General features: G+C 33.7%; 64 protein-coding genes and 1 tRNA gene (2 of these 65 running past the window's edge). 42 read left to right on the forward strand and 23 right to left on the reverse strand.

Annotated features, from left to right (window positions below; all coding sequences use genetic code 11):
• The 3 genes from H601_RS0102215 to H601_RS0102225 form a co-directional block, all read right to left on the reverse strand.
• A protein-coding gene (locus H601_RS0102215; RefSeq protein ID WP_026709993.1) for a TonB-copper family protein crosses the window boundary here: on the reverse strand, positions 1–1192 show its 5' portion. The gene continues 800 nt to the left of window position 1, outside the view; only the first 1192 of its 1992 coding nucleotides appear in the window; it begins with the start codon at positions 1190–1192; its stop codon lies beyond the left edge, outside the window.
• A gap of 54 nt (positions 1193–1246) precedes the next feature.
• Positions 1247–2086, reverse strand: coding sequence for a hypothetical protein (locus H601_RS0102220; RefSeq protein ID WP_026709994.1), 840 nt, complete (start codon positions 2084–2086; stop codon positions 1247–1249).
• A gap of 160 nt (positions 2087–2246) precedes the next feature.
• A complete protein-coding gene (locus H601_RS0102225; protein WP_026709995.1) occupies positions 2247–2609 on the reverse strand; it encodes a hypothetical protein in 363 nt (120 codons plus the stop codon).
• 122 nt (positions 2610–2731) lie between these two features.
• Between H601_RS0102225 and H601_RS0102230 the strand changes: the two genes are divergently transcribed.
• From H601_RS0102230 to H601_RS0102355, 26 genes are all read left to right on the forward strand, one after another.
• Positions 2732–3220: a c-type cytochrome gene (locus tag H601_RS0102230; RefSeq protein ID WP_026709996.1), complete on the forward strand. Its 489-nt coding sequence runs from the start codon at positions 2732–2734 to the stop codon at positions 3218–3220.
• Positions 3221–3257: 37 nt separating this feature from the next.
• The gene (nosZ, locus tag H601_RS0102235; protein ID WP_026709997.1) at positions 3258–5234 is read left to right on the forward strand and encodes a Sec-dependent nitrous-oxide reductase; all 1977 of its coding nucleotides are present in this window, start codon (positions 3258–3260) and stop codon (positions 5232–5234) included.
• Between the two features lie 49 nt (positions 5235–5283).
• The gene (locus H601_RS0102240) at positions 5284–6291 is read left to right on the forward strand and encodes a nitrous oxide reductase accessory protein NosL (RefSeq protein WP_026709998.1); all 1008 of its coding nucleotides are present in this window, start codon (positions 5284–5286) and stop codon (positions 6289–6291) included.
• 11 nt (positions 6292–6302) lie between these two features.
• A complete protein-coding gene (locus tag H601_RS0102245) occupies positions 6303–7529 on the forward strand; it encodes a nitrous oxide reductase family maturation protein NosD (protein WP_026709999.1) in 1227 nt (408 codons plus the stop codon).
• On the forward strand, positions 7526–8233 hold the full coding sequence (locus H601_RS0102250) for an ABC transporter ATP-binding protein (RefSeq protein WP_026710000.1): 708 nt from the start codon (positions 7526–7528) through the stop codon (positions 8231–8233). Before H601_RS0102245 ends, H601_RS0102250 begins: the two co-directional genes overlap by 4 nt.
• Complete coding sequence (locus H601_RS0102255) at positions 8230–8997, forward strand: ABC transporter permease subunit (protein ID WP_026710001.1); 768 nt, start codon at positions 8230–8232, stop codon at positions 8995–8997. Before H601_RS0102250 ends, H601_RS0102255 begins: the two co-directional genes overlap by 4 nt.
• Positions 8998–9016: 19 nt before the next feature.
• Positions 9017–9391, forward strand: coding sequence for a group III truncated hemoglobin (locus tag H601_RS0102260; protein ID WP_026710002.1), 375 nt, complete (start codon positions 9017–9019; stop codon positions 9389–9391).
• A gap of 77 nt (positions 9392–9468) precedes the next feature.
• On the forward strand, positions 9469–10929 hold the full coding sequence (locus H601_RS0102265) for an MFS transporter (RefSeq protein ID WP_026710003.1): 1461 nt from the start codon (positions 9469–9471) through the stop codon (positions 10927–10929).
• Between the two features lie 27 nt (positions 10930–10956).
• Positions 10957–12282 (forward strand): MFS transporter, encoded by a 1326-nt coding sequence (locus H601_RS0102270; protein ID WP_026710004.1) that lies wholly within the window; start codon positions 10957–10959, stop codon positions 12280–12282.
• A gap of 41 nt (positions 12283–12323) precedes the next feature.
• Entirely contained in the window at positions 12324–13379 is a 1056-nt protein-coding gene (locus H601_RS0102275; RefSeq protein ID WP_026710005.1) for a hypothetical protein, read from the forward strand.
• A 13-nt stretch (positions 13380–13392) separates the two neighbouring features.
• A complete protein-coding gene (locus tag H601_RS0102280; protein WP_026710006.1) occupies positions 13393–15609 on the forward strand; it encodes a molybdopterin oxidoreductase family protein in 2217 nt (738 codons plus the stop codon).
• 10 nt (positions 15610–15619) lie between these two features.
• Positions 15620–16192 carry a 4Fe-4S dicluster domain-containing protein gene (locus H601_RS0102285; RefSeq protein ID WP_026710007.1) on the forward strand — a complete coding sequence of 191 codons (573 nt, stop codon included), beginning with the start codon at positions 15620–15622 and terminating at the stop codon, positions 16190–16192.
• 9 nt (positions 16193–16201) lie between these two features.
• A complete protein-coding gene (locus H601_RS0102290; RefSeq protein ID WP_026710008.1) occupies positions 16202–16717 on the forward strand; it encodes a Rieske (2Fe-2S) protein in 516 nt (171 codons plus the stop codon).
• A gap of 11 nt (positions 16718–16728) precedes the next feature.
• The gene (locus H601_RS0102295) at positions 16729–16998 is read left to right on the forward strand and encodes a DUF6755 family protein (protein ID WP_026710009.1); all 270 of its coding nucleotides are present in this window, start codon (positions 16729–16731) and stop codon (positions 16996–16998) included.
• A gap of 22 nt (positions 16999–17020) precedes the next feature.
• Positions 17021–17965 carry a GTP 3',8-cyclase MoaA gene (moaA, locus tag H601_RS0102300; RefSeq protein ID WP_245571599.1) on the forward strand — a complete coding sequence of 315 codons (945 nt, stop codon included), beginning with the start codon at positions 17021–17023 and terminating at the stop codon, positions 17963–17965.
• Complete coding sequence (locus tag H601_RS0102305) at positions 17965–19152, forward strand: molybdopterin molybdotransferase MoeA (protein ID WP_035655382.1); 1188 nt, start codon at positions 17965–17967, stop codon at positions 19150–19152. The genes moaA and H601_RS0102305 overlap by 1 nt, the downstream gene beginning before the upstream one ends.
• A 2-nt stretch (positions 19153–19154) precedes the next feature.
• Positions 19155–19880 carry a sulfite exporter TauE/SafE family protein gene (locus tag H601_RS0102310; protein WP_026710012.1) on the forward strand — a complete coding sequence of 242 codons (726 nt, stop codon included), beginning with the start codon at positions 19155–19157 and terminating at the stop codon, positions 19878–19880.
• The gene (gene mobA / locus H601_RS0102315) at positions 19871–20458 is read left to right on the forward strand and encodes a molybdenum cofactor guanylyltransferase (protein ID WP_026710013.1); all 588 of its coding nucleotides are present in this window, start codon (positions 19871–19873) and stop codon (positions 20456–20458) included. Before H601_RS0102310 ends, mobA begins: the two co-directional genes overlap by 10 nt.
• Positions 20459–20544: 86 nt before the next feature.
• A complete protein-coding gene (locus H601_RS15075) occupies positions 20545–20772 on the forward strand; it encodes a MoaD/ThiS family protein (protein ID WP_035655384.1) in 228 nt (75 codons plus the stop codon).
• Between the two features lies 1 nt (position 20773).
• Positions 20774–21856 (forward strand): HesA/MoeB/ThiF family protein, encoded by a 1083-nt coding sequence (locus H601_RS15080; protein ID WP_035655386.1) that lies wholly within the window; start codon positions 20774–20776, stop codon positions 21854–21856.
• The gene (locus H601_RS0102330) at positions 21849–22289 is read left to right on the forward strand and encodes a molybdenum cofactor biosynthesis protein MoaE (protein ID WP_026710014.1); all 441 of its coding nucleotides are present in this window, start codon (positions 21849–21851) and stop codon (positions 22287–22289) included. The genes H601_RS15080 and H601_RS0102330 overlap by 8 nt, the downstream gene beginning before the upstream one ends.
• A 2-nt stretch (positions 22290–22291) precedes the next feature.
• Positions 22292–23206 (forward strand): bifunctional molybdenum cofactor biosynthesis protein MoaC/MoaB, encoded by a 915-nt coding sequence (moaCB, locus tag H601_RS0102335; RefSeq protein ID WP_026710015.1) that lies wholly within the window; start codon positions 22292–22294, stop codon positions 23204–23206.
• A 64-nt stretch (positions 23207–23270) separates the two neighbouring features.
• Entirely contained in the window at positions 23271–24584 is a 1314-nt protein-coding gene (locus H601_RS0102340) for an alginate export family protein (RefSeq protein WP_026710016.1), read from the forward strand.
• A gap of 89 nt (positions 24585–24673) precedes the next feature.
• Positions 24674–25399: an iron-sulfur cluster repair di-iron protein gene (gene ric, locus H601_RS0102345; protein ID WP_026710017.1), complete on the forward strand. Its 726-nt coding sequence runs from the start codon at positions 24674–24676 to the stop codon at positions 25397–25399.
• A 94-nt stretch (positions 25400–25493) separates the two neighbouring features.
• A complete protein-coding gene (locus H601_RS15985) occupies positions 25494–25934 on the forward strand; it encodes a hypothetical protein (protein WP_051220632.1) in 441 nt (146 codons plus the stop codon).
• Positions 25935–25992: 58 nt separating this feature from the next.
• Positions 25993–26433: an RrF2 family transcriptional regulator gene (locus H601_RS0102355; RefSeq protein ID WP_026710018.1), complete on the forward strand. Its 441-nt coding sequence runs from the start codon at positions 25993–25995 to the stop codon at positions 26431–26433.
• On the opposite strand, the gene H601_RS0102360 is transcribed toward H601_RS0102355, so the two are convergent.
• The 4 genes from H601_RS0102360 to H601_RS0102375 all read right to left on the reverse strand — a co-directional run bounded on the left by H601_RS0102360 (position 26430) and on the right by H601_RS0102375 (position 30861).
• Positions 26430–28232 (reverse strand): hypothetical protein, encoded by a 1803-nt coding sequence (locus tag H601_RS0102360; protein ID WP_026710019.1) that lies wholly within the window; start codon positions 28230–28232, stop codon positions 26430–26432. The genes H601_RS0102355 and H601_RS0102360 overlap by 4 nt on opposite strands.
• A gap of 177 nt (positions 28233–28409) precedes the next feature.
• Positions 28410–28964, reverse strand: a complete 555-nt coding sequence (locus H601_RS0102365) for a fasciclin domain-containing protein (RefSeq protein ID WP_026710020.1) — start codon at positions 28962–28964, stop codon at positions 28410–28412.
• 86 nt (positions 28965–29050) lie between these two features.
• The gene (locus H601_RS15090) at positions 29051–30265 is read right to left on the reverse strand and encodes a hypothetical protein (protein WP_051220633.1); all 1215 of its coding nucleotides are present in this window, start codon (positions 30263–30265) and stop codon (positions 29051–29053) included.
• Positions 30265–30861, reverse strand: coding sequence for a Crp/Fnr family transcriptional regulator (locus H601_RS0102375; RefSeq protein WP_026710021.1), 597 nt, complete (start codon positions 30859–30861; stop codon positions 30265–30267). Before H601_RS0102375 ends, H601_RS15090 begins: the two co-directional genes overlap by 1 nt.
• A gap of 402 nt (positions 30862–31263) precedes the next feature.
• On the opposite strand from H601_RS0102375, the gene H601_RS15095 reads away from it, so the two are divergent.
• Positions 31264–31473 carry a hypothetical protein gene (locus H601_RS15095; protein ID WP_245571600.1) on the forward strand — a complete coding sequence of 70 codons (210 nt, stop codon included), beginning with the start codon at positions 31264–31266 and terminating at the stop codon, positions 31471–31473.
• The gene (locus H601_RS0102385) at positions 31433–31648 is read left to right on the forward strand and encodes a hypothetical protein (RefSeq protein WP_342663340.1); all 216 of its coding nucleotides are present in this window, start codon (positions 31433–31435) and stop codon (positions 31646–31648) included. Before H601_RS15095 ends, H601_RS0102385 begins: the two co-directional genes overlap by 41 nt.
• A gap of 88 nt (positions 31649–31736) precedes the next feature.
• On the opposite strand, the gene H601_RS16875 is transcribed toward H601_RS0102385, so the two are convergent.
• From H601_RS16875 to H601_RS0102395, 3 genes are all read right to left on the reverse strand, one after another.
• Positions 31737–31871, reverse strand: coding sequence for a hypothetical protein (locus tag H601_RS16875; RefSeq protein ID WP_276974603.1), 135 nt, complete (start codon positions 31869–31871; stop codon positions 31737–31739).
• Between the two features lie 258 nt (positions 31872–32129).
• Positions 32130–32217: transfer RNA gene (locus tag H601_RS0102390), tRNA-Ser, on the reverse strand.
• A gap of 333 nt (positions 32218–32550) precedes the next feature.
• Entirely contained in the window at positions 32551–32934 is a 384-nt protein-coding gene (locus H601_RS0102395) for a pyrophosphohydrolase domain-containing protein (protein WP_026710023.1), read from the reverse strand.
• A 92-nt stretch (positions 32935–33026) separates the two neighbouring features.
• Here H601_RS0102395 and H601_RS0102400 point away from each other — a divergent pair, with 92 nt between their 5' ends.
• From H601_RS0102400 to H601_RS0102415, 4 genes are all read left to right on the forward strand, one after another.
• Positions 33027–33218 (forward strand): hypothetical protein, encoded by a 192-nt coding sequence (locus H601_RS0102400; RefSeq protein WP_026710024.1) that lies wholly within the window; start codon positions 33027–33029, stop codon positions 33216–33218.
• 82 nt (positions 33219–33300) lie between these two features.
• Positions 33301–33783, forward strand: a complete 483-nt coding sequence (locus H601_RS0102405; RefSeq protein WP_026710025.1) for a hypothetical protein — start codon at positions 33301–33303, stop codon at positions 33781–33783.
• Positions 33784–33793: 10 nt separating this feature from the next.
• Entirely contained in the window at positions 33794–35587 is a 1794-nt protein-coding gene (locus tag H601_RS0102410; protein WP_156900326.1) for a tetratricopeptide repeat-containing sensor histidine kinase, read from the forward strand.
• Entirely contained in the window at positions 35584–36195 is a 612-nt protein-coding gene (locus H601_RS0102415; protein WP_026710027.1) for a response regulator transcription factor, read from the forward strand. The genes H601_RS0102410 and H601_RS0102415 overlap by 4 nt, the downstream gene beginning before the upstream one ends.
• Here H601_RS0102415 and H601_RS0102420 read toward each other — a convergent pair whose 3' ends face one another.
• The 12 genes from H601_RS0102420 to H601_RS0102475 all read right to left on the reverse strand — a co-directional run bounded on the left by H601_RS0102420 (position 36196) and on the right by H601_RS0102475 (position 48374).
• Positions 36196–36714 carry a hypothetical protein gene (locus H601_RS0102420; RefSeq protein WP_026710028.1) on the reverse strand — a complete coding sequence of 173 codons (519 nt, stop codon included), beginning with the start codon at positions 36712–36714 and terminating at the stop codon, positions 36196–36198. It abuts the gene before it with no gap.
• A gap of 188 nt (positions 36715–36902) precedes the next feature.
• Positions 36903–38339: an NADP-dependent isocitrate dehydrogenase gene (locus H601_RS0102425; RefSeq protein WP_026710029.1), complete on the reverse strand. Its 1437-nt coding sequence runs from the start codon at positions 38337–38339 to the stop codon at positions 36903–36905.
• Between the two features lie 156 nt (positions 38340–38495).
• A complete protein-coding gene (locus tag H601_RS0102430) occupies positions 38496–38720 on the reverse strand; it encodes a cold-shock protein (RefSeq protein WP_276976138.1) in 225 nt (74 codons plus the stop codon).
• Positions 38721–39090: 370 nt separating this feature from the next.
• Positions 39091–40614, reverse strand: a complete 1524-nt coding sequence (gene eptA, locus H601_RS0102435; RefSeq protein ID WP_026710031.1) for a phosphoethanolamine--lipid A transferase EptA — start codon at positions 40612–40614, stop codon at positions 39091–39093.
• Positions 40595–41428: a phosphatase PAP2 family protein gene (locus tag H601_RS0102440; protein ID WP_026710032.1), complete on the reverse strand. Its 834-nt coding sequence runs from the start codon at positions 41426–41428 to the stop codon at positions 40595–40597. Before H601_RS0102440 ends, eptA begins: the two co-directional genes overlap by 20 nt.
• 189 nt (positions 41429–41617) lie before the next feature.
• On the reverse strand, positions 41618–42145 hold the full coding sequence (locus tag H601_RS0102445; RefSeq protein ID WP_026710033.1) for a methylated-DNA--[protein]-cysteine S-methyltransferase: 528 nt from the start codon (positions 42143–42145) through the stop codon (positions 41618–41620).
• Between the two features lie 108 nt (positions 42146–42253).
• The gene (locus tag H601_RS0102450; protein ID WP_026710034.1) at positions 42254–43408 is read right to left on the reverse strand and encodes a sodium ion-translocating decarboxylase subunit beta; all 1155 of its coding nucleotides are present in this window, start codon (positions 43406–43408) and stop codon (positions 42254–42256) included.
• 6 nt (positions 43409–43414) lie between these two features.
• Positions 43415–43855 (reverse strand): biotin/lipoyl-containing protein, encoded by a 441-nt coding sequence (locus H601_RS0102455; RefSeq protein WP_026710035.1) that lies wholly within the window; start codon positions 43853–43855, stop codon positions 43415–43417.
• A gap of 6 nt (positions 43856–43861) precedes the next feature.
• A complete protein-coding gene (locus H601_RS0102460; protein ID WP_026710036.1) occupies positions 43862–44245 on the reverse strand; it encodes an OadG family protein in 384 nt (127 codons plus the stop codon).
• 1 nt (position 44246) lies between these two features.
• Positions 44247–45806 (reverse strand): acyl-CoA carboxylase subunit beta, encoded by a 1560-nt coding sequence (locus H601_RS0102465; protein WP_026710037.1) that lies wholly within the window; start codon positions 45804–45806, stop codon positions 44247–44249.
• A gap of 10 nt (positions 45807–45816) precedes the next feature.
• On the reverse strand, positions 45817–46227 hold the full coding sequence (gene mce, locus H601_RS0102470) for a methylmalonyl-CoA epimerase (RefSeq protein WP_026710038.1): 411 nt from the start codon (positions 46225–46227) through the stop codon (positions 45817–45819).
• A gap of 170 nt (positions 46228–46397) precedes the next feature.
• Complete coding sequence (locus H601_RS0102475) at positions 46398–48374, reverse strand: alpha-ketoacid dehydrogenase subunit alpha/beta (RefSeq protein WP_026710039.1); 1977 nt, start codon at positions 48372–48374, stop codon at positions 46398–46400.
• 188 nt (positions 48375–48562) lie between these two features.
• Between H601_RS0102475 and H601_RS0102480 the strand changes: the two genes are divergently transcribed.
• From H601_RS0102480 to H601_RS0102515, 8 genes are all read left to right on the forward strand, one after another.
• Positions 48563–49513 (forward strand): isopenicillin N synthase family dioxygenase, encoded by a 951-nt coding sequence (locus H601_RS0102480; protein ID WP_026710040.1) that lies wholly within the window; start codon positions 48563–48565, stop codon positions 49511–49513.
• 142 nt (positions 49514–49655) lie between these two features.
• The gene (locus H601_RS0102485; protein WP_026710041.1) at positions 49656–49988 is read left to right on the forward strand and encodes a translation initiation factor; all 333 of its coding nucleotides are present in this window, start codon (positions 49656–49658) and stop codon (positions 49986–49988) included.
• An 83-nt stretch (positions 49989–50071) separates the two neighbouring features.
• Complete coding sequence (locus H601_RS0102490; protein WP_026710042.1) at positions 50072–50938, forward strand: nucleoside phosphorylase; 867 nt, start codon at positions 50072–50074, stop codon at positions 50936–50938.
• Positions 50939–51035: 97 nt separating this feature from the next.
• Positions 51036–51563, forward strand: coding sequence for a GNAT family N-acetyltransferase (locus tag H601_RS0102495; protein WP_026710043.1), 528 nt, complete (start codon positions 51036–51038; stop codon positions 51561–51563).
• A gap of 32 nt (positions 51564–51595) precedes the next feature.
• Complete coding sequence (locus H601_RS0102500) at positions 51596–52447, forward strand: substrate-binding domain-containing protein (protein ID WP_026710044.1); 852 nt, start codon at positions 51596–51598, stop codon at positions 52445–52447.
• 22 nt (positions 52448–52469) lie between these two features.
• Positions 52470–53402, forward strand: a complete 933-nt coding sequence (locus H601_RS0102505) for a transglutaminase-like domain-containing protein (RefSeq protein WP_026710045.1) — start codon at positions 52470–52472, stop codon at positions 53400–53402.
• 75 nt (positions 53403–53477) lie between these two features.
• Positions 53478–54047 carry a DUF3575 domain-containing protein gene (locus H601_RS0102510; RefSeq protein WP_026710046.1) on the forward strand — a complete coding sequence of 190 codons (570 nt, stop codon included), beginning with the start codon at positions 53478–53480 and terminating at the stop codon, positions 54045–54047.
• A gap of 10 nt (positions 54048–54057) precedes the next feature.
• Positions 54058–54636: a hypothetical protein gene (locus tag H601_RS0102515; protein ID WP_156900327.1), complete on the forward strand. Its 579-nt coding sequence runs from the start codon at positions 54058–54060 to the stop codon at positions 54634–54636.
• On the opposite strand, the gene corA is transcribed toward H601_RS0102515, so the two are convergent.
• On the reverse strand, positions 54633–55709 hold the full coding sequence (gene corA, locus H601_RS0102520; protein ID WP_026710048.1) for a magnesium/cobalt transporter CorA: 1077 nt from the start codon (positions 55707–55709) through the stop codon (positions 54633–54635). The genes H601_RS0102515 and corA overlap by 4 nt on opposite strands.
• A 68-nt stretch (positions 55710–55777) precedes the next feature.
• On the opposite strand from corA, the gene hutI reads away from it, so the two are divergent.
• The gene (gene hutI / locus H601_RS0102525) at positions 55778–57013 is read left to right on the forward strand and encodes an imidazolonepropionase (protein ID WP_026710049.1); all 1236 of its coding nucleotides are present in this window, start codon (positions 55778–55780) and stop codon (positions 57011–57013) included.
• A 155-nt stretch (positions 57014–57168) separates the two neighbouring features.
• Positions 57169–57671, forward strand: partial view of a tRNA dihydrouridine synthase gene (locus tag H601_RS0102530; protein ID WP_026710050.1) — the 5' portion only. 445 nt of this gene lie beyond the right edge of the window; only the first 503 of its 948 coding nucleotides appear in the window; its start codon is at positions 57169–57171; the stop codon falls past the right edge of the window.

The raw sequence follows: 57671 nt of genomic DNA on the forward strand, positions 1-57671 counted from the left end.
GTAAACTTTCCAATCCAAATTCGTTAGCTACTTTATTTTGATGAAAGCCAAACGAACCATTTATTTTTAGGGAGTTATGGCAAGAGAATTCAATTTCATCTTCTAAATAAATACCATTGTAAAGGGTTCTAACATCCGGCCAAGTGTACATGAACATCGCATTTTCATCAGGGTCACTTGGATACATCGTCATTTCGGCAATCGAACGATTGTAAAATCCATTCACATTAAATAGTAGATGGTGCTTATCTTTTTTTGTTTTTCCTTTGGAATAATAACCATACGTATCGCTCCAACCCGGCATATCCATTCGAATGGGAACATTTGGTCGTTTGGAATCGTCCATAAAATGGGTAATCGTATTATAGTATAATTTGTTTTCCCAATGGTTGAGGAGTCCCGACTTTGGAGCGACTTCATATTTAAATGATGTAATTAGTGCACGAGCAAGCGAAATATCCATTGGCAAAGCCGGATAACCCACATCATTGGCTTCATCAAAAATAACCGAACCTTCAATCAATTTATTTTGAAATTGATAACCGGAAATAACAGAAGCATTCCATTTTTGAAATTGAGAATACTTTATTTCTTGACTATTTCCAGCTTTATAATTATCAGCTTTTCGATAGGTTACATTCGCATCGGCATAAAAAGAACTATCTTTGTAGTGCACCATTCCGCCTATAATACGTTGCTTGTTATTGAATTCAAAGCCACTACTTAAACTACCCGACAAGCCCAGTTCGGAATATGTGCTTCGAAGTCGTTTCAAATCCAAAGAGCCACCAATGGTTGGTCCGTGACAACTACCTTCTTGCCCCGATGAAATAGTTGCTTCCGAAAGATTGGATATTTCTACATAAGAAGTCACCGGATCCATTTTATCGGTACAAGCACCAAATATCCGCATGCCATCAATGGTGACAATCGTTCGTTCGGTTGCCATATTATTAATCATGGGTTCCCAAGCGTAGCCACCTCGTTTGATCATATCAATTCTGCCTGATTGTTGCAAATATTCATCTAAACTTGCAAGGGGTTTTGCTTGTTTTTGATGTACTTGAGTTGGTTTACCTATTAGAATCACTTCACTGAGATTTACAGGTAAAATGCTATCTTTCACTTGCTCTTGAGTCCAACTAACGGTTGAAATCAATAGCATTATTGAAACAATAAATTGTTTTTTCATGAGTAAGAAAAAAGGGCCAAAAATTTAGATAACTTTTGGCCGTTACTATTTTATTTAGAATTCAATTTCAAAGAAGATACTACTGGATTCAGTAGTTTCAGTAACTACCTCCCCTTTTAACACTTCATTAGAAGCATTTAGTAATTGCAAATTAATTTTCCAATAGCCGGTCATTGTTAAGGATACTTTGCCATGGTAAAATTCATCAGAAGCAGATTGTGTTAAATCAAGATTGTTTGGTGAACCATGGTTTCCCATACTCGGCATTCTGGGGTCAATTTTAAGGGTATAATTGTTTACTACCGGAAAATTCATCATGTTTTCCATTTTATACACCCCAACGGTCATGTCATTTAGGGCCACTTTTGGGTTTTTGGGATCAATCAAAGCAACAATGTAACGTACGTTGTCTGTTCCCATAAATGAGCTAACTACTCTTTTTTCGGTGGCTGGAACATCTATAACATCCGTTACAGTATAGTTTGTTTCATTTATAGAATAATCAATTTTTAAGTCCCAATATTCCGACTCATTTTGGGGCATTTGAAAAACAATATATCCTTTGTATAAGGTTTCTTTATCGGTTTCTTTTTCAACTGTAGAATAGGGACACGAATGATTCATCATGGTCATGTGCATCATTGGCATCCATTCAATTGTTGCGTTTTGAATGTAGTTGTTTGTTGTTTTGTCTTTAATTCTAAGTGAAATCTCATTGTAACCTTGTTGGGTTGTTCCGGTAGAGGTGTATAACTCGATAATATGAGTGTCATTGGTAAATTCTTTGACTTTAATTATACCGTCTAATTCGTTAACGGGTGTTGAATCATCATCAGAAGAACAAGATGTAATTAATGCTAGAGCAAAAAGGAAGAATATTTTATAAAGTTTCATAGTAAATTTAATTTGAGTTATAGGAATAAGAACCATAAGCCCATTACAACAATGAGTTGGAATTCACCGATTGAAATCGGCTTATGGTAAAAATAAGATACTAGTATTTTGTGGATTATAAATTAATCCGTTTAGAAATTTTAAAATACGTATAGGAAGATTACACAGTGGGCGGGTGAAAAATGCCAGTACTATGTAATCGAAAGTATAGTCTTGAATAAGCAATAGAAACCTTTTGTTTTTCAACGTACAGTTTGTTGAATTTGAATTCAGAAAGGGTTTCTAAAAATAGTAAATCTAAAATAACTATGTTTTTTGATTCTTGTGAGGCAGGAATGTTTTCTTTAGAAGCCTTTGCTAATTCAGCTTTTAAATGACATTTACCATTACATTCCAATTCCGGTTTTGCCTTGTTTTCACATAATTCTTTTAAGATATAATCATAATTCACCACATAATTCAAAACCGGGAATACGGGTTTGAATAAAAAGAAGAAGGAGAATATAATTATAAAATATTTCAAAATGATCTATTATTTATGACGCAAAGATAATGGTTAAAAAAAGATGATTTGTATGATTGCAATCATAAAATTTAGAATAATTAGTCAGGAAATTTGTGTCATAATTTAAACTTATACTAATTATGAACAAAATGTATGCACTAGCAATTGGTTTGCTTTTATTCATTTCATGTGGAAAAGATAAAACCAATGCAGGAGAGGATTTTTCAAAGTCTTCTTCATCAGAATCTTCAACAGAATCGTCTGCAACAGATGCTTCTACTTATGATCCAAAACGAGGTGAAGGGAAATTTACTTCTGTAGATTTAGGAGACGGCTTAGATGTAGCCATGGCAGCAAATGGTGAAAAAGTGGCGGGTGTTAAATGTATGTCTTGCCATAAATTGACAGATGAACGATTGGTTGGACCAGGTTGGAAGGGAGTTACAGAACGTAGAACTCCGGAATGGATTATGAATTTTTCAACGAATCCCGACCCGATGATTGACAAAGATCCTGAATTACAGGCTCAATTGGAACTATGTTTGGTGCGTATGCCTAATCAAGCTCTAACCGATGATGAAGCCCGACATATTTTGGAATACATGCGTCAAAATGACGGTGTGAAGTAGTTTTAATAAACTAATTATGAATATAAATCGAAAGTATATGAAAACAAATTTTTTAAAAATAACTTCAGCTGTAGTTTTTGTTGCTGCTTTTATGGGATCCTGTAAACCCAAAAACACTAGTGATACAGTAAGTGGTGATGCTGCCCAAAAAGCCTATGTAGCTCCAGGTAAATACGACGAATTTTACAACTTTGTTTCCGGAGGTTTCAGCGGGCAATTAAGTGTGTACGGACTTCCGAGTGGAAGATTGTTTAGAGTAATTCCTGTTTTTTCAGTTGACCCTGAAAAAGGTTGGGGATATAGTGAAGAAACCAAACCGATGTTAAATACGTCACATGGTTTTGTGCCTTGGGATGATTTGCATCATACTGAAATGTCTCAAACTAATGGAGAAATAGATGGTAGATGGGTTTTTGGTAATGCCAACAATACGCCTCGAATTGCTCGAATTGATTTGAAAACATTTAAAACCGCTGAAATTATTGAGTTACCAAACAGTGGTGGTAATCACTCTTCTCCATTTATTACGGAAAATACTGAATATGTTGTTGCGGGTACTCGTTTTAGCGTACCTGGCGATTATGAAAATGGAGATGTACCAATTAACACGTACAAAGACAATTACAAAGGACATATTAGTTTTGTAAAAGTGGGTAAAGAGGGTGAGATGGATATCGCTTTTCAAATTATGACTCCCGGTGTAAACTTTGACTTATCACATGCCGGTAAAGGGAAATCACACGGTTGGTTCTTCTTTTCGTGCTATAATACGGAACAAGCCAATACTTTATTAGAAGTTAATGCTTCACAAAAAGACAAAGATTTTATCATGGCTGTGAATTGGAAAAAAGCGGAAGAGTATGTAAAAGCCGGTAAAGGAAAAAAACAAAAAGTACGTTATGCCCATAACACTTGGGATGATGCTACCCATTCAGCAAAATCTGAAATTAAAACAGAAGTTTTAGTATTAGATGCTTCCGAGTTAAAAGATATTTGTTACATGATTCCATGTCCTAAATCTCCTCATGGCTGTGATGTGGATCCAACAGGTGAATATATTGTAGGTTCGGGGAAACTAGCGGCTTTAATTCCTGTATTTAGTTATGATAAATTGCAAACCGCAATCAAAAATAAATCATTTGAGGGTGATTATGGTGGAATTCCGGTTGTAAAATATGAAGCAGCCTTACATGGAGAAGTGCAAAAACCAGGTTTAGGACCTTTGCATACCGAATTTGACGGTAAAGGAAATGCTTATACAACTTTCTTCGTTTCATCTGAAGTAGTGAAATGGGATATTAAATCACTAAAAGTATTAGATAGAGTTCCTACTTATTATTCCGTGGGTCACTTATGTATTCCGGGTGGTGATAGTAAAAAACCATTTGGTAAATATTTAGTAGCGTACAACAAAATTACGAAAGACCGTTATTTACCAACCGGCCCTGAGTTGTGCCAGAGTGCTCAAATTTATGACATCAGTGGTGATAAAATGCAGTTGATTTTAGATTTCCCAACTATTGGAGAGCCTCATTATGCTCAAGCTGCACCAGCCGATTTAATTCGAAACAACGGACAATATAAATTCTATAAACTAGAGGAAAACAAACATCCGTATGCTGCCAAAGGTGAAAAAGAAGCTAAAGTAGTGCGTGAAGGTAATAAAGTACATGTTTACATGACTTCGATGCGTTCGCACTTTGCACCGGATAATATAGAAGGTGTATTCTTAGGGGATGAAGTATATTTCCACGTCACCAATTTAGAACAAGATTGGGATGTGCCTCACGGATTTGCTGTTAAAGGTGCAGATAATGGTGAACTTTTAATCATGCCGGGTGAAACCACAACCTTAAAATGGGTTCCGGATAGAGTTGGAACTTTCCCATTCTATTGTACGGACTTCTGTAGTGCGTTACACCAAGAAATGCAAGGATATATTCGTGTATCTCCAAAAGGTTCAAATGTGCCTTTACAATTTAGCTTAGGTACAAACTTACCGGCTAGTAAATAATAAATCAAAGGGAGCATCAATTTCTTGATGCTCCCTTAATTCAAAAAAAATGAAAACAGTAAAAATATCTTTACTCTCAAAAGTGCTACTTTTGACTGTAACAGGCTTGTTTTTGGGTTCACTCTATTTTCCAATGTGGCAGATAGATTTAGATGCACCACAATATCCGGAAGGTTTAAATTTAAAACTGTATGCAAATAAAATTGGTGGTGATGTAGAAATAATTAATGGTCTAAACCATTACATTGGTATGGCTACTTTACATACCGAGAACTTTATAGAGTTTAAAATTCTGCCATACATTATTGCATTTTTTGGGCTATTTGCTTTAGCATCTGCTTTAATTGCCAAAAGAAAATTTGTAGTGGCATTATTTATCTCGTTTATACTTTTTACCATACTGGCAGGTGTTGATTTTTATCGATGGAATTATGAATACGGACACAATTTAGATCCTAATGCAGCGATTAAAGTACCCGGAATGTCTTATCAACCCCCATTAATTGGGTATAAACAATTATTAAATTTTGGTGCCTATTCGGTTCCAGACATTGGCGGATGGATGTTAATTGGTAGTGGTTTGTTAATTTTTATTGTGCTGACATTGGAATTCAAATGGTACAAAAGGTTTATGAAACCAAAAGCTGCCTTATTACTAATTCCTGTTTTTTTACTTGCAGCTTGTGGAAATAATGAGCCCAAACCAATTAAATTAAATGTAGATGCTTGTGAATTTTGTAAAATGCCCATTTCTGACGGAAAATTTGGTGCTGAGATTCAAACTCAAAAAGGACGTTATTATATGTTTGATGATATTTCCTGTTTAGTGAAATATTGTGAAGAAAATGAAACAACAAAAGTAAGTGGATATTTTGTGCATGATTACTCAAAAAACAATCAACTCATTGATGCCACAACTGCCTTTTATATTTCCGGAGGTGACATCAATAGTCCCATGCATGGCAACATTGCTGCATTTTCAACGCAAGCTGACGCTCTAAATTTTGGTGATAAACTAAAAGCAAAAGCAATTAAATGGAATGAAATTTTAAAATAAAAACTCTATTAATGCGACTACTTTTCATTTTCTTTCTTTGTACTTTTTCACTTCAAGCACAAAAACTTGAAGTTGGAGCGAATAAACCGTATAAAACCATCAAACAAGCTTTAAAAGCATCGAATAATGGAGATACCGTTTTGGTACATAAAGGTATTTATAAAGAAGGGAACATTCGTATAGATAAGAAAATTGTTTTTTTAGGAAAAGATTTCCCTGTTCTAGACGGACAGAAAAAAGTAGAAGTCCTATCGATTCATGCGGATAGTGTGATTGTAAAAGGATTTAGAGTAATTAATTCCGGATTTGCCGCATTAGAAGATCCCTGTGGAATAAAAGTGTATAATAAATCGTTTGTTGTTATTGAAGGAAATCAATTGGATGATAATTTCTTTGGAATTTACATCCAAAACGGAAGAAACTGTATTGTTAAAAACAACACGATTATTGCTTATGGTAAAGAAGAACAACAAATTGGTAACGGTATTCATGCATGGAAAAGCAATGATTTACAAATCATTGGAAACTCTATCAAAGGTCATCGTGACGGAATCTATTTTGAATTTGTTTATGATTCAGTCATTTGGCGAAATATCGCAACAAATAATATTCGTTACGGGTTACATTTTATGTTCTCCTCCAATGATTCCTACATCACTAATATTTTTAGAAACAATGGTGCTGGAGTAGCCGTCATGTTTTCAAAAGATGTGACCATGATAAATAATTACTTTGATGAAAATTGGGGAGCTTCTTCGTACGGCCTTTTATTAAAAGAAATTTCAGATAGTTATATCTATACCAATTATTTTAAAAACAACACTTCAGGTATTTACATGGAAGGAACCAACCGTATCAAAATTGAAAAAAATGTATTTGAAGGTAATGGTTGGGCCATGAAAATTCAAGCCAGTTGCATGGATAATGAAATTGTAAACAACAATTTTCAAGGCAATACTTTCGATATGGGAACCAATGGAAGTTTAGTTTTAAACACGTTTAACAATAATTATTGGGATAAATACGAAGGCTATGATATTAATAGAGATGGATTGGGCGATGTTCCCTATCATCCGCTCAGTTTATTTGCAGTTTTGGTAGAAAAAAATCCTTCGGCAATGTTACTGTTTCGTAGTTTCATGATTACGTTGTTAGACAAATCTGAAAAAGTGTTACCCAGCATCACACCCGATAATTTTGTAGATAATGCACCCCTGATGAAGCCTCTGAAATTATGATAGAAATTAAAAACTTAACTAAAAAATTCGGAAAGTTAAACGTGCTCAACGATGTTTCTCTTTCCTGCATAAAGGGCGAATGTATTGCTTTAATTGGTCCGAACGGTTGCGGAAAAACGACATTGATTAAAACGATTTTAGGAATGGTTTTACCGGATAGAGGCTCCATAAAATTCAATAAAAGAAGTATCGTTAAAGAATATTTATACCGTTCATCCATTGGTTATATGCCGCAAATAGGGCGTTATCCTGATACGATGACCATTGGCGGAGTTGTTGAAATGATTAAAGCCATTCGAAATACCAATCAAGAATTGGATGAAGAATTATGGCACAGTTTCGAGTTAGATAAAATGGCAGATAAGCAAATGCGAACGCTTTCCGGCGGAACCACCCAAAAAGTGAGTGCTACGTTGGCTTTTTTATTTAATCCTGAGGTGTTGATTTTAGACGAACCTACTGCGGGTTTAGATCCATTAGCTTCTGAAATTTTAAAAGAAAAAATTATCAAAGAGAAAGAAAAAGGAAAATTGATTTTAATTACCTCGCACTTGCTGAGTGAGTTAGACGATTTGGTCACCGAAATTATTTTTATGCAAGAAGGCAATATTCATTTCCATAAAAAGGTGGACGATTTGAAAACGGAAACCAATGAAACAAAAATTTCAAAAGCCATTGCAAGTATTCTAAAACAGAAAAAATGAACAGAATCATCAAAATAATATTAACCGACATCCTAAAAAACAAAATTGTTTTAGTCTATACCATTGTTTTAAGTCTTTTGTCTTGGAGTGCTTTTGGTTTAGAAGACAATAGTGCCAAAGGACTTTTAACGATTTTAAACGTTATTTTATTTACGGTTCCATTAGTGTCTATTTTATTCACCACCATCTATTTATACAACAGTTCCGAGTTTATCGAACTGCTTTTGAGTCAGCCCATTAAACGAAACAAAATCTGGCAAAGTTTATTTTTTGGTTTGAGTGCTTCGATGGTTTTGGCTTTTTTTATCGGAGCAGGAATTCCGTTGTTAATCAATGCCCCGAATGCTGTTGGATTGATGATGATTTTGATAGGTTGTTTAATTTCTGTAGTGTTCATTGCGTTGGCTTTTTTATGCTCCATTCTTACGCGTGACAAAGCAAAAGGAATTGGATTTGCCATCTTAACCTGGTTGTATTTTGCATTACTTTTTGATGGATTAGTATTGTTTTTATTGTTTCAATTATCCGAATATCCTATTGAAAAAGCAATGGTTGCCGTAACAGCGTTAAGTCCTATAGATTTAGCCCGAATTCAAATATTATTGCATTTAGATGTTTCAGCGATGATGGGTTATACCGGAGCTATTTTTAAAGATTTTTTCGGAACAACCGCCGGACTTTTTGCTTCGTTCGGATTATTAGTTCTTTGGGTAGTCATTCCGTTTTATTTATCCTTGCGAAAATTCATTCGAAAAGATTTGTAATAACCTAATTTAAAGTACGATGAGAAAAGATATACAAAACCGAAGTGATATCATCCGATTAGTAGATGCTTTTTATGATAAAATTAAAACCGATCAAGTAATAGGTTTTATATTTAATGATGTTGCCCAAGTGAATTGGGAAGATCATTTGCCTAAAATGTATGATTTTTGGGATAATGTTTTGTTTTTTACCGGAAACTTTGACGGAAATCCAATGCAAAAACATAAAGAATTGCACAACAAATGTCCGTTAACCCATGCTCATTTTAATCATTGGAATGAAGTTTTCAGACAAACGGTAGATGAACTTTTTGTAGGTGAAAAAGCCGAAGAAATTAAAGAAAGAGCCAAGAATATTTCAGATGTGATTATGTATAAGACCATAAATTTATAATTTTGTTTAAATGATATTTATCAGTTTTTATTTAATTATAGAATAGTTACTTTGCGGTAACTTTTAGGACTTATATTATGGGCAAACCAGAATTTCTCGATTTCTCGCAACCGAGAATCAAGCTATTGCACTATACTTGGATAGCATTTTTTATAACTTTTTATATTTGGTTTAACATGGCACCAATTGCTAGTACCATGTTAGAAAAGTTAAATTGGTTAACTCCGGATCACATAAAGATTCTTGCAATAGCTAACGTAGCATTGACTATTCCTGCTCGAATTGTGATTGGATCATTAATAGATCGGTTCGGACCTAGAAAGGTATTTAGTATTCTTTTGATGGTAATGACAATACCGATTTTATTTTTTGCATTTGGAACAAGTTTCATGCAATTGCTGATTGCCAGATTATTTTTAAGTTGCATTGGTGCAGGATTCGTAATTGGAATTCGTTTGGTTGCCGATTGGTTCCCACCCAATATGGTAGGTAGAGCCGAAGGTTTGTATGCAGGGTGGGGTAACTTTGGTTCTGCTTTTGCAGCAATGACTTTGCCTTGGATAGCTTTAGAGATTTTTAGTCAGTACGAAAATGGTTGGCGTTATGCGTTAGCATTAAATGCTTTAGTTTCATTTGTATATGGAATTATTTTTTATATTGTAGTAAGAGATACTCCAGAGGATAAAAAATTTCAAGGAATAAAGAAAACACAACCTTTGATAGCAACCTCTTGGAGTGATTTGATACAATTGATTATTTGGTCATTCCCATTAATGGGTGCCCTTGGGCTATTGGCCTGGCGGTTGAGTAATGTTCAAATTTCAAATGGGAGTACCGAAAAATTCTTAACCGAGGAATGGTTATATGCGATTTGGATAATTTTAGCTATCTTCTTCGTAATGCATATCATAAAGACACTTAAGATAAACATCCCATTGTTAAAGAAGGGCATAGCAATTGAAGATAGATATTCGTTTAGCAGTGTTGCAGCGTTAAATACTACCTATTTTGCTAATTTTGGAGCAGAACTTGCTGTAGTTTCTATGTTGCCTTTTTTCTTTCAGGAAACCTTTAGTATATCTCCAACTTTAGCAGGAATTGTTGCAGGCTCATTTGCATTTGTCAATTTATTTGCAAGACCTTTTGGCGGATGGTTATCAGACAAATTAGGTAATCGAAAACGTACAATGCTAATCTACATGATTGGAATAGCCTTAGGTTTTTTCTCTATGTCTTTTATAAACGCAACTTGGTCGCTATGGTTGGCAGTAGCAGTCACTATAATTTGTTCGCTTTTTGTTCAAGGTGCAGAAGGGGCCACTTTTGCAGTTATTCCTTTTGTCAATAAAAAAATGACTGGACAAATATCCGGAATGGCAGGTGCATACGGCAACGTAGGAGCAGTTGTCTATTTAGTTATTTTTTCGATGGTTGATGCTCAAACATTTTTTTATATCATTGCGGCAGGTGCTGCTGTTAGTTTTTTGTTTTGTTTCTTTTTTTTAAAAGAACCCAAAGGCTCTTTTGCAGAAGAATAATTGTTTTGTAAACTTAATTTTATATATATGAGTAGTTGGATAAAAAATTGGAATCCGGAAGATGAGATTTTCTGGGAATCTACAGGAAAAAGAATTGCCTGGAATACACTCACCATTACTACAATCAGTTTAGTAATGTCTTTTGCAACTTGGTTCCTTTTCAGTGTAGTGGTTATTAAATTGCCTGTTATTGGATTTAGTTTTACCAAAATGCAACTCTTCTGGTTAGCAGCCATGCCTGGTCTAGCTGGAGGTTTGTTTAGAATTTTGCACACTTTTTTAATACCAATGTTCGGTACCCGAATGGTTGTTACAGTAGCTACTCTAATTAAAATAATTCCTTTATTAATGCTTGGTTATGCTGTTGGCGATCCTAATTCAACATTTGGATATTTTATGGTGATTGCTTTTTTAATGGGTATGGGTGGAGGTGATTTCTCTTCTTTCATGCCTAGTACAAGTACTTTTTTTCCTAAAAGACTTATCGGAACTGCCTTGGGAATACAAGCGGGTATTGGTAACTTTGGAGTGAGTTTGGTACAGTTAATTTCTCCGATTTTACTCGGGGTGAGTATCGTTACCTTTTGGGGTGGAGGTCAAACTGTAGTAGATTCAGGTCAAGTCATTTATCTTCAAAATATAGCCTTCTTTTATGTAATTCCATTGTTTATCATGGGGATTATTTCTTGGATAAAACTTAGAAGCGTACCGGTGGTTGCTTCTTTCAAAGAACAATTAGATATTTTTGGTTCTAAGCATACATGGTATTGCACGTTGACTTATTTTATGACCTTTGGAACTTTTGCCGGTATGTCTGCAGCATTTCCATTGCTAATAAAAATTTTGTACGGCGAATTTCCTGAGGCACCGGACCCTCTGAAATATGCTTTCTATGGCCCTTTAATTGGTTCTGCTGTAAGAGTGGTTTTTGGAAAAATAGCAGATAAAACAGGAGGAGCAATATTAACACATATTACCGGAATAGCAATTGTTAGCTGTATTGCATTAATGATTTTTATGGGTGTGTTAACGCCTACTTCTATGGAACAATTTCCTTGGTTTGTTGGTTTAGTCATGGTCATCTTCTTTTTTACCGGTGTGGGTAATGCGGCAACTTTTAGACAGTTTCCCATTATTTTTTCTGATTCACCAAGAAAAGCTGCCGGAGTAATTGGTTGGACAGCCGCAATTGCTGCATTCGGCCCCTTTATTTATAATATTTTTATAGGTCAGTCTATCGAAATCACCGGAACAGCCATACCTTTCTTTGCTTTGATTGGAGTTATTTCAATTTGGGCAACCTGGATTAATTGGTCTTATTATACTCGAAAAGGTTGTGAAAGACCGAGTTAGGCTATTCTAAATGTAATTTGTATATTTAAACAAAAAATAATATGGTAACGATATTGAGAACTCTAAACGGTAAAGCGTTATTGGTTGCATTTGCAGTAACAGCTTTACTACTCGCACTCATTTTCTATGGTTCAAGAGATTTGCAAAATTTTGATGCGGCATTAATTACCTACTTATTCGGAACCATTTTTGCACTGTTCGGTGTGACATATCGTTATACTGTTTGGATACAACGACCTCCTACATGGATGTACTTTAAAAGAGGTTTTCAATTGTTTTTTAATGGAAGGATTTTATATCATTTTGGATTTTTTCTTAAAAAAAGCGTTGTAAATATTGGCCTTCAAAAATTTGTATACCCAAGAGGAAAATACCGTTGGTTGGCCCACTTTCTAATTGCTTTTGGATGTATGACTGCTTTTGCCATTACCTTGCCACTGACTTTTGGATGGATACACTTTACGCTAGCTCCGGGAGGTATTGATATCTATGAGGCTCATTTTTTTGGATTTACAGTCTTTAATTTTAAGTTAGGATCGTTGATTGCATTTATGACTTTCCACGCATTAAATTGGTCTTCGTATATGGTAATATTTGGATCTTTGTATTTCTTACGCAAGCGTTTAACACAACCCGGTCTAATTGCTACCCAAAACTTTGAAAGTGATTTGTTGCCGTTAATATTATTAATTATTATTTCAGTGACCGGGCTAGGGTTGACTTATTCCTACCAGTTTATGAAAGGTTTTGCTTTTGACTTTTTAGCTGTTTTGCATGCAATTTCGGTGATTATATTTTTAATATGGATTCCCTTTGGAAAGTTTTTCCACATCATACAAAGACCGGCTCAAATAGGTGCTCACATTTATAGAGAAGAAGGCATCAAACAAGGAATGGCTGTTTGTCCGCATACCGGCAATCAATTTGATACCCAAATGCACGTAAACGATTTGAAAGAAGTGACCAAAGAATTAGGTTTTAATTTTGATAAACCTGATGGTACGTCTCACTTAGATTTAAGTCCGGAAGGAAAAAGATCATTATTAGCAAAAGCCCACCTAGAAGCAAGGCTAAAAGGTGGAAATTTATTTGGATAAAATAAAAAATGTTATGGCAAAACTACCTGTTGAAGTAGAAAAAATTATTGAACAATTTGGACCTTCGTTGAACTATCCCCCAAAAGAAGGTTTTCCGGGAAGAGACGAACCCGATGAAGTAGTCAAAACACATTGCTGTTTTTGTGGCATGCAATGTGGAATTAAACTTTTGGTTAAAAATGATAAAGTGGTTGGCTTTGATCCTTGGATGGAATTTCCTTTTAATGAAGGTAGATTGTGTCCAAAAGGAGTTCAGCGATATTTACAAAATAATCATCCGGATCGATTAATGGATCCGATAAAAAGTATACCCGGAAAAGGTTTTGTTACTGTTTCTTGGGAAGATGCAATGTCTGAAACAGTTTCCGAAATCAAAAGAATTCAGAATACCTATGGCAATGATGCTTTTGCCATGCTTTCAGGGGTTTCTTTGACCAATGAAAAGAGTTATTTAGTTGGAAAGTTTGCTCGGGTAGCATTAAAAACTAAAAACCTCGATTATAACGGGCGTTTATGTATGGTAAGTGCAGGGGCTGGAAATAAAAAAGCGTTTGGATTAGACCGCGGCTCAAACAACTACTCAGACCTCGAAAAGGCAGAAGTAATCATAGTTGCTGGTGCCAATGTGAGTGAAACTTTTCCAACGTTGACGCATTGGATTTGGAAAGCCAGAGATAGAGGAGCCAAACTTATTGTAATAGACCCAAGAGTGATACCTTTAGCGAGAACAGCCGATTTGCATTTGGATGTTAGACCGGGTACCGATTCGGCATTATATGGTGCAATGTTAAATTACCTCGTGCAACACGATATGTTAGATCACGATTTTATTGATAATCATACCTCAGGCTTTGAGCAAACAATTGAATCAGTTAAAGACTATTCACTTGAGTGGGCAGAGGAAGTTACCGGTATTGATAAAGAAAAAATTAAATTAGCAGCAGAATGGTGGGGCAATGCCAACACCAGTTTTTTATTACATGCACGAGGAATTGAACACCATTCCAAAGGTGTAGATAATGTTTTAGGGTGTATTAATTTGGTTTTAGCTACCGGAAGAATTGGTAAACCTTATTGCGGATATGCAACCATAACCGGTCAAGGAAATGGGCAAGGCGGAAGAGAACATGGTCATAAGTGCGATCAGCTTCCTGGAAACAGAGATATTGAAAACCCGGAACATCGAAAATATATTGCAGATGTTTGGGGAATCAAAGAAGAAGAGATGCCCGGTAAGGGACTTTCTGCCTACGAAATAATTGAAGCCATACATCGCGGGGAAATCAAAGGGTTGATATCGATATGTTTTAATCCTTTAGTATCATTGCCTAATAGTAATTACGTACGCGAAGCTCTAGAAAAACTGGAATATTACGTCTGTATTGACTTCTTTTTAAATGAAACTGCCAGACATGCTAATATCGTCTTACCGGGTTCGTTGCAAGAGGAAGAAGAAGGAACCACTACTTCAGCAGAAGGGAGAGTAATTAAAATTAATAAAGCAGTTAACCCTCCAGGAAACGCTCGAACAGATACTTCCATCATTCTCGAGTTAGCAGAAAGATTAGGTGTAAAAGATAAATTTACCTATGAGAATAGTGAAGCTATTTTTAATGAATTAAGAGTTGCATCCAAAGGAGGTACCGCAGATTATTATGGTATTACGTATAAGCGAATAGTTGATGAAATGGGTGTGTTTTGGCCATGTCCAACTGAAGGACATCCCGGAACGCCTCGACTATGGGAAGATCGTAAATTTAAAACGCCCGATGGGAAAGCACATTTTAATGCGGTTCCTTATAAACTTCCCGGAGAAATTACAGATGAAGAATATCCTGTAATCCTAACTACAGGTAGAGTGGTTTCACAATACCTTAGTGGTACGCAAACCAGAAGAATAGGAAAACTAGTTAATCAATACCCAGAACCATTGTTGGAAATTCATCCGGATATGGCTTCCAAATTTGGTATTAAACAAAGAGAATTGGTAAAAGTTTCTACCCGTCGGGGAGAAGCAATATTTCCGGCAAACATCGTAGACACGATCAGAACAGATACCGTTTTTATTCCCTACCATTGGCCTGGAAAAAAATCAGCAAACCAATTAACTCCTGGAACCTTAGATCCAATCTCTAAAATTCCGGAATTTAAAGTGTCAGCATGTAAATTAGAACCATTAGGAGAAATAGCTCCGGCTTCAGAAATGGTTAAAGCATATCAAAGTACCTAAAAAAAATACTATGAGTATAGAAAATATGTATAATCCTAACTTAGAGTTTTTTGTAGACATGCAACGTTGTATCGGATGTAAAGCCTGTGAAATGGCGTGTGCTGAATGCGAAACCAACGGTCACGAATCCATGATTCACGTAAATTATGTGGATCGTGCAACGACAATTCAAACCACGGTACAAGTTTGTATGCATTGTGAAGACCCGGTTTGTGCCAATGTCTGTCCTGCTGACGCCATTTCTAAGGACGAATTTGGAATTGTTCATACAGCAAACACTGAACGTTGTATTGGTTGTTCCAATTGTGTACAAGCTTGTCCGTTTGGAGTCCCTAAAAAAGTGGAAGAATATGATTTGATGATGAAATGCACCATGTGTTATGACAGAACCAGTATCGGAAAAAAACCGATGTGTGCAACGGTATGTCCAAGTGGAGCTTTGTTTTTTGGCACCCGCGAAGAGATTGCAGAGATGAGACCTAACAGCACACCGGTAAACACCTTTATTTTCGGAGAAGAAATTGTCAATACTAAAGTGAACATCATGATGCCAAAAGGCAGCAACGAATTACGAATTTATTAGAATAAAACTATGAGTCAGAAAAATAATCAAGAAGAAGAAAATTGGAAACAAGATTTTCCTTATCACAAGCAAAATGCCGCTTTAGTAGGTAGACGTGAATTTGCCAAAATGCTGACACTCGTTTCAGGTGGTTTGGCCTTTGGTTGCGGATTAGTGGCTGCAAAAGCTAATTTTTTCCCGAAGAGTCCGGTTGAAGGCGAACATTTTATTTGTACTGTTGAAGACATTCCCTTGGGAGGAACCAAATCGTTTGTCATTGAAGGAAGTACCATACCTTATATTCTTATTCATTTGGAAGACGGGTCTTTCAAAGCTTACGAACAAAAATGCACCCATTTGTCTTGTTCCGTTTATTACCAACCGGGTTCCGGACAAATTATTTGCCCTTGTCATAATGGTTTTTTTGATGCCAACAACGGTTCCGTAATTGCAGGGCCGCCACCTCGTAAATTGCCTCATTTAGAGGTGATTGTAAGAAATAATGAGATATTTGTAACGGGTCCTGAGGCGAATACTTCGGTATAAATACAAACACTATGAGTAATTTTAGAACCAATCAGAATAATGCCAATACAAACAAACTTAATGTAATATTATCCACAGTTATTGTTATCTTGGTTATGAACGTTGGATTACAAATTTGGCTACTTTACACGGCTCTTAACTATACATTGGACAATGATCAAAATGTCGCAACCATTGCATTTTATGCCTCTGTTGTCATCTTTTTAATTTGTCTTGGATTATTATACTATATTCCAATGGGCAAAAAAACTAAAACAGCCAAAAGAAGTGCTATACGATAAATTTCAACGAAAACATGATTATTTGAGGGTTTCATTGACAGATAGTTGCAACTTCCGTTGTTTATACTGTATGCCCAATGAAGACATCACTTTTATGCCCCAACGTCATTTGATGCAAAGAGAAGAGATTTTTGAAATAGCAAAAACATTCAGCAGTTTAGGTGTTACTAAAATACGATTAACCGGAGGCGAACCCTTGGTTAGAAAAGACGCCCAAAATATTATTAAGGACTTGTCTGGTTTACCTGTTGAACTCACGCTTACAACTAATGGCTTTTTGGTACATCAATTTATTCAAACGTTTAAAGATTCCGGTATAAAATCGCTCAATGTTAGCTTAGACACGATGTGTCCAAAAAAATTCCATGAACTCACCAAAAGAAATTCTTTTAATCAGGTTTGGGAAAATATTTTGTTATTGATTAAACATAAATTTTCGGTCAAGCTAAACGTAGTTGTTATGAAGGGTGTAAATCAAGATGAGGTTGTGAATTTCGTCCAACTTACTCAAAAATTACCCCTGCATGTGCGATTCATCGAATTTATGCCTTTCGATAAAAACCAATGGAACTCTCTAAAAGTAGTTCCATTTGACGTAATGCTTCAACAAATTTCATCTCAGTTTGATGTGGTTAAACTTAAAGATAAAAAACACGATACAGCAAAAAAGTTTAAAGTGATTGGTTTCGAAGGGACTTTTGCTTTCATTACTACCATGAGCCAACCTTTTTGTAGTGATTGTAACAGAATGCGACTGACTGCTGATGGTAAAATGAAAAATTGCCTTTTTGGCAAAGACGAATTAGATTTACTTACAACATTGAGAAGTAGTGCACCCATTGAACCCATTATTCGTAAAGCGTTATTCTTAAAACACCAAGCTTTAGGTGGACAAATGCAAGGTGATTTTACTAAGCTAAATCCTGAATTAATCGATAATAGAAGTATGATCAAAATAGGTGGCTGATGGATTTTATAACAGTTCAAAAGGCATTTGAAATTCTTGAAAAACAAATACCTCTTCCCACAGTACAAACGTTGCCGCTTTTAGCTGCAAAAGACGCTTTTGTAGCTTCAAATATTTTTGCTCCCATCGCTGTGCCTCCTTTTACAAATGCAGCAATGGACGGTTATGCTATTCGTTGGAGTGATTGGCATGAAAACAAAACCATCATATGTTCTGGCATAGTTAAAGCTGGCGACACCCAATGTTATCAGTTATCTCCGGGTGAAGCTTACAAGATATTTACCGGTGCACCAATACCAGAAGGGGCAGATACAGTTGTGATGAAAGAATGGATTTTGAGTGATGACAATCAGATGAAATTCCTGGATAAACCCATTCAAAAAGGGGATCACATTCGGACTTTGGGCTCTCAAACCCAAAAAAATACTTTAATTTTAAATAAAGGAACCAAAATAAGTAGTGGTATAATTTCATTTCTATCAACATTTGGAATAACAAATCTCGATGTATATAGAAAACCAAAAGTAAGCTTGGTTATTACCGGAGATGAATTAATTGCTCCTGGAGAAACACTAAAGTTTGGACAGATTTATGAGTCAAATGGTATTACATTAACTACACTGTTAGACGATTTAGGAATAGAAATTGTGAAATTGTTTTATACCAAAGACACCTTCAGTGCCACTTCAGAGAGCATCAAGGCAGCACTTGAATGTTCTGATGTAGTGTTAATAACCGGTGGGATTTCCGTAGGAGATTTCGATTTTGTGCAAGCATCACTTCAGTCTATTGGAATAAATAAATTGTTTTATAAAGTTCAACAAAAACCGGGTAAACCTATTTTTTTTGGAAGCAAAATTTCACAATATGTTTTTGCTTTGCCAGGAAATCCAGCGGCGGTTTTTAGTTGCTTTCATACTTATGTAAAACCATTTCTAAGGAAATATATGCAACCTGAAGGGGATTTTATAACCTTCAAAAAAGGATCTTTGTTAACTCCTTATCAAAAGAAACAAGGGCTTACTCATTGGGTTAAGGCCTATCAAGAGCAGAACAAACTTTACTTTTTACAAGGACAAGAAAGTTATCGAATGGATGCTTTTTCAAGAGCAAATGCTTTGGTTTGCTTACCGGATTTTATGGAACAATGTTCAGAAGGTATTGAGCTTAATTACATTGACTTTTAACCATGGAAGTGTATTGGTTGTTGTTATTTTTTTTGGTCGCATTTCTATATGCAGGAATTGGACATGGTGGTGCAAGTGGTTATATTGCTGTGATGACACTAATGGCGATGTTGCCTTTAGAGATTAGAACCAATGCTCTTTTGCTAAATATAGTAGTGGCATCTGTAGCTTTTTTAAATTTCAGAAGAAAAATAAAGCCTGATCTATCATTACTTATGCCCTTATTTTTAGGCTCAGTTCCCATGGCATTTTTGGGAGGAAGTATCAGCATGCCATCAATAGCATTTAAATGGCTTTTAGCAACCGTACTATTGATTCCGATTGTGCGATTTATAAGAAATGACAACATAAAAATCCATGAAATCAAAGTGACTTCCTTTTGGATTTTATGGTTTACCGGAGCTGTGATTGGTTTTATTTCAGGATTAATAGGAATAGGGGGAGGAATTCTTTTAACCCCGGTTTTGCTCTGGTTTTCATGGTCAAACGTAAAACAAGCAGCCATACTAAGTGCCTTGTTTATAGTTGTAAATTCTATTTCAGGGTTAATTGGGTTGTGGAAAAATCAAATTTATATTCCCGATAGTTTTTTGAATATACTTGGAGTAACTTTGGTAGGTGGATTTTTAGGGTCGTATTTTGGAGCCAATCGTTTTAATGAATCTTTACTAAAAAAGATTTTAGCATTGGTACTTTTAATTGCTGTAATAAAACTGATATGGACATAACTTTTTATATTACCGTAGCAGGAAATAGTTCGCGTATGAAATACGACAAAGCAAATCTAGTTTTGGGAGAATATACATTCTTAGAACGGATAACGCATGCTATTAAAAAGTTAGGGTATAGCCCCATTCTGGTTACAAAAGAGAGTGAAAACACAAAATATGGGCTACAGTCTATTTCGGACAATAACCCACAAATAGGACCATTGGGAGGCCTTTATCAGTCATTGAAACATGCTCCAACTTCCTATGTGTGTTATTTGTCATGTGATATTCCTCTGTTTCCGACTCAGGTGCTACAATCACTTGCGAATCATGCAAAAGGACCATGTACTGTTGTGAGTTTTAAAGAGCGTTTGTATCCTCTAATTGGTATTTATCATAAGTGTATTTTACCAGTGATTACAAATCAAATTCAAAATGGAAATTACAAAATGATGGATTTTTTAGAGAAAATAAATATACAAATCTATTCCGTAGATGCGTGGATTGATGACGAAATTTTACTAAATTGCAACAAGCCTGAAGATTTAGAAAAATTGAAAGCTTACTTTATTAAAGCGAACAAATCTCCGGACTAAATTAAAATGAACCTTAAATGTTCTCCACCAACCATATTTGAAGAATTAAATTTGGTCAAGAAAACCAACATAATAAACAATATTTTATGACTATTTTACTTTTTGGAATTTTATCAGAATACATTGACAAGGATCAAGTTCCATGGGATTCATTTCAAACTATTGGAGATATGGAGGTTTTTTTGAGGAATCAATTTCCTTTGTTAAAGGATATTCCCATTCAATTTGCAGTAAACCATCAAATGGCTTCTGCTAATTTTGTAGTAGAGGATGTAAAAGAATTGGCTTTGATGCCACCATTTTCAGGAGGATAAAATGGAACGTTACCAAAGACATATCGCATTGGCAGGTTTTGGCAACAAAGGTCAAGAAACAATAAAAAATACCTCTGTTTTAATTATAGGTGCGGGGGGGTTAGGAGTGCCCGTAATGCAACAATTAACTGCTTGCGGTATAGGTACCATTGGAATTATGGATGGCGATACAATAGAAATCTCCAACTTGCCACGTCAAGTGTTGTATACAGAACAAGATGTGGGAAAAGCTAAGGTAGCAGTAGCGGCACAAAGACTCCTATTGATGAATTCCGAAGTCAATATTATTAAATACCCTTTTTTCCTAAATGCCGAGAAGGCACTGGAACTATTTAAGTCCTACGATATAATTGTAGATGCAACCGATCGTTTTGATGCCCGTTATTTAATTAATGATGCGTGTGTATTGTTCAATAAACCTTGGGTATATGGTGCTGTTTTTCAATGGGAAGGACAATGGGCTGTTTGGAACTTTTCTGTTAATGATGCAGAAAAAACAACCTACAGAGACTTGTTTCCTATACCGCCAAAAGCCAATTTAATTCCTGATTGTAATGCTCAGGGAGTATTTGCAACAGTACCACAAATCGTTGGGTATTTTATGGCCAATGAATTGATAAAAATGGTGCTTTACCCAAAAGAATTAAAGTCAAACAGTTTGATGTATTTTCATTTTTTGAAAAACAGTTTTCAGAGTTTAGGTATAGTACCAAGAAGTGAAACAATCAAAACACCTTTGACCGCAAAGGATATTTTAGATTTTGATTATAGCTATTATTGTGGCTACAAAACCGAAAAAGATAAAGAAGGAATTTTAACTATATTGGATAAAGACACATTGATTGTAGATGTACGAAATAAAGAAGAAGTACCAAGACTTCCATTAAAATGCCTCGAAATTCCTTTACATCAATTACCGGATCGAATACAAGAATTAACCGCCAATAAAATTCTGTTTGTGTGTCAAACAGGAAAAAGAAGTAAGGTTGCTTACGAGATCTATAAGACATTGCTTCCTCAATCAATAGTGGATTATTATCCATACAATATTGAACTATTTATTAAAAATCACCATCATGCATAAAAAAAAGAAAGTTTTTATAAACGGAGCTATCACTCCTGATTTTATCGCTCAATCCATTGCACATCATAGTGTAAAAACGAATATTGGTGCACATTCTATTTTTTTAGGACAAGTTAGAGCCGATGAAGTTGACTCCAATCAAGTAACTGCAATTGAGTATACAACACATGAAACTATGGCCGAAGAGAAGTTATTTCAAATCAGAGAACAAGCTTTCGTACAATTCGACTTAACATGCTTGCATATTTACCATAGTTTGGGAGAAGTTAAGGCTGGAGAAATTTGTTTGTTTGTGTTCACTTCTTCAAAACACAGAAAAATAGCCATAGATGCCTGTGAATATCTTGTAGAAAGAATCAAAAAGGAAGTACCCATATGGGGCAAAGAACTTTTTTCAGATAGCAATCACCAATGGAAAACTAATCTAAACTAATCATGGTCGATATTACACACAAAAATAGTACGCTTAGAAAAGCTGTTGCCCAAGCCATAGTTAAAGTAAGTAGTCAGGAAACAATTGATAAGATTATTCAAAAGCAAATTCCAAAAGGAGATGTATTTGAAATGGCTAAAACAGCGGGTTTGTTTGCTGCTAAAAAAACCAGCGACGTTATACCTGATTGTCATCCATTACCGATTGAATATACTAAAATCAGCTTTGAAATTAACGGACTAGACATTATAATTCAAACCGAAATTCATACAATTTATAAAACGGGTGTTGAGGTAGAAGCGATGTATGCCTCATCCGTTGTAGCCATCACAATGTATGATATGTTAAAGCCTGTTGATAAATCTATAGAAGTTTCAACTATTAAGTTAATTCAAAAAACTGGTGGTAAAACGGATTATCAAAAAATAGCTTCGCAGGTAAAGATTGGGGTAATTGTTTGCTCAGACAGTATTTCTGCCGGAGAAAAAACGGATCGCTCAGGAAAAATCATCATGGAGAAAATGAAAGCGTTTGAGGCTGAAATTGTTGATTATAAAGTCATCCCTGATGACATTCAACAAATTCAAGAGAATATAAATGCTATGGAATCTGAAGGATGCAATTTAATTTTAATCACCGGTGGCACTGGTCTTTCTCCGAAAGATGTAACTCCAGAAGCCATAAAACCTCTGTTAGATAAAGAAATACCGGGAATTGTTGAAGCAATTAGAAACTATGGACAACAAAGAACACCATATTCCATGTTATCACGAAGTGTGGCAGGTTTTAAAAATGATATGCTTGTCATAGCCCTCCCAGGTTCAACCAATGGTGTCTCAGAATCAATTGATGCCGTTTTTCCTGCATTGTTTCATGTTTTTAGAGTAAGGAATTTTTTTAAACATAATGAGGATTGATAATTGTCATGTAGTTTGTAATTAATTGTAGATACTTTTACCCAGTATTTTAAATAATTAAACTATGAATAAACATTCTTCAGTTCTATGTATTTACCTCTTTTTTTCTTATTTTGTTTTAAATGCTCAAAATGAAGAAAAAGGAAAATTTGAAATAAATGGTCAAATTTTACAAAGAGCAGAATATCGACACGGACATATAGACCCCCTTAAAGAACAGCAAGAGGCTGCCAATTTTATCACTCAAAGAGCTAGATTGCAGGCTCAATTTTCTTTTGAAAATTTAACAATGTTTATGTCGGTTCAAGATGTTCGCACCTGGGGTGATAGTCCACAGGTAAAACTTAGCGATAACAATTTATCATTACATGAAGCTTGGGCTCATTATAAACTTGATGATAACTGGTCAATCAAAGTAGGGCGTCAGGAATTGAATTATGATAATGCTCGTTTTTTGGGAAATCTCGATTGGTTTATGCAAGCTAGAGCACACGATTTTGCAATGATTCGATATGAAAAAGGAAACAGAAAATTATATATTGGTGGGGGCTATAATCAAAATGGAGGTAATCTACCTGTAGCAGAGGCTCCGTTTATAGTTCCTAATCAATACAAAAGTGCTCAAATGCTTCGCTATGAAAACAAGAGTGAAAACTGGTATTATTCCTTTTTAGCATGGAATGAATCCCGGCAAAATGCTCAATTGGAAGGAAATCCTCATTTTGATAATCTCACGCTTGGTTTGCCAACCTTGAAATATACTTTTGGAAAAAACCAACTCTCAGGTTTTGCATATTATCAAACAGGAAAAGATTTTGTTGGTAAGTTGTTATCGGGTTATGATGTAAGTGCACAATATCAGCGTTCATTTTTTCATGATGAAACTACCGGAAAGCGTTTTCGAATGATTGCCGGATTTGAATTCTTGAGTGGTACTGATACCAACGAAACCGAGAAGAACTTTTCATTTAATCCGTTATATGGAACCAACCATTTATTTAACGGCTACATGGATGTGTTTTATGTGGCCAATCGTCATATCAATTCCGTGGGGTTAAACGATTATTATCTAAAGGGTAGATATGAGTTTTCCAAAAAGTTCTTTATACAGTTAGATTATCATTATTTTCAAGCCAATGCATATGTCAATAATGGTTTAGAAAACTTGGGTTCAGGTTTGGGTTCAGAAATCGACTTAAGTATTGGCTTTATAGTCAGTCCCGCTTTTTCAATTCAAGGAGGATATAGCCACTTGTTTCAAACAGACACTTATGAATTTATTAAAGGAGGAGATTTGAATTCTACACAAAACTGGGCTTATATCATGTTGATTTTCAGACCAAATACGACGCAAAAATTTATAGGAATTTTATTTTAAAATTCATTTATCATTTTGCTTATGATTTTGGTCATAATCCATTCGTAATATACATTGTAATATTGTATCATAAATATAAATGATACATTATGAATACTTTATCACACGAAATGACCATTGGAGAAATGGTAGCCCAAGATTACAGAGCCGCATCCGTTTTTGGAAAACATGGTATTGATTTTTGTTGTAAGGGACACAGAACCTTATCTGAAGTTTGTGAGCGAAAAGGTTTCTCTGTTCAAGAAATTGAAAGCGAATTAGAAGAAGTTATTCAAAATTCAAATGACCAATCAATTGATTTCAAATCATGGTCACCTTCCTTATTAATCGAATATATTGTTGAAAAACATCATTCGTATGTAGAAGAAAAAATACCTATATTACTTCAGTTTTTAGATAAATTATGCAAAGTGCATGGCGAACGTCATCCGGAACTTTTTGAAATTAATTCTTTATTCAAATTAAGTGCAGGTGATTTAGCTCAACACATGAAAAAAGAGGAATTGATTCTTTTTCCTTTCATCCAAAAAATGGTGAAAGCACAAAAAGACAATCAACCCATCCAAGAACCTCATTTTGGAACGGTTGAAAATCCGATTGCAATGATGAAAGACGAACATACAGTTGAAGGTGATCGTTTTGCAACGATTGCAACCTTAACTGATGGATTTACTCCACCCGCAGATGCTTGTACAACGTATAGAGTAACCTATCAAATGCTGAAAGAGTTTGAGCAAGATTTACACAAACACATTCATCTGGAAAATAATATTTTGTTTCCAAAAGCGATTCGGTTACAAGCAGATTTTGAGTAACTTAAATTAAATAGAAATACCACTTTACTAACTCTTAGAACTGGAATGGGCTGCTTTTTTAAGGCAGTCTTTTCCAATTTATAAAATACAAAAGATGAAAACATTATTTAAATTTTTAGTGATCCTATTTTTTATAGGATTGTATTCTTGTCAACAAAAGGAAAATAACAATGAAGCAGTTGTTGAAACAGCAATGGAACAAGAGGACGATTTTCAATTTCCTACAGTTTCACTAAACGAAGGTCAATTATGGGAAGCCAATGCTGAAACAACCCAAGGCATTAAAAATATGCAACAATTAATTACAGATTACTCAACTGAAAGTGGAAATTCTGAAGAATTAATTTCAAATTTAAAAGCTGAGTTTTCCATGATTTTTAAAAAGTGTACCATGACCGGTGAAGCCCATGAGCAATTGCACAATTATTTAATTCCATTAAAAACTAAAATTGATGGTCTTTCTGAAGGTGTTACTGTTGAAAAAACAGAAGATTTTAAAACGTATTTAGAAGAATATTTCAATTATTTTCAATAATCAATACGAGTTGAATTTTTTGATATTAATTTTTTAATATTGCATTAAAAAAGTAGCTATGTTTTCAAAATCATGTGAATATGCCATTAAAGCAGCCATTTTTATTGCCAATAATTCTTTATTGGATAAGAAAGTTGGTTTTGTTGACATTGCCAAAGAGATTGATTCTCCCGAAGCTTTTACCGCAAAAATTCTTCAAAAGCTAACCAAAGAGGGTGTTATTCAATCGGTAAGAGGAGTCAATGGCGGTTTTTATATTCCTACAAAATTAATTTCAAAAGTAAAATTAGCTCACATTGTTCATTCCATTGATGGTGATGCTGTTTTCAAAGGTTGCGGATTAGGCATGGAAAAATGCAATGCAAATCATCCTTGTCCGTTGCACGAAAAATTTATGTCCATTCGAAATAACTTACGACAAATGCTCGAATCTACTAATTTAGAAGAATTAGCATTTGGTTTAAAATCGGGTGAAACTTTTTTAAAGACAAAAAGTTAAACAAGTACTTCTTTTTCCTTTTTTAGTTCTGATTCAAACTGATTTAGTTCTTGGAAAATTTTACTTTTTAAATCTGCAAAATAGTGATTGTTCTCGAAAAGTGTTTTATAATACGAAATGCCTTCTAATAGGTTGGACTTAAATTGATTTACTTTTTTTAGTTGTTGTGAAGTAGCTTCTTCAAATACATTAATTTCTTTTTTGAAATAATTTAGATATAGCGACAATTCTTTGATAAAAAAGTGTGGTCTATTTACTGTAACTAATTCGTTTGTTTTTCCGTAAATATGTTGAACCATTTGAAATAATGAAACTTCTTTGTTAAAATACGCTAAGTTAGGTCCGGGACAAATAACAACTCCTTGCGACTGACCTTTGATAGGAATGTCCATTTCTAAATAACTTGAATTGGCTAAACCAACACATAGACATGATTTTTCAGTAATTTGCTTGAATTCTTTTATAAATTGCTCTGCTGAAATTTCATTTTTACGTTCATTCAACAAATCTAATTTGATGTCTTGGTATTTTTTAGAAGCGGTGCAACTTCCGGTAGGATCATATTCTTTACTCAAGGCCAAAAACTTTTTAGGACACGAACTACCTGCTTTTTCAGCTTCAATTCTTTGGTTTTTATAAAAATCATTCGTAGTTCCTTTAATTGTGTTAAAAGGTACACCAAGAGGTGAAATGTTACTGAGATAAAAATCGTTTTCCTTTGCTTTCACTAATAAATCCCTTGTTTCCTGATCAACCGAAGTAGCTTCTGGAACTAATAAAAAGGGTGACCCCCAACCTACAGAATCTACTTGATAATAATCCAATAAAAATTGATGCTCTTCAGCAGTTCCAACTCCTCCTTGAACAGTAATTTTTAAGGGTAGAGGTTGTTCCGGAACTACTTTTTCTTTTGCAACTAAAGCCTTGTTGAGTAAATCAGAGGTAGATTGGATTAATTCTGATTTCTTTTGTTTGAACTCTTCCAAAATCGGACCTAATAGTAATCCATCAGTTGCAAAAGCGTGTCCGCCACAATTTAGTCCTGATTCGATTCGATATTCCGATACCCAAATGCCTTTTTTTGCTAATATACTACCTTGGATTAAAGCTGAACGATAATCACTTACTTTTAAAATAATTTTCTTTTTTAGTAAACCTTCAGCTGTTGGATAGAAAACGTCAAACTGTTCCATATAACTGAATAATCGCGGATTCATTCCTGCCGAAAAAACCAGTGAAGATTCTACAGTAGAATTTACAAACCCACGCAAAGCCGCATGTGCATCATTAAATTCGACAGGCAATTGTTCATTTCCATCAAAATTATCTTTGTCGAGTTTAGTCATGATATTGACGTCAATACTACCCGGAAAGAAATTCTTTTCCAAGAAGGTTTTGAGCTGTGTTGGACAAGAAATACCTTCGGATAAAAAAGTATCTAATTTGGTTTTTAATTCAGATTTTGTTGGCAACATTGCGATGAAATGTTCCAAACTTGTTTTGCTGTGGGCTAATTCTGTTTTGTATAGTTCAAATTTTTCTTTCACAACCGTATCTACCAAATTTAAATAGGATGTAATTCTTTTAGCTCGATAATCCTGTATTTTTTTTGTTATTTCCTGATAAGGGATTTGAAATTTTTCAGCATAAAACGCATTCATTTTTTCAATTAATTCATCGTCAGCAATGGAAATAACTGAATCGATACCGTATTGAGCCACTCGAATGGGACTGTCAATGGTAAATGCTAATCCCATAACAGGAATATGAAACGTATGAGTAGGAAGTTGAGTTGTCATTAAATGATGTTTTTAGTATAAAGTCACAAAGATGCTTTTTGTAGTAGGAGCAAAATATGATTTTAATCATGTTCATTCATATTTAACAAAACTATAATTTGTATTTATAAAAAAAAAGCGTGAGTACGACACATCACGCTTTTTTGAATTAATAATTAAATAAGAAAAATAAGTATATTATTTGGGTAATAAAACGTCTCCAATTACATGAATAATTCCATTGGCAGTTGGAATACTGGCGACAATTTCTGATCCATTAACAAATGTTTTATCTCCATCTTTGGTGATTTTAACTTTACCACCAAAGACCATATCAAATTCTTGACCGTCTTGCATATATTCTGTTTTTAAAGAACCAACGTAAGTATGATACCCCAAGATATTTTCCAAATCTCCTTTTTTATCCGGTTTTAATAAACCCTCTACTGTTCCTTCAGGAAGTTTATCAAAAGCAGCATTGGTTGGAGCAAAGACCGTAAAAGGACCGGCATTGCTTAAAGAAGTAACTAAACCGGCAGCTTTAACTGCTGTAACCAATGTAGTATGGTCTTTACTTCCTGAAGCCACCTGAACAATATTCGGATTAGAGGTTTCATCTACGACTCCTTCTTGTCCTACACTTAAGTCTACTCCATTTTCTGGAGCAGTAGATTGAGGAGTTTCACTGTTCTCTTTACAACTTAATACCAGCATAGACCCGGTAATAAAGAGAAGTTGAATTGTTTTTTTCATAATTAAGTTTCTTTAAAATTTCTGAATCAAAGTTCACATATTTAACAAAGAAATTTTATGAGTGAAATCATAAGAATGTACTTTTTTTAGACTTTTTTTCTATTAAAGTACACCATTCCGAAAATTCCAGTAAAAAGAATAATTGATACTATAAATAGCAACTCATTAGCATAAGGAATAAGCACATATTTAATGGAAAAGATTCCTTGAAGAACTAAAATCAACTCGTTTAAAAATATGCCTACAATAAAAAGTATTAAAAAAAATACTGTTTTTGAAGTTCTATAAACCAAATCGTTGGTATATAGATAGGCTAACAAAAATCCGCTGATGATTGCTAATAAAACTAAATGAAGATAGGCAATCACAATAGGTCTGAATCCAAAAGCTAATTTGCTGATAGCCGGAAAAACAGAACCCAATTGTAATACTAATTTCAGTGTTACGCAAAAGGCAATTCCAATAAAGAGAATTTTTAAAAATCCAGCGATGCGAGGGTTTAATTTAAAAATTGTAAATGATAATTTTACTAATTTAAACCATGCAATCAATTGAATTATAGCAGAAATTACTGCGAGTGCGTAAACCCAAGCCGGTAGTTTTAACCATAAAACCGATAACAAATAGGCAGGAATACAACTCCAGGCAAATAATTGAAAAACTGTTTTGTTTTCTTTTGTATTCTCTAAATCAGCAGGAATTAAACTGACAAATAATCCGGTGCAAGCAAACCAAAACCAACCGTTGTATTGAAAATGCAGATAGAAGTAAATAGACGATAAATATAAATCTTGTGGCACATTTTTAGTAGCCATCATATATGCCAAAGCAAAAGTCCCAATAGATGAAAGAACTCCAAAAAACAATGCGACCAAAAACCATTTTTTGGTCAGTGAACTTGACGGAATTTCTTTAGAATCTTTGTAAAACAAAATGGCAAACCAAACAAAAACAAAAATACTCAAGGTTGAAAAGAGAATGGAAATAAAACCATACCCTTGTATGATGAAACTAATCAACATTATATAGGCTCCAATTATATTAATCCGGAATAAAATATTGTATTTTGAAATTATTGATTCTGAAGTATAAAGAGATAAATAGCGAACCATCAACACCATTAACAATTGGGTAACCCATCCGGCAAATGCAAAATGTGAATGAGCATGTTGAATATTTTTTTGGGCAAGAAAGGGCAATTCAAAAGCAATTTTATAACGCATTAAAACACCCAAAAAAGCAACAACAAATAAACTAAATAATGATATTTTAATCCAATGTGTTAAGTTTAGTTTTTTCATTAAAAATATAATTTATGTTTTTCGATGCTCACTTTTTTAGATTTGTTCATCTCTGAAAGAGTTCTTATGACCGTTTCAACTCTCAATCCGGTAAAATCTGCAATTTCTTGTCGAGTATACGGTATAAATACTTTTTCAGTAGAACTTAATTTATTTTGCTTTTTATAATTTTCTAAAAAACATTTAATCCGATGTTCTGGATTTTGATTAATGATTTGTTTAAATGTTATGGTTTTATTATAAATGCGTTGTGCCAATAATTCTAAGAACGAGAGTTTTACTGAAGGATAATCTTCTAAAATTCGCATTAATTTTTCTTTTGATAATTTTATAATTACACTATCGTGTAATGCAATTGCTGTAGTTGGATAAACTTCATTAATAAATAAAGGAGGTTCACCAAAACTATTTCCTTTTCCAAATGTACCTTGCGTAAACTCTTTGCCTTCTTCATTTGAATTGTACATTCTTACTGCACCTTCGATTATTTGATAATAGAATAAAGCTCTATCATCTTCATAAAAAATAATATCATTTTTTTTATATTTTTTTGCAACAGCTCCCCAAGTGAAAAGTAAATCTAAATCGATTTGCATGACAAGTTTAATTAGAGATACAAAGGTCTTTAATTGTGGTTTTATAAATTATGACATTTATCATAATAAAAATATATGAATAACCCGTTGGGTGTAATTATTTTATTCAAGTTTATTTTGGTTTTTTTACCACGAATTCTCGAATTATAAATTAATCAAAAGCAATAATTTGTTCATCTTCGATGAAAATTCGAATTAAATCGAATAATCAATGCAAAAAATTAGTGAATTAGTGGCAAAATTATTTCCAAAATTTAATTACACCCAACGGGTTATGAATAGAAAATAAAAACCGGAATCAAGACTTAAATATAGCAAAAATATTTTAAACCGTTAGGTGAAACTATTGTCAAGAATATAGCTAAACGAACGAAAGCTCCCACCCCCTAGTTTTTCAAGATATTGGGTACCATAGGCCTTGCCTTATTGGACATTAGTGGTTCTGTTTTGGCTGCACCGGTTGCCTTGCCGGCAGCAGTTGTCACCGCAGCCGGATATATTGCCGTAACCGGAGGAGTTATGTCAGCAGTAAGTCAGGTAACTGTTGAGGATTTTGCCAAAAAAGAAGCTGATGAAGAAGGTCAGCTCCAAGGAGGCGAACCTGATGGCTAGTTTCGACAATACACTTTCGTTGAAAGTGGGAACTGCCGGCGGAACCTTATTGAGTATCGTACCCAATATTACTTCAGTTGATATCTTCCGGACAATAATTTTGGCTTGTGTTGGTGCAATTGTTAGTTTTTTTGTAACCTTGTTGCTCAAATGGTTGACAAAATCTAAAGAATAATAGTTCGGTTTTGATTGGTATCCTTTTCCGAATTGTAGGAAAGCTCACTTGCCCCCTTAACTTTGTTTCCATCTACTGACCATTTTTCTTAATTCACATATTTCTTGCTACTAAATTCAAACCATTTAGATTCGACTGTAACTCTAACATAAATTGGAGAAATCCCTTGACTGTTGGCTTTGGCTCTTTTTATGTAAAAGAGAATTGATACTGTTGTGTTCATGGTTGGTAACCTTTAATGTTAGTATTAAATTAAATCATTCAATAGTTTTACACAAGATGTTTAAATTTTGAAGCGGTACTAATGGGTTGTAAACCCTCACTTTTATTGATAGGTGTCACTTCGTTTTTTAATAAACAGGTGACACCTCAAAAGACACCTTTGACATTGATATTTAATGAATACTTTTGGAATACCCTAAAAGAAAAAACCCACTAAAACATTAAATTTAGTGGGTTTTGTAACCATTTGCATTTTAGCTGGCGGAGAAAGAGGGATTCGAACCCCCGGACCTGTTACAGTCAACAGTTTTCAAGACTGCCGCAATCGACCACTCTGCCATTTCTCCAATAAAAAACAATCATTTTCTGATTGCGAGTGCAAATATAGAACGATTTTCGGGATTTGCAAACCTTTTTATTTTAAAAATTAACCTTTTTATACTACTCTACACTAATGCTTTCTATATCAATTGTTTCTATACACAAAAAAGTGATATCCTAATTAATATAAAATAAAAAAGGTGGAATCACTTCCACCCTTTTTGCCCCAAATCTACCATAAACTTAACCTACTTATGCTATGGTGAGTCAAATGTATAGCGAGCATATCATTAAAAAAAATAATTCTGATGAATGATAAAAATAGTCGATAAAATGCTAATAAATATAAATTCTTCTTGCTATTTGAATATTTTTTCAAAATTAGGCTTAAAATAATTCGGCCCCTTCATCACTTTTCCATCTTCTCGATAAATAGGCTTGCCATTTTCACCTAATTTACTCATATTACTTCTTTGAATTTCATCAAAAACTTCTTCAATTTTGTGTTGTAAACCGTGTTCAATAATTGTTCCACATAAGATATAGAGCATATCTCCTAATGCATCTGCAACCTCAATAATATCATTATTCATTGCGGCTTCTAAATATTCTTCATTTTCTTCTTTCATTAAATTAAAACGAAGTAAATTTTTGGCTTCTCCTAGACCTACAGTTGGCTCATTTTTATAGCCAATTTCAAAAGCTTCATGAAATTGTTGAACCGATTTTATTTGTTTTTGCATGTTCTATTTTTTGGTAAATTTAACATTTCATTCCATGAAATATACTTACAAGTTTTAAAAACTATTAACTATTTTTGTTGAAAAATAAGTTTATGTTTACTACCGGACAATTGTTGTTTGCTCTTTTCTTTGTTGTTGTTTTTGTTGCAACTATGATTTATGTTTACAGAAAAGATTTGAATTTACATAAGCTGCATTATAAAGGAAGTTATAAAATTGTAATTGGTTTCATTCTATTCATTTTACTGCTTTTTACCATCAAAATATTTTTGAAAAATAGATAATAAAAAATCCCTATTGTTAGGGATTTTTTATTTAAATTTAATTGTCGAATTTTGGTTGTATTAACTATTAAACTAATTAATCATGCCAGACATAACCTATACAGCAATTGGATACATTAATCCTATTGCAAAAACAATGAATGTAGAATTAGGAATTCCCGTTGAATCTATTCCTCCTTATGCTTTTAATTTTTATAATTTCAGTACAAAATTGGAAAACAATGAAACATTAAATGTTGTTGCAATTCAATTAATCTTTGGAATTGACGCATTTACAAACGTCAATAATTACAATTATCAAATGAAAATTGATTTACGAAGCATTGCTGATGGAGGAGACTTAAATGAAGATTATGCTGGTAGAGCATTAGATTTGGATACCCCAGACACATTATTACTGTTAATTCATGACGATTTATTAATTGAAGAAAATATTGATGATATTAAAGAAAAAATATTTGCTTATTATTCTTCAGCTGAACGTAAAAGTAGTGCTCAAACCAATGCTTATCCATTGAGAACTGGAAGTGGTAAACCGAGAACAGTTGGAATTTCTATAATCTAATCAACTACATTTGAAAACAAACTTACTTTTTTTACTTTACATTTTGTTAAGCAGTATTTTTATACAGGCTCAAAATCCTGATATTAATAAAATTGAGAAGTTATTAAAAGAAGGAAAATCATTAAGTATTATCAATTATTTAAAAGATTTTGAAAAAAATACTAATGATGAAAATTTAGCATTAATTTTTTATTACAAAGCAAAAGCCTATGCTAATGAAAACCAAATGGATAAAGCTTTGAATTATTTACTAAAAGCACAAAAAAAATATTCAATACTAAAAAATGAAAACAAAGTTTATGAGTTAAAGTTAGAAATAGCAGAAATTTATTCATCTTTTAATCATGTAAAAAATGAAGCCCCTAAATTATTTAATGAATATATTGCTTTTGCCAATCGTACAAAAAATGATAGCATGATGGCTATCGGGTTATATAAAAAAGCAATACATTTATTAATTAATGATTCTATAAGTAAAGCAAGGAGTTATTATTTCAAAGCATTATCTCACAATATTAAAACGAATGACAAAAACACTTTAGTTAATATTTACAATGGTTTAGCCGTAATTTACAATGAAAAATTAAATTTGCCGGATTCAGCTATTTATTATCTGTCAAAGAACTTATTATTAAACAAAAATGCAGATAGAGTAAACGAATTGTGTAAAAATTACGTGAACCTAGCGGCTAGTTTTACTCACAAAAAAAATTATATAAAAGCGATTGAATATTTAGAAGAAGCAGAAAAGCTTCCAATTACAGAACATGTTAAGCGTTTAAAAAATCTAATCTTACTTTTTAAATCTAAAAATTTCGAAAAAATAGGTGATTATAAAACAGCATATGAATTGTTAAGTGAATATGCTCAAAATGAATCTGAATATAATCAAGAGGATATTGACAATAAACTTTCTGAATTTCATGTTTACTTTCAAACGCAAGAAAAATCACTTGAAAATGAAAACCTCAAAAGCCAAAATAAAATTCTGGAAAAAACCCAAAAAATTGACAAACTTATTTTAATCATCCTTCTCGGATTTATTGTAACTACAATAGTTATAGCTTTTTTATGGGTAAAAAATCTTAAAAAGAAAAATACTATAAATGAACAACAAATTGAATTGCAAAAAGAAAAAATGAATTCAATTCTTAAAGAACAAGAATTGCAAAATATTGACATTATGTTGGAAAGTCAAGAAAAAGAAAGAGTGAAATTAGCAAATGAATTACACGATAATTTAGGTAGTATGTTGGCAACTCTTCGTTTAAATTTTCAAAATTTAAAGCGTCAAAAAGGTGATTTGGAAGAACAAGAGTCAAAACTTTATGAAAAAACGGATGAATTAATTGAAGAAGCTTATCAAAAGGTTAGAAATTTAGCTCATTATAAAAATTTAGGTGTAATTGGAAATGAAGGTTTAGTTCCGGCTGTTAAGTCTATGGCAGACAAAATGAGTATTTTAAATCTTTTGGATATTAATGTAATTCCTTTTGGACTAAAAGAAAGATTGGATAATCAATTAGAAGTAGGTATATTTAGAATGATTCAAGAACTATGTACAAATATAATCAAACACGCTAAAGCAAGTCAGGTAAATATTTACATAACGCAACACAATCATACAGATATTAATATCATTATTGAAGATAATGGATTTGGATTTGAAGTAAACAAATTAAATTCCAATACAGGAATGGGGCTCAAGAATATTGAAAAAAAAGTAGAACAAATGGGTGGTTCCTTTACAATTGATTCTATTCTCGGAAAAGGAACTACTATAATAATTGATTTACCATTATGATTCGAATAGTTATTGCTGAAGATCACCAAGCTTTATTGGATGGTATTAAATTAATGCTCTCCTTTGAAGAAGATATTGAAGTGGTTGGCGAGGCCAATAATGGTGAAGAATTAATTGAAATTGCTAGTATTAAAAAACCGGATATTATCATTACAGATATACGGATGCCAAAATGTGATGGCATCATGGCTACTAAAATAATTTTAGAGAAAAATCCTCAAATCAAGGTGATTGCATTTAGCATGTTTGAACAATTTGATGCTATTCTGCAAATGAAAGAAGCTGGTGCAAAAGGATATATCATTAAAAATGCTTCTTTAAAAAAAGTTATAGAAGTAATCCGGAATGTAGCTCAAGGAAATACTCATTTTGATACTCCGATTATTTCTTATGATTCAATAACTAGAGAAGAAATTATTCTCAGTCAACGAGAAAAAGAAATTTTAGTTTGTATTGGTGAAGGCAAAACATCACAAGAAATCGCTGATTATCTATTCATCAGTAAAACAACCGTTGACTCACATCGAAAAAATATCATGAAAAAAATTGGCGTTCAAGGAAAAACAGATCTTATTCGATTTGCTATTGAACGTAAATATAATTTTTAGTTATTTATCTAAACATTCAAACCTAGACATCCAACTTTTTTCAGAAATTATCTCTTCTGTTACAACAATTCCATATTCTTCTAATACAGAGAAATCTTTTACATTCAATATATCTATTACTAAATATCCAAAATCACAGCGTTTGATGTTTCCTATTTTATATTCTGCCTTTAAAAGTAAATATGCCGCTTTCTTATACTTTTCAGGAAAACATTGAAAAAGTAAATGCACATTTAATTGATCAATAAAGTATTCCTCCCCAATAATACTCTTTACTCTATAATTGGATAAATATCCGTATTTTTTTGTAATCTCTAAAATTTTTATGGCCTCATCATCATCTAATCTTTTTGTTACTTCTCCTCTTTTTTGTTGCTTTATCTGATGTAATTTAGTCTCTGTAAGTTGAATTACCTCATCTTTGAAAAGATGAAAATCTCTTTTTAATAGGGAATCTTTATCTGTTTGACCTATTGAAATCTGAACAAATAACAAAATAACAAATGCAATTTTTTTCATAAATAGTTATCGTTTAAAGTAAAAAGAGTTAGCCTTTAAAAATAGAATGCTCCTTTCCAAATATAAAAAAAATCTCAAATATTGATTGCTCATGATATAAAAAAAATCGGCTAAATCATTAGATTCAGCCGATAATCAATCAATAAATAAACAAACTAAACAAATTTGGGTGTAACCCCTCTCTTTTATTATTGTCCTTGCCCTAATGAAAAACTTGGTTTTCCGTCAAAAGCATATAAATTCTCTGTTTTAATGGTATCAATAGCTAAACCATTTGCCTCGTGTAAAATAGCAGGTATAGCATTTTTATTGATTTCCCCACCATCTTTGGCATGAAAACGACATCGCCAATGATCCGTACAAAAAGTCTCCTTGAAACCGTCAGGCCACACTTTTATACCACGATTAGTAATCATTTTTAGAACTAAATTTTCTTTTTCTAACTGCTTAATTTGTTCTGCCAATTCATTCGGGTTCTCCCCTTGCCAATGCACAAAAACATCCACACCTATCAAGCTTTTATTGGCAGCAGGTTTACGTTTGTATTTCGGTAATTGAAGAGCCTCGCTACCCGCATATGATACCGGTTGTAATGTAACTGGTTTTTGACCTAATCGGGCAATAACGGCTTCTGCAAATTCTTTTGTACCTACTTTTTCTTTACTACTGCCCTCTTTGAAGATATCATACGTATGTACGCCGTCTTCCAACGTTTTTAACCACGCATTTTGCACTTTCTCCGCAACATCTGTTTGACCAATGTGATTTAACATTAAAATTGCTCCTTGCAATAATCCTGATGGGTTGGCTAAATTCTGTCCCGCTCTTCTGGGTGCAGAACCATGTATCGCTTCAAACATCGAACACTCTTCTCCAATGTTGGCAGAACCGGCTAATCCTACCGAACCCGTAATTTGTGCGGCAACATCACTTAAAATATCGCCATATAAATTTGGCATCACAATCACATCAAAGGCTTCCGGTGTATCGGCCATTTTAGCTGCTCCGATATCAATAATCCAATGCTCGTTTTCAATTTCAGGATATTCAGCCGCTATTTCATTAAATACTTGGTGAAATAAACCATCTGTTTGTTTCATGATGTTATCTTTCGTAAAGCAGGTTACTTTTTTACGGTTTTGCTGCTTGGTATATTCAAAAGCATAACGAATGATTTTTTCACAACCCGGGCGACTAATTAATTTTAAACATTGCACAACCTCATCTGTTTGCTGATGCTCTATTCCGGCATACAAATCCTCTTCATTTTCCCTTACAATTACCACATCCATTACCGGATGTTTCGTTTCCACAAAAGGGTGTAAACTTTTACAAGGACGCACATTTGCATATAGTCCCAAAAACTTGCGGGTGGTTACATTCAAACTTTTATAACCTCCTCCTTGAGGTGTAGTAATTGGTGCCTTTAAAAAGATTTTGTTTCGACGAATCACATCCCATGATTCATTTGAAATTCCGGAAGTGTTTCCTGATAAATACACCTTCTCTCCTACCTCAATTTCTTCAATTTCCAATTGTGCACCCGCAGCCTTTAATATGGCCAAAGTGGCAACCATGATTTCCGGTCCGATTCCGTCACCTTTTGCTACTGTAATTCGAGTCATATGTTTTGGTTTAAAATTATACAGTGCAAATTTCAGAAGAAGTTTTTATATATTTTTATTTATATATTTTATATAAAACATAAATATTATTAATGTAAATATAGAAAAAAACCAACCTTGTCTGGGTTGGTTTAATAATAAAAGTAAAAATATATTTTAGATAACGTTTACATTCACAGCATGAGGACCTTTTTGTCCATTTTCGATAGAAAAAGATACAGTATCATTTTCACGTACAGTTTCATTTAAACCTGTAACATGAACAAATACATCCTGACCACCATTGTTAGGGGTAATAAATCCAAAGCCTTTTGCTTTATTGAAAAACTTAATTGTTCCTTCGTACTTAATAAATATTGTAATAATATTTTGTAAAGACACTAATATTTTAATTACTTTTCAATTATAAAACAAAATATTTATCAATAATTTATATCTGTTTATTAATTGAACTGTTACAGAAAAACAGACAACAATCATTTTGTTTAAATAATTTCACGATTTTAATTAAAACCTTATAAGTAGCAAGTTAATACTGATTTTTTAAATTGAACTAACTTTCTAAAAGGGTTTCTAATTTGTATCTAGGATATGCTACAAAAATTTTCTCCATTCTGTAATTGAGAGTTGCTTTTAAAGTCAAAAAAAAATCTAACTCAAATCTATCTTATTACTTGAAATTAAAAATTGATGACCGGACATTATTTTAGTTATCAATTCAAAATCTTCTTGAATCAAGATTCAAAAAAAATTATTTCATAAAAATATTCATTTCTTCATTATAAATTGGACTTTCAACACTTAAGAATCGTAGAACACTATGAAAAACATGATGTTGAGTTAAATTAGAACTTGGCTTTAACTGTTTCGATGGATTAGACATCCATACAATAAAAGGAATTTCATATTGTTCTTTTGGTGCAATACTCATTGGAAGTCCATGCATATATAAATTTTTCTCACCCAATGATTCACCATGATCAGAAACAAAAAACATTGCACTTTCATAACTTGGCAAAGCTTTTAAATTTTCTATTACTTGATGTAGAAGATAATCAGTATATACAATAGTATTGTCATACGCATTAATTAATTCTTCCTGTGAGCAATTACTAAGTTCTACACTTTTACAAACCGGTTTAAAAACTTCAAATTGTGGCGGATATTTTTTATTGTATGTTGGTCCATGACTTGTACTTGTATGCAGAACCACTAAAATTTTATTTTTAGTACTCAATTCTATTTGCTCTTTTAAACCCTCTAATAAAATCCCATCATAGTCGCATATCTCACCTTTACAAGATTCTTTTAGAGCCGATTTATTTTTAAAATTTTTAATGTGTAAAGGTGGTTCTCCCCAGTTTGTAGATTTCCAAATTACTTCCACATCATTTCGATGAAGATAATTTGGTAATATTTCATATAAATCTCCGGTATCTTGATGTTCTAGAATACATTTTAAACTTCCGGTTGTATATGTAGTACAAGAAGTTGCATTAAAATGATGTAAATTAGAGGTTTTTGAAAGTAATGGATTCGTTTCTTTTTTATATCCGTATAAAGAAAAATTCTCACTTCTAGCTGATTCGCCTATAACCAAAACAAAAATGGATTTTTTGTTGTCTTTGATAGTAGCATTGGGTAATAGTATTTCTTTTTTATTTTTTTTGTGTTTACTGTTAAAATAAGAAATAGTATTGACGGTATATGACCAAGGCATAGCTAATCCTCCTAATTGTTTTGAATTTTTATCAATCCATAACCAATTGGACGCATTCGCAAAAACCAATAGTAGCACAAACAATAAGGTAAGTGAACTAGTAATCATAAATTTTTTAAACGTAACTTTTATAATCTTTGCTTTTGTAACGTAAATACTTGGTAAAACACCCAAGAATAATAGGTACAAAATTAATTTAAATGAAAAATAACTACTCGATTCTTCATAATTCGTGTTGAACACGTTTCCAATCATACTTTTGTCAATAATAACACTGTAAGTATTTACAAAATAAACAGCTAAAGCATTAAGTATGAAAAATAAAATGAGTATGAATTTTCCAAAATATTTTGATAGATTGAAAAAAAGATAAAATACAAATGCATTCAATATAATCATTAAAATGATTAAACTAATAATCACAAAAACACCACTAATACTATTGTAATTAAGATTATTAAATACAAAAACATAAAAGGGATAATGAAAAAAAATGAAGTTTATTAAACTTAATAATAAGACAAAATGGGTTATTTTAATTTCTTTTTTTAACATATACAGTTGTAATTTTATATAAAGTATAACCTAAAGTTGCTAAGGCTACATAATAAATCATCAAATTTTCTTTCGTCAATTTTTGAATAATCAATATTCCACTTACTAAAAATAAAAGCATAAAAATTGGATAATATTTTTGCTCATTTATCCATTTCCAAATTGGATATTTTTGATTAAAAAATATACCTAAAAGTCCACTCAAAAAACCTATTATGCTACCACAAATAACATCTAAAGGATAGTGAGCACCTACTCCTACTCTAGAAAAAACAATGACAAATCCAATTGTTAACACAGCTAAAATCCACCAAAATTTTAACTTTTTTAATTGTGGCATAAAAGCAAATAAAAGCACAGTAAGAATCGTAAATGTAGTAATGGAATGCCCCGAAGGTAAACTATTATGCCCTTTTAAAATTTTTCCCGCAATAATGCATTGTTCTATATCCAATGCCGCAGCTGGACGTGGAATTGCAAAAATTTTTTTCAATGTACTCGAGAAAATTAATGAAATCAAAGAAGCTGATAACAAAGCTTCCCATAATTTTGGTGTAACAATGAAAAATACACTGACAAGTGCAAAGAAAATCAAACAATCGCCTATTTGAGTGAGATTATATTGAAAAGTTGGGTATTGACCTAAATTTTGATTGATGATGTAAAACAAGTCTTTTTGAATACTGATATATTGCTCAATTGACAGAGCATCTTGAGTAAATAGATAAACGATAATAAGTATAATTAAAAATAAAGGAATCAACAACAAAGACTTTGAGAGTTTTGAAAAATTTAAAATTACACTTTGATTCATTTAGTTCAGGATTATAAAAACAATATCTTAGAGGCAATGTTTTGTTATACTTAATAAAAAATTTAAAGCTATAACGTAAATAGTCATAACGATGTCAAAGTTAAAAATAAAACAATATGAATTTAGTAAGACAAAAAAATATTATCAGAATTGAATAAGTTGACATAAGATTGTCATTATCAATTTTTTTTAAAATAACTCCAACTGATTTCCCTGCTCCAAAGCCAATAATTTTTTCTTAGCTGATATTCCTCCTGCATAACCCACTAATTCTTGATTACTACCAATTATTCGATGACACGGAATGATTATCGAAATCGCATTGGCACCATTTGCAGAAGCTACTGCCCGAATAGCTTTTGGATTGTTTAATTGCTTAGATAAACCCATATAGGTTTGTGTTTTACCATATTCAATTTGTTGAAGAGCCTTCCAAACCGTTTGCTGAAAATCGGTTCCTACCAACAAAAGAGGTAAATCAAACATAGTTCGTTTTTTATCAAAATAAGCTTGTAATTGATGCTGAGTTTCGGTTAACAAAGGAGTAACATTTTCAACAAATTCTGCTTGCAAACCTTTTAAAATTCGTGCATCAACCTCATTTCGCATTTTGCGGTATCGCCAATCACACAAACACAATTGGTCATTATAATCGCCTAAAACAAGCTCACCAATTGGGGAATGATAGTAGTGAATGTGAATTATAGAATTTTGCATAGCTGTTTGAAAAAATAAAAATAGTAAATTTTGAGAAACCTACCATTTTTATACTCATCAAAAAGACAAAAACATTCAACCGATTACTGACAATTGATTACAGTAAAACTATCCTAAAAAACTCAATAAAACTCCGGCAGCAATTGCACTACCAATCACACCCGCAACATTGGGTCCCATGGCATGCATCAATAAATGGTTCGTTTTATCATATTCCAAACCAACAACTTGTGAAACCCTAGCACTATCCGGAACAGCAGAAACACCTGAATTGCCAATCAACGGATTAATTTTATTGCCTTCTTTCAAAAACAAATTAAAAAACTTGGTAAACAAAACCCCGGCTGTAGTGGCAATCACAAAGGAAATCGCACCAATCGCAAAAATACCTATTGATTTTCCGGTTAAAAAAGTAGTGGCTTGTGTAGAAGCACCAACCGTTAAGCCAATTAAAATCGTAACAATATCAATCAACGACCCTTTAGCTGTATCAGCTAAACGTTTTGTTACGCCACTTTCTTTTAATAAATTACCAAAAAACAACATGCCCAACAACGGTAATCCACTCGGAACAATAAAAGTAGTAAGCAATAAACCAACAATCGGAAACATAATCTTTTCATTTCTGGAAACAACTCTGGGCGGTTTCATCCGGATCAAACGTTCTTTTGAAGTAGTTAACAATCGCATAATCGGAGGTTGAATCACGGGTACTAATGCCATATAAGAATAAGCAGAAATAGCAATTGCTCCCATAAGTTCCGGTGCTAATTTTGAAGATAAAAAGATAGCTGTTGGACCATCTGCTCCACCAATAATAGCAATTGCTCCCGCTTGTTCCGGTAAAAAACCTAACGCTAAAGCAGCGATGTAAGCTCCAAAAATACCAAATTGAGCTGCGGCACCAATTAACATCAATTTTGGGTTGGAGATTAGTGCCGAAAAGTCAGTCATTGCCCCTATCCCTAAGAAAATTAACGGTGGGTAAATACCTTTCATTACCCCAAAATAAAGATAATTTAACACACTACCCTCTTCATAAATCCCAATTTGCAAACCGGGAAAAAAAGGTACGTTTCCAATTAAAATTCCAAATCCGATCGGAACCAATAACATCGGTTCATATTCTTTAAAAATGGCCAAATAAATAAAAATCAATCCAATAAGAATCATCACCGCATGTCCAATAGTAAAATTTGCAAAAGCAGTGTAAGTAAAAAACAACTCTAAGTGTTCAACTAAAAAACTCCAAAACTCACTCATGATTTCCTATTTTATGGTCATTAACACATCGCCTTCCATCACCGCATCACCGGTAGAAAAATGAATCGCTTCAACTATTCCGGCTTTATCAGCTTGAATACTGTTTTCCATTTTCATGGCTTCAAGCGTAATTAATTCCTGTGAAAGTTGCACCGTGTCACCCACTTTAACATGCAATTTTAAGATTACTCCTGGTAGTGGTGATTTAATGGTTCCGCCACCTTTTGGAGCAGATGGTGAGCTGGTTTTTGCAGTAGCCTCAGTAGAATCTGTAGAGGGTATAGCAACAGAACGAACCAATTTAGGAGTTTTAACTACTGTTGATTTTTGTTCTAATTCTACCGTATAGTCCACACCGTTTACTTGAATATGAGCAGTGCTTTCTTCTAAATTATCGATTACAACTTCGTACCGGTTTCCGTTTATTTTAAAATTGAATGTTTTCATGTCCGATTATTTTAATTCTTTTCGCAAACCATAGATTTTAGAATTCCATGGCGAGTAACTTCGGTTAATTTTTTTGATGGTCAACAAAGCCGTTTCATGGTCGTGCAATTCCTGCTGATAAAGGTGAATTGCCATTGCTACAGCAGCTCCTAATTCTAAGGTGGCAGTGCCGTCTTTTAGGATAGGATGTTCTTGTCGAGTTATTTTACTTCTAAAGTCGTAAGAAAATAGCTTGGCAATGTTTTTAAAAAGTACATACAAAATCAAAAGGGAAAGAAAAACAACAGTCATAGCCACTAACGTCATTCCAATTCCATAAGGATCCAAACGGGCAAATTCCGCTGCATCTTTGTGCGTACTTACTTGAACTAAAAAAAATAGAGCATTCATATTAGAGTGGGATATTAGAATGTTTTTTTGGCGGATTCACCACTTTCTTAGTAGACAGCGATTGTAAGGCACGAATAATACGAAAACGTGTGTTTCTAGGTTCAATTACATCATCAATATAACCATAACTGGCGGCATTATAAGGATTGGCAAACTTTTGTTTGTATTCTTCCGTTTTCTCGGCAATAAATGAGGCTCTTTTTTCTTCATCCTCAATTTGCATGTACTCTTTTTGGTATAGAATTTCTATGGCTCCTTTAGGCCCCATCACGGCAATTTCTGCATTGGGCCACGCATAATTAATATCGCCACGCAAATGTTTTGAACTCATTACATCATAGGCTCCACCATACGCTTTACGCAAAATAATCGTAACTTTCGGAACGGTAGCTTCACCATAAGCAAACAATAATTTAGCCCCATGAAGAATAATTCCGCCATATTCTTGTGTAGTACCGGGTAAAAATCCGGGAACATCTACTAAGGTAACCAAAGGCAAATTAAAGGCATCACAAAAACGGACAAATCGGGCTGCTTTACGCGAAGCATTAATATCTAAAACACCGGCCAAATAACTCGGTTGATTGGCGATGATGCCTACCGGTTGTCCGTTAAATTTAGCATAACCAACAACAATGTTTGGAGCATAATGACGATGTACTTCAAAGAACTCTTTCTCATCGGCAATAGAATGTATCACTTCTTTAACATCATATGGCTTGTTTGGATTTTCAGGTATGATTGTATTCAGTTCATCTTCCATTCGTTCAATTGGGTCTAAACAAACGGATAAAGGCGGTTCTTCTAAGTTATTTTGTGGAAGATAACTTAATAATTTTCGTATCAATAAGATGCCTTCTTGCTCGTCTTCAGCTATAAAATGAGTTACTCCGGATTTGGTTCCGTGCACCATTGCTCCACCTAATTGTTCATCTGTAACGACCTCTCCGGTAACGGTTTTAACCACTTTTGGCCCCGTCACAAACATATAACTGTTTTGTTTGGTCATCATGATAAAATCAGTCAACGCCGGTGAATAAACCGCACCACCTGCACAAGGCCCAAACACTGCTGAAATCTGTGGAATCACTCCCGATGCCATGATATTACGTTGGAAAACTTCAGCATAACCGGCCAAACTGGTCACCCCTTCTTGAATTCTTGCCCCACCACTATCATTGATTCCGATGATAGGAGCTCCCATTTTTAAAGCCATATCCATCACCTTACAGATTTTTTGAGCAAACGTTTCTGATAATGAACCTCCAAAAACAGTGAAATCTTGTGAAAAAACATAAACTAATCGTGCATCAATAGTACCAAATCCGGTTACTACTCCATCTCCCAAATATTTTTGTTCTTCTAAACCAAAGTTGGTACTTCGGTGCGTGACAAACATATCAAACTCTTCGAAACTATTTTCATCCAACAAGAGTTCAATGCGTTCACGAGCGGTTAATTTTCCTTTAGCATGTTGCGTGTCAATTCTCTTTTGACCACCTCCTAAACGGGCTTCTGCTCGCTTATCTAAGAGTTTTTTGATTTGTTTTTCACTTTCCATGATGAGTGATTTACCGGTTATTATTTTCGCAGAGTTCCAATAAAACTCCGTGCGTTGATTTTGGATGCAAAAAAGCAATATCCAACCCTTCTGCACCTTTGCGAGGTGTTTTGTCAATTAGTTGAACATCTTTTGCGTCTAATTCCATTAAATTTTGTTGAATACCCTTTACAGCAATCGCTAAGTGATGAATGCCTTCCCCTTTTTTCTCAATAAATTTTCCAATCGGTCCATCCGAGTCAGTGGATTCCAACAACTCAATTTTGGATTGCCCAATTTGAAAAAAAGCCGTTTTTACTTTCTGCTCCTTTACTTCTTCAATCTTGTAGCATTTTAATCCTAATTTTTCTTCCCAAAACGGAATGGCTTCTTCTAAACTATTTACGGCTATACCAATGTGTTCAATATGAGATAGATTCATAACAAACAATGTTTAAATTTTAAACAAAGTTAAGAGGAAGGAAAACAGTAAAATCTGATAAATATCAGGTTTGTTGACTTCTATTCATAAAAGCCAAAAAAAATGAATTTCAATCGTTTTCGGTTGATAAAATAAGGCAAAAAAAAAAAGAGGCAAACGCCTCTCTAAAATTAATATGCTACTAATTCAAGTAATTCCTTTTCAAATCGTTCTTTGGGCAAATATTGTTCTTCCAATGCTTTCACAAATGGAATTGGGGATTCTAAACTGCCAACTCTTCGCACCGGACCATCCAAATGCTCAAAACAATTTTCCATGATCATCGCAGATATATCACTGGCAATACCACCAAATATGGTATCTTCATGAAGAATGATGCATTTGTTGGTTTTCTTAACGGATTTAAAGATAGCTTCAGTATCCAAAGGTTGCAACGTACGTAAATCCAACACATCCGCACTAATTTCAGGATGTTTGGATAATGTTTCTAAAGCCCAATGCACTCCGGCACCAAAAGAAATGATGGTCACTTGTGTACCTTCTTTCAACAAAGCTGCTTTTCCAAACGGAATCGTATAATAATCCGATGGAACATCTTGATAAATGCTTCTATACAATTGTTTATGTTCAAAATACATCACCGGATTCGGGTCGTTAATTGCAGTATTTAATAATCCTTTTGCATCATACGGAAACGCAGGATAAACCACCTTTAAACCGGGTGTTTTGGTAAACCACGCTTCGTTAGTTTGCGAGTGAAACGGTCCGGCTTGCGTTCCCCCACCACAAGGCATACGAACAACAACATCTGCTTTTTCATTCCAACGGTAATGTTGTTTTGCTAATAAATTCACGATTGGATTAAACCCAGTTGAAACGAAATCGGCAAACTGCATTTCTACAATGGCTTTGTGTCCGTTGATGGATAAACCCATTCCGGCAGAAACCACTGCACTCTCACAAATCGGCGTATTGCGAACACGATCTTTACCAAAAAGGTTCACAAAACCATCGGTAACTTTAAAAGCTCCACCGTATTCTGCAATGTCTTGACCCATGATAACCAAGTTAGGATGGCGTTCCATAGATTGTTTTAAACTTTGCGTAATCGCATCAATTACACGAATATTTTCAGTTACTGATGAATGTGTAAATTCTTCAAATTGATACGGTTTATATACATCATTTAACTCTTCACTTAAATCTGCAACAAAATCAGGTTCGTCAAAAACCAAACGGATATGTTCGTCCATTTCTTGCTTGAAAGCAGTTCGAATAGCTTCGTCATATTCATTGGTTAACAAACCTATTTCTTTCAAATATTCTCTATAATTATCAATCGGATCTTTTTGAGCCCATTCATCCATCAAATCTTGAGGAACGTATTTAGTACCACTGGCCTCTTCGTGTCCACGCATTCTAAACGTTTGAAATTCCAATAAAACAGGTCTCGGATTTTCACGAAGTGAAGCCTTTAAATCAGCTACTTTTGTAAATACTTCTAAAATATTATTTCCGTCAATGATATAACTTTCCATACCGTAACCAATTCCTTTATCTGCTAAATTTGCACAACGGTATTGCTCGTTTGTTGGTGTTGAAAGTCCGTAACCATTATTTTCAATGACAAATAAAACAGGTAAATCCCAAACCGAAGCAATATTTAAAGCTTCATGAAAATCACCTTCGCTAGTAGCACCTTCTCCGGTAAAAACTGCGGTAATTTTACCGTTTTTTTGGAGTTTATTGGCTAAAGCAATACCGTCTGCCACACCCAATTGCGGACCCAAATGCGAAATCATTCCAATGATTTTATACTCTTGTGTTCCAAAGTGAAACGAACGATCTCGCCCCTTAGTAAAACCGCTTTTTTTACCTTGCCACTGAGCAAATAATCGCTGTAACGGAATATCTCGTGTAGTAAAAACTCCAAGATTTCTGTGCATGGGTAGAATATATTCATCTCTGTCTAACGCAGATGTAATCCCTACCGAAATCGCTTCTTGTCCAATACCTGAAAACCATTTAGAAATTTTACCTTGACGAAGCAAGATGAGCATTTTTTCTTCAATTAAACGGGGTTTAAGTAAACGAATGTATAAATCAAGAAGTGTCGTGTCGGAAAGATTTTTTCTATCAAAAAGCATAATTTGGGTGTTTTAAAACGCTCCCAAAAGTACAAAAAATAACAAATTCTATTCGTTTTGTGATACTTTTTTATAAAACGTTTTCGCGACTGTTAATAACTTTCAATTTTGCATAACAAAATATTTATTTACATTTGTATTTACAAGCACTCAACTCACTTTGAGTTATTAACAAACAATAATTTAATATGCAAAAAATTCCTAGTGTTGACTTGCGTGATTTCCTATCGGATGACCCGGTACGCAAACAAAAATTTGTAAATGAAATCGGAAAAGCTTATTCAGATATAGGGTTTGTAGCCCTTAAAGGTCATTTTTTAGATGATCGTTTGGTGGATGAATTATATAGCGAAGTGCGAAACTTTTTCACACTTCCAGTTGAAACAAAATCCAAATATGAAATCCCCGGAATTGGTGGGCAACGTGGTTATGTTTCTTTTGGTAAGGAACATGCAAAAGGTCGTTCGGCAGGTGATTTAAAAGAATTTTGGCACTTTGGTCAATATGTAAGTGAAGGTTCAAAATATGCCGGAGAATATCCTGATAATGTTGAAGTTACAGAACTTCCAAAATTTAATGAGGTGGGTAAAGAAGCCTATCAAATGTTGGAAAAAACAGGTGTTTATGTGTTGAGAGCTTTAGCTTTGTATTTAGGTTTAGATGAATTCTATTTTGATAAATACATCAAAGACGGAAACAGTATTTTACGTCCGATTCATTATCCTCCAATTACAGATGAACCAAAAGATGCCGTTCGTGCAGCGGCTCACGGCGACATCAACTTGATTACCTTATTGATGGGAGCACAAGGTAAAGGATTACAAGTGCAAAACCACAACGGCGATTGGATTGATGCGATGGCAGAGCCGGATGAATTGATGATTAATGTGGGCGATATGTTATCTCGTCATACCAACAATAAATTAAAATCGACTATTCATCAAGTAGTGAATCCGCCAAGAGAATTATGGGGAACTTCACGTTATTCCATTCCATTCTTCATGCATCCTGTAAGCGACATGCGTTTGGATGTTTTGGAAGATTGTATTGATGAAAATAATCCAAAATTATACGAAGACATTTCTGCAGGAGAATTTCTTCATGAACGTTTGGTTGATTTGGGATTGATTAAGAAGTAAATTTTATTAACTCATAATAGAAAGACATTGAGTTTTGGCTTGATGTCTTTTTTGATTTAAAGTTACTGAGTTACTGAGATACTGAGTTGCTGAGTTTTTTTCTCAGTTACTCAGATACTCAGCTTCTCAGCCACTCAGATAAATGGACCTAAACGAACAACTCAAAAAACTCTTTCCAGACCATCAACCTTCCAACGAACCGGAACAAGTTGATGATACGCCACACGAATTATATGTTCAAAAAGAACCAATGATTTGTCAGTACGAAAAACGAAAAGGCAAACCTACTACCATTATTTCAGGTTATGATGGAACCGATGAAGACTTTAAAATCTTAGCCAAAGAAATAAAAAGCAAATTTGCCGTAGGCGGAAGTTTCAAAGACGGCGAAATCATCATTCAAGGTGATTACCGTGACAAAATAATGCAATTTTTAAAAGATAAAGGATTTAAAACCAAACGTGTTGGTGGATGATTTTTGTTTCAAGTTCAAGGTTTCAAGTTATTTTGAATTTACCTTAGAACCTTAGTTCCTCAGCACCTTAGCACCTCAAAAAAATGATACAATCATCCGAATTAATACTAAACCCCGACGGCAGTGTTTATCACATCAATTTATTGCCGGAACAAATTGCTCACGACATTATTTTTGTGGGTGATCAAAATCGGGTAGAAAAAATCACCAAACATTTCGATTCCATTGAATTTACAACCCAAAAAAGAGAATTCAAGACACAAACCGGAATGTACAAAGGAAAAAGAATGTCTGTTATGTCCACCGGAATTGGTCCGGACAATATTGATATTGTGATGAACGAACTCGATGCGTTAGTCAATATCGATTTAAAAACCAGAACCATTAAAGGCAAATTAACTTCGTTAAACATTGTTCGCATTGGAACATCCGGTTCGTTGCAAGCCGATATTCCGGTTGATAGTTTTGTGATGAGTGCCTACGGATTAGGACTTGATAACATGCTTCGCTCCTATTTAATTGATGCGGTTTCCGAAAAAGACATTGAAGAAGCCTTTATTAAACAAACAGATTGGGATTTACGAAAAGGCCGTCCGTATGTGATTAAAGGAAGTAATTCACTAATTAAAAAATTTGAGAGCAATCAGATTAAGAAAGGTTTTACCGGAACAGCAGGCGGATTTTATGGTCCACAAGGACGTGTATTGCGTTTAAACATTCAAGATGCAGAACTAAATTCTAAAATGGATGCATTTAATTACAACGGCATTCAAATGACCAATTTAGAAATGGAAACAGCTGCTATTTATGGCTTAGGAAAATTATTAGGTCATAATTGCTTGTCATTGAACGCCATTATTGCCAACCGTGCAAACGGAACATTTAGCGAAGATCCATACAAAGCGGTGGATGCATTGATTGAATATGCATTGGATAAATTGGCTGAATAATTTGACAATGAGTCTATTTGTCAATGTGTCAAATATCATACAAACAAATATTTCAGAATTTTGTTAATTATTTCAATTTGTTTTCAAAAATTAGAATATGAATTTAATCCTCGAAACCAATCGCCTTCTCCTCCGTCCGCTTGAACTTAGTGATGCCGAAGCCATGTTTGAAATGGATAATAATCCGAATGTTCATACCTATTTATGGCAAAGTCCAACGCAAGACATAAATGAAACCATCAAGATTATTGAAATGGTGCAAATGCAATATGTAGCTAATAAAATTGGTCGCTTTGCTACAATCCTAAAAGAAACAGGTGAATTTATTGGTTGGACAGGAATTAAATTCGTAAACGATCATATTGAAAACGGAAATACCAACTTCTACGATTATGGCTACCGTTTAAACGAAAATTTTTGGAACAAAGGTTATGCAACAGAAGCTTCAATTGCTTGGTTAGACTATGGATTTAACCAAATGAACATTGACAAAATGCACGCTTACACACATGCTCAAAACGGAGCTTCTAACCATGTATTGCAAAAAGTAGGTTTTCAGTTTATGGAAGATTATCCGGATAATGAGAGTGTGATTTGGAAATGGTGGCAACTCTCAAACTCTTAAACTCTTAAACCTTTAAACTTTTAAACCCGATAATGAAAACCATCAAAATAGCCGGCGTACCCGAACATTTCAACTTACCATGGCATTTGTGCCTAGAAAACGGAGAATTTGAAGAAGCCGGAATCGATTTACAATGGACAGATGTTCCCGAAGGAACCGGAAAGATGTGTCAACTTCTTCGTGATGGCGAAACAGATATTGCTGTGATTCTTTCCGAAGGAATTGTAAAAGATATTACTGCCGGAAATCCATCCAAAATAGTTCAAGTGTATGTGGAAAGTCCACTTATTTGGGGAATTCACGTGGATGCAAAATCAAAATATCAAACTCTTTCTGATTTAGAAAATACCAAAGTAGCGATAAGCCGAATGGGTTCCGGTTCACATTTAATGGCAATTGTGAATGCTCAAAATCAAGGATGGAAAACAGATGCTTTAGATTTTGAAATCGTCAACACGATTGATGGTGCGGTTGAAGCTTTATCCAACGGAAAAGCTGATTATTTTATGTGGGAAAAGTTCATGACCAAACCTTTGGTTGACAACGGTACATTTCGTAGAATTGCCGACTGTCCTACTCCGTGGCCATGTTTTGTGATTGCTGTTCGGGAAGAATTACTTCAAACGCATGCACAAACTATTGAACACATTTTAGAAATTATCAATGCCACAACTGCTGAATTTAAAGATATTCCAAGTATTAATCGTACCTTAGCTGAGCGATACAACCAAAAAATTGAGGATATCAACCAATGGTTAAGTCAAACCAAATGGTCACAAAAAAATATAACGCAGGAAACGTTAAACAAAGTTCAAAATCAACTTTTTGACCTAAACCTTATCAATAAAAAAAGTACTTTTGCAGAAATGGTATATTGCTTGTAGTCAATATTTCGTTTTAGTGTAAATGAAAGTATTCGGAACCTATCAATTTCAAGATTTAAAAACGAAATTCCAAGTCAAAAAACCTTGGGATGACGTAATTATTTTTATTTTGAATATATTAATAGCCATACCTTTATTCCTCATTATTCATCTAAACTTAAAAGATCCGGAGTGGCCATTTTCATTTGACAGAATAGTAATTGCCATTCTTTTATTATTAATTATCCAATTGATACTTCGTTTAATAAAAACTGTACTTCTTTTAGGTATCGCGGTTTATTTCATTTTTTTGATTTACGGTACTATTTTTGGGGGTTATGGATTTGCAACTGTTTTTCAGAATTACGGTTTTATGATTTATTCCATGACGGAAAACCCAAATCCGCAAGATATTGTGATTTCAAAATTATTGCCTTTTCCTAACAAAACACAAATCATAAAAGCAATTGACTTTGACAATCGTGAAGTTCGAAATTTTGCTTTAACCGCAACTACATTACACTTTAGAGACATCAAAGGCCAGCAAAAATACCGTAAAATGATACAATGTTTTGCCGTATTTAAAGAAATCCGTAACCGTTGGAATTACGTAAATGACCCAAAAGGACAAGAATATATTGCCTACGCAAGTGAAAGTTTGTTGCATTTTTCGGGAGATTGTGATGACCATGCAATTTTGATGGCTGCTTGTATTCGTGCTATTGGTGGTACACCACGTTTAATTCACACTGGCGGACATATTTATCCGGAGATGTTAGTAGGTCAAAAAGCAGATTTAGAAGCGGCTGTTTATTTGATAAAAGAGGTTTTGTTTATTGACGAAAGTAAAAACAAAGAAATTCATTATCATATTGATGAGCGAGGTCAGATTTGGTTAAATTTAGATTACACAGCAAGATATCCGGGTGGACCATTTATGTCAGAAGAAATTCTAGGTGCATTAACGTTGAATTAGTAAAAGAATTAAATCGTTAAATATTGCTATACGGCAACCCTTTTTTTATATATTTACAACCTATAATTCATTGCAATGAAAAAAATAATATTTCTCTTTTTATTCAGTTTTTGTTTGGTTTCCGCTCAAGATAACCAAAAATTTGATTTAGGAAAAAATGAACTTAAATTTGATGTTTTTTCTATAGTTGCCTTTGGAAAAGTACATCTAAGTTATGAACGCTTTTTATCTGATGATTTTTCAGTAGGTGTGAGTGGTAATTTTAACCAAAGTAAATCCCGTGAAGAAGATTTTGAATTGGGTAAAAATAGAACGTTAGAAGACTATCAAATTATTCCTTTTGTTCGATATTCATTATCTAAAAGTCAAATTCGTTACTATTTTATAGAAGTTTTTGTTTCATCCAACCAAGGTAAATATAGAGAATTGGAGCGATTGGTAGATGAAAATAACAATGGTTATTATGAAGCGGTTCAAAAAGATTATTCCGATTTTGCTATAGGTGGAGCCATTGGACACAAATTTTACATCAAAGAAAAACTGGGTATCGATATTTTTGTGGGAATGGGTAAAAATCTATTCAGCTCCGGCGAAAGTCCGGATTATATTTCCCGAGTAGGTATTAATGTTGGTTATCGTTTTTAATTTTAAAAGTATGAAAAAGTCCATTTTATTTTATATGCTTATTCTTTTACCAATTTTAAATAGTTGCAGTAAAGAGGATGAAGAATTTTACAATGCGGTTTACACTTCTATTCCTAATCTAGTTACTTTAGAAGTAGAAAGTAATTATAATGTCAATGATGTATTGTGGCTAAACACTAATAATTTTAGTCGTTATTTAAATCAACCGAATCAAACCACTCCTTTAGATGTTTTCAAAACAACAAAATCAAATTATTTCGTTTTTACTTATCGTTTAGAAAAGAAAATAAATGAAGTTGATTGGGAAAATGTTTCTGTCGGAAATAATTTTGTAGTTGAAAAAGGTAGAATTACTACCAATTTATATATAACCGGTTATGCCGATTTTAATTCAACTACCAACCAATATGAACACAGGGGCGGAATTAAATTAACACAGCCGGGGCAATATAGATTAGTTTTTTTCGATGGATATAACGGTTCAAATTTTGATTTGATTTCTGATAGTGCCAATAACTTTACGTTTTTAACCATCAATACTTCTGCGGTAAATCTTAGTGGAACTACTTATAATTTTACGGTAAACTAAAACCATTTTTTACGTTTGAAATAGTAAATCATTCCTAAAACTAAGACAAACATAACTCCCAATGTGATGAAATATCCGTTGGGAGCTTTTAATTCCGGTATGTTTTCAAAATTCATTCCATAAACACCCACAATAAAGGTTAATGGAATAAAAACCACAGATACAATTGTCAAGGTTTTCATGATTTCATTCATGCGATGACTTTGGGCAGAAAAATAAAAACTGGAAGCACTCTCTAAAGAACTGATATCATATTCGATTTGATCTAAAAGTTCTAAACTTTTTTGATATAAACGAGAGAAAAAAGTAAAATTTGATTTTTCAATTCCATTAAAATCATCATCTTCTTTTAGGGATTTCAAATTATACAATGAATCTTTTAGTGGAATAATGGAACGTTTTAAATAGTATAAATCTTCACTACACTTTTCAATTCGAACCAAAACATCTTGATTATCATTTACTTTTGCCTCAATTTGCAATTGTTCAATTAGGTCTTCATACTTTTCAATGGTAATATAAAAATTCTCCATTACTGCATCTAACATCAAGAAAAGTAAAAAGTCGTTCTTCTTTTTGCAAACAATACCTGAATTTGTTTTGATACGTTCACGAATGTGGGTAAAAAAATCTCCTCTTTTTTCTTGAAAAGAAACAAGAATATTATCTTTTAAAATAAAACTAATTTGCTCCACACGCACGCTTGCTTCGTCTTTTTCAGGCAAAATAGATTTGATGCTAAAAAACAATGCATTTTCTAAATCTTCCATTCGGGTACGCTTGGCTACATTCAACACATCTCCGGCAATGTAGGCATCAATACCAATGGTTTCAACTACTCTTTTAATTAATTCTACATCATGCAAACCATGTATATTTAACCACTTAACATCATTTGAATGAAGCAATGATTCAATTTCATTTTTCTCAAATTGAAGATCTTTTGTCTCCGTAAATGATTCAGAATTATATACATAAAGTTGCATTTCTACCGGTTGATCTTTGTGTTGTCCGGTATATTCAAAATAGTTAGGTTGAACTTTTCTCCCTTTTTTATATTTAAGTCGTTTCACGGTTTTTATTTTTTATAAAAATAAGGGATTTAATTTTTTCATTCTATTTTTACAAAAAATATTTTTTCATGCAAACACTGATTGTAAATATCAAAGAACTGATTCAAATCAGAGAAAAAGGAATTCATATGGTTTCCGGTAGCGAAATGGCAACATTACCTATGCTAAAAAATGCATTTCTATTATTGGAAGATGATGTAATTGTTGATTTTGGTGAGATGAAAAATTGTCCAACGCTTTCTGAGGCAAAAATTATTGATGCAACAGGAAAAGTTGTTTTACCCACTTGGTGCGACAGTCACACCCATTTGGTATATGCCGGCAATCGCGTACAGGAATTTGTAGATAGAATCAATGGTTTAAGCTATGAAGAAATTGCCATTAGAGGTGGCGGCATTTTAAATTCCGCTCAAAAACTCAATGCAACCAGCGAAGAAGAAATTTACGAACAATCAAAAGTTCGCTTAGAAGAAGTCATGAAATTGGGCACCGGAGCTATCGAAATTAAATCCGGTTATGGTTTGACGGTAGAGGGTGAACTGAAAATGCTTCGTGCTATTAAAAAATTAGCAGAAAACTATCCCATCAAAATAAAAGCTACCTTTTTGGGAGCTCATGCTTTTCCGAAAGAATATAAAGAAAATCATTCCTGTTATATCGATTTAATAATCAATGAAATGTTACCGAAAATAGCCAAAGAAAACTTAGCCGATTACATTGATGCATTTCTCGAAACCGGTTATTTTTCGGTGCAAGAAACAGAACGCATTATGGAAGCGGGAAAAAAATATAGTTTACAAGCCAAGATTCATGTCAATCAATTCACTGCCATCAACGGTATTGCAGCATGCGTAAAACATAACGCTTTGTCGGTAGATCATTTGGAAATTGTAACCGATGAAGATATTGAAGTGCTCAAAAACACCCAAACAATGCCGGTTGCCTTACCTTCGTGTAGTTATTTCATCAGTATTCCCTATACCCCAGCTAGAAAAATGATGGAAGCCGGATTGCCATTAGCCCTAGCAACCGATTATAATCCCGGAACAACTCCTTCCGGAAACATGAATTTTGTAGTCGCAACCGCTTGTATTAAAATGAAAATGACTCCAGAGGAAGCGATTAATGCCGCAACAATTAATGGAGCGTATGCGATGGGCATTTCAGACACACATGGAAGTATTACCAAAGGTAAAAAGGCCAACATTATCATTACTAAACCCATTCATTCATTTTATCAATTGCCCTATGAGTTTGGGAGTAATTTGATTGAAGAGGTCTTTATTGAAGGTTATAAAATTTAGTTATAAACACTTAAAACCATTAAGAAATTAAAAGGAAAACCTTAATGAAACTTAATTTCTTAATGGTTTAAAAAACTGATTGAATAGTCAAAATTTTAATTTTTCCAATCTCAAGCTTATACCTTTTCCCTTATCTTTACCACTCAAATTAAACCATGAGTCCTACCCTACTTTCTTCGCCATTGCAAGGTTTCACCGATTTTCGTTTTCGGAATGCGTTTCATCATTATTTTGGTGGAATTGATACGTTTTATGCTCCCTACATTCGGTTGGATGGAAAATTGGTCATCAAAAATTCCTACCAACGTGATTTGCAACCCGAAAACAACAAAGTCTCCGAATTGATTCCGCAAGTAATGACGAATGATGCCGATGAGTTTTTGTTTGTCGTGAAATACATTCAAGAGTTGGGTTACAAAGAACTCAACTGGAATTTAGGTTGTCCCTATCCGATGGTGACCAAAAAAGGAATGGGTTCCGGGTTGATTTGCGAACCTCAGCGGATTGATCATATTTTAAACCGTGTGCACAAGGAAACCGACGTCATTGTTTCCATGAAAATGCGAATGGGCTACGAACATCCCGAAGAAATTTTAGATGTTTTCCCCATTTTGGATAAATATCCAATTAAAAACATTGCCATTCACGCCCGAATTGG

Source organism: Flavobacterium filum DSM 17961, from assembly GCF_000425465.1.
Classification (GTDB): Bacteria; Bacteroidota; Bacteroidia; order Flavobacteriales; family Flavobacteriaceae; genus Flavobacterium; species Flavobacterium filum.

Bases quoted from the DNA above. Each gene is read 5' to 3' on its own strand.
- H601_RS0102515 (WP_156900327.1), top strand. From the start codon at position 54,058: ATGAAAAAGTCCATTTTATTTTATATGCTTATTCTTTTACCAATTTTA.
- H601_RS0102480 (WP_026710040.1), top strand. From the start codon at position 48,563: ATGCAAAAAATTCCTAGTGTTGACTTGCGTGATTTCCTATCGGATGAC.
- H601_RS0102280 (WP_026710006.1), top strand. From the start codon at position 13,393: ATGGCAAAACTACCTGTTGAAGTAGAAAAAATTATTGAACAATTTGGA.
- moaCB (WP_026710015.1), top strand. From the start codon at position 22,292: ATGGTCGATATTACACACAAAAATAGTACGCTTAGAAAAGCTGTTGCC.
- H601_RS0102245 (WP_026709999.1), top strand. From the start codon at position 6,303: ATGCGACTACTTTTCATTTTCTTTCTTTGTACTTTTTCACTTCAAGCA.
- H601_RS0102400 (WP_026710024.1), top strand. From the start codon at position 33,027: ATGTTTACTACCGGACAATTGTTGTTTGCTCTTTTCTTTGTTGTTGTT.
- H601_RS0102290 (WP_026710008.1), top strand. From the start codon at position 16,202: ATGAGTCAGAAAAATAATCAAGAAGAAGAAAATTGGAAACAAGATTTT.
- H601_RS0102485 (WP_026710041.1), top strand. From the start codon at position 49,656: ATGGACCTAAACGAACAACTCAAAAAACTCTTTCCAGACCATCAACCT.
- H601_RS0102455 (WP_026710035.1), bottom strand. From the start codon at position 43,855: ATGAAAACATTCAATTTTAAAATAAACGGAAACCGGTACGAAGTTGTA.
- H601_RS0102250 (WP_026710000.1), top strand. From the start codon at position 7,526: ATGATAGAAATTAAAAACTTAACTAAAAAATTCGGAAAGTTAAACGTG.
- hutI (WP_026710049.1), top strand. From the start codon at position 55,778: ATGCAAACACTGATTGTAAATATCAAAGAACTGATTCAAATCAGAGAA.
- H601_RS0102255 (WP_026710001.1), top strand. From the start codon at position 8,230: ATGAACAGAATCATCAAAATAATATTAACCGACATCCTAAAAAACAAA.
- mobA (WP_026710013.1), top strand. From the start codon at position 19,871: ATGGACATAACTTTTTATATTACCGTAGCAGGAAATAGTTCGCGTATG.
- H601_RS0102425 (WP_026710029.1), bottom strand. From the start codon at position 38,339: ATGACTCGAATTACAGTAGCAAAAGGTGACGGAATCGGACCGGAAATC.
- H601_RS0102495 (WP_026710043.1), top strand. From the start codon at position 51,036: ATGAATTTAATCCTCGAAACCAATCGCCTTCTCCTCCGTCCGCTTGAA.
- H601_RS0102295 (WP_026710009.1), top strand. From the start codon at position 16,729: ATGAGTAATTTTAGAACCAATCAGAATAATGCCAATACAAACAAACTT.
- H601_RS0102260 (WP_026710002.1), top strand. From the start codon at position 9,017: ATGAGAAAAGATATACAAAACCGAAGTGATATCATCCGATTAGTAGAT.
- H601_RS0102360 (WP_026710019.1), bottom strand. From the start codon at position 28,232: ATGACAACTCAACTTCCTACTCATACGTTTCATATTCCTGTTATGGGA.
- eptA (WP_026710031.1), bottom strand. From the start codon at position 40,614: ATGTTAAAAAAAGAAATTAAAATAACCCATTTTGTCTTATTATTAAGT.
- H601_RS0102305 (WP_035655382.1), top strand. From the start codon at position 17,965: ATGGATTTTATAACAGTTCAAAAGGCATTTGAAATTCTTGAAAAACAA.
- H601_RS0102500 (WP_026710044.1), top strand. From the start codon at position 51,596: ATGAAAACCATCAAAATAGCCGGCGTACCCGAACATTTCAACTTACCA.
- H601_RS15090 (WP_051220633.1), bottom strand. From the start codon at position 30,265: ATGAAAAAACTAAACTTAACACATTGGATTAAAATATCATTATTTAGT.
- H601_RS0102330 (WP_026710014.1), top strand. From the start codon at position 21,849: ATGCATAAAAAAAAGAAAGTTTTTATAAACGGAGCTATCACTCCTGAT.
- ric (WP_026710017.1), top strand. From the start codon at position 24,674: ATGAATACTTTATCACACGAAATGACCATTGGAGAAATGGTAGCCCAA.
- H601_RS15080 (WP_035655386.1), top strand. From the start codon at position 20,774: ATGGAACGTTACCAAAGACATATCGCATTGGCAGGTTTTGGCAACAAA.
- H601_RS15985 (WP_051220632.1), top strand. From the start codon at position 25,494: ATGAAAACATTATTTAAATTTTTAGTGATCCTATTTTTTATAGGATTG.
- H601_RS16875 (WP_276974603.1), bottom strand. From the start codon at position 31,871: ATGAACACAACAGTATCAATTCTCTTTTACATAAAAAGAGCCAAAGCC.
- H601_RS0102385 (WP_342663340.1), top strand. From the start codon at position 31,433: ATGAAGAAGGTCAGCTCCAAGGAGGCGAACCTGATGGCTAGTTTCGAC.
- mce (WP_026710038.1), bottom strand. From the start codon at position 46,227: ATGAATCTATCTCATATTGAACACATTGGTATAGCCGTAAATAGTTTA.
- H601_RS0102465 (WP_026710037.1), bottom strand. From the start codon at position 45,806: ATGGAAAGTGAAAAACAAATCAAAAAACTCTTAGATAAGCGAGCAGAA.
- nosZ (WP_026709997.1), top strand. From the start codon at position 3,258: ATGAAAACAAATTTTTTAAAAATAACTTCAGCTGTAGTTTTTGTTGCT.
- H601_RS0102220 (WP_026709994.1), bottom strand. From the start codon at position 2,086: ATGAAACTTTATAAAATATTCTTCCTTTTTGCTCTAGCATTAATTACA.
- H601_RS0102355 (WP_026710018.1), top strand. From the start codon at position 25,993: ATGTTTTCAAAATCATGTGAATATGCCATTAAAGCAGCCATTTTTATT.
- H601_RS0102510 (WP_026710046.1), top strand. From the start codon at position 53,478: ATGAAAAAAATAATATTTCTCTTTTTATTCAGTTTTTGTTTGGTTTCC.
- H601_RS0102405 (WP_026710025.1), top strand. From the start codon at position 33,301: ATGCCAGACATAACCTATACAGCAATTGGATACATTAATCCTATTGCA.
- H601_RS0102270 (WP_026710004.1), top strand. From the start codon at position 10,957: ATGAGTAGTTGGATAAAAAATTGGAATCCGGAAGATGAGATTTTCTGG.
- H601_RS15075 (WP_035655384.1), top strand. From the start codon at position 20,545: ATGACTATTTTACTTTTTGGAATTTTATCAGAATACATTGACAAGGAT.
- H601_RS0102460 (WP_026710036.1), bottom strand. From the start codon at position 44,245: ATGAATGCTCTATTTTTTTTAGTTCAAGTAAGTACGCACAAAGATGCA.
- H601_RS0102395 (WP_026710023.1), bottom strand. From the start codon at position 32,934: ATGCAAAAACAAATAAAATCGGTTCAACAATTTCATGAAGCTTTTGAA.
- H601_RS0102265 (WP_026710003.1), top strand. From the start codon at position 9,469: ATGGGCAAACCAGAATTTCTCGATTTCTCGCAACCGAGAATCAAGCTA.
- H601_RS0102310 (WP_026710012.1), top strand. From the start codon at position 19,155: ATGGAAGTGTATTGGTTGTTGTTATTTTTTTTGGTCGCATTTCTATAT.
- H601_RS0102440 (WP_026710032.1), bottom strand. From the start codon at position 41,428: ATGAATCAAAGTGTAATTTTAAATTTTTCAAAACTCTCAAAGTCTTTG.
- H601_RS0102505 (WP_026710045.1), top strand. From the start codon at position 52,470: ATGAAAGTATTCGGAACCTATCAATTTCAAGATTTAAAAACGAAATTC.
- H601_RS0102450 (WP_026710034.1), bottom strand. From the start codon at position 43,408: ATGAGTGAGTTTTGGAGTTTTTTAGTTGAACACTTAGAGTTGTTTTTT.
- H601_RS0102420 (WP_026710028.1), bottom strand. From the start codon at position 36,714: ATGAAAAAAATTGCATTTGTTATTTTGTTATTTGTTCAGATTTCAATA.
- H601_RS0102240 (WP_026709998.1), top strand. From the start codon at position 5,284: ATGAAAACAGTAAAAATATCTTTACTCTCAAAAGTGCTACTTTTGACT.
- H601_RS0102445 (WP_026710033.1), bottom strand. From the start codon at position 42,145: ATGCAAAATTCTATAATTCACATTCACTACTATCATTCCCCAATTGGT.
- H601_RS0102490 (WP_026710042.1), top strand. From the start codon at position 50,072: ATGATACAATCATCCGAATTAATACTAAACCCCGACGGCAGTGTTTAT.
- H601_RS0102275 (WP_026710005.1), top strand. From the start codon at position 12,324: ATGGTAACGATATTGAGAACTCTAAACGGTAAAGCGTTATTGGTTGCA.
- H601_RS0102365 (WP_026710020.1), bottom strand. From the start codon at position 28,964: ATGAAAAAAACAATTCAACTTCTCTTTATTACCGGGTCTATGCTGGTA.
- H601_RS0102285 (WP_026710007.1), top strand. From the start codon at position 15,620: ATGAGTATAGAAAATATGTATAATCCTAACTTAGAGTTTTTTGTAGAC.
- H601_RS0102230 (WP_026709996.1), top strand. From the start codon at position 2,732: ATGAACAAAATGTATGCACTAGCAATTGGTTTGCTTTTATTCATTTCA.
- H601_RS0102415 (WP_026710027.1), top strand. From the start codon at position 35,584: ATGATTCGAATAGTTATTGCTGAAGATCACCAAGCTTTATTGGATGGT.
- H601_RS0102475 (WP_026710039.1), bottom strand. From the start codon at position 48,374: ATGCTTTTTGATAGAAAAAATCTTTCCGACACGACACTTCTTGATTTA.
- H601_RS0102375 (WP_026710021.1), bottom strand. From the start codon at position 30,861: ATGCAAATCGATTTAGATTTACTTTTCACTTGGGGAGCTGTTGCAAAA.
- H601_RS0102340 (WP_026710016.1), top strand. From the start codon at position 23,271: ATGAATAAACATTCTTCAGTTCTATGTATTTACCTCTTTTTTTCTTAT.